General features: G+C 69.5%; 52 protein-coding genes (1 of these 52 running past the window's edge). 33 read left to right on the top strand and 19 right to left on the bottom strand.

The window, feature by feature from the left end:
- The 4 genes in view from ACFQY2_RS12675 to paaI are tightly spaced (each overlapping or abutting the next) and all read left to right on the top strand, a layout consistent with a single transcriptional unit that may run on beyond the window.
- Positions 1 to 208, top strand: partial view of an enoyl-CoA hydratase/isomerase family protein gene (locus tag ACFQY2_RS12675; RefSeq protein WP_378746220.1) — the 3' end only. Its footprint begins 554 nt before the window's first position; the window shows 208 of its 762 coding nt (coding positions 555–762); its start codon lies off the left edge, out of view; it ends in the stop codon at positions 206 to 208.
- Positions 205 to 1059 (top strand): 3-hydroxyacyl-CoA dehydrogenase family protein, encoded by an 855-nt coding sequence (locus tag ACFQY2_RS12670; RefSeq protein ID WP_378746219.1) that lies wholly within the window; start codon positions 205 to 207, stop codon positions 1057 to 1059. The genes ACFQY2_RS12675 and ACFQY2_RS12670 overlap by 4 nt, the downstream gene beginning before the upstream one ends.
- Positions 1056 to 3125 (top strand): phenylacetic acid degradation bifunctional protein PaaZ, encoded by a 2070-nt coding sequence (paaZ, locus tag ACFQY2_RS12665; protein WP_378746218.1) that lies wholly within the window; start codon positions 1056 to 1058, stop codon positions 3123 to 3125. The genes ACFQY2_RS12670 and paaZ overlap by 4 nt, the downstream gene beginning before the upstream one ends.
- Positions 3122 to 3511 (top strand): hydroxyphenylacetyl-CoA thioesterase PaaI, encoded by a 390-nt coding sequence (gene paaI / locus ACFQY2_RS12660; RefSeq protein WP_378746217.1) that lies wholly within the window; start codon positions 3122 to 3124, stop codon positions 3509 to 3511. The genes paaZ and paaI overlap by 4 nt, the downstream gene beginning before the upstream one ends.
- A gap of 56 nt (positions 3512 to 3567) precedes the next feature.
- On the opposite strand, the gene ACFQY2_RS12655 is transcribed toward paaI, so the two are convergent.
- Positions 3568 to 5670, bottom strand: coding sequence for a RecQ family ATP-dependent DNA helicase (locus ACFQY2_RS12655; protein ID WP_378746216.1), 2103 nt, complete (start codon positions 5668 to 5670; stop codon positions 3568 to 3570).
- A gap of 66 nt (positions 5671 to 5736) precedes the next feature.
- Positions 5737 to 6507 (bottom strand): IclR family transcriptional regulator, encoded by a 771-nt coding sequence (locus tag ACFQY2_RS12650; RefSeq protein WP_378746215.1) that lies wholly within the window; start codon positions 6505 to 6507, stop codon positions 5737 to 5739.
- A 133-nt stretch (positions 6508 to 6640) separates the two neighbouring features.
- Here ACFQY2_RS12650 and ACFQY2_RS12645 point away from each other — a divergent pair, with 133 nt between their 5' ends.
- The 9 genes from ACFQY2_RS12645 (at position 6641) to ACFQY2_RS12605 (ending at position 14147) form a co-directional block, all read left to right on the top strand.
- Positions 6641 to 7207: a DJ-1/PfpI family protein gene (locus ACFQY2_RS12645; protein WP_378746214.1), complete on the top strand. Its 567-nt coding sequence runs from the start codon at positions 6641 to 6643 to the stop codon at positions 7205 to 7207.
- Positions 7208 to 7269: 62 nt separating this feature from the next.
- Positions 7270 to 7689, top strand: coding sequence for a pilus assembly protein CpaE (locus ACFQY2_RS12640; RefSeq protein ID WP_378746213.1), 420 nt, complete (start codon positions 7270 to 7272; stop codon positions 7687 to 7689).
- Between the two features lie 101 nt (positions 7690 to 7790).
- Positions 7791 to 8768, top strand: a complete 978-nt coding sequence (gene paaA, locus ACFQY2_RS12635) for a 1,2-phenylacetyl-CoA epoxidase subunit PaaA (RefSeq protein ID WP_378746212.1) — start codon at positions 7791 to 7793, stop codon at positions 8766 to 8768.
- Positions 8768 to 9091 (top strand): 1,2-phenylacetyl-CoA epoxidase subunit PaaB, encoded by a 324-nt coding sequence (paaB, locus tag ACFQY2_RS12630; RefSeq protein WP_378746211.1) that lies wholly within the window; start codon positions 8768 to 8770, stop codon positions 9089 to 9091. The genes paaA and paaB overlap by 1 nt, the downstream gene beginning before the upstream one ends.
- Positions 9088 to 9906 (top strand): 1,2-phenylacetyl-CoA epoxidase subunit PaaC, encoded by an 819-nt coding sequence (gene paaC / locus ACFQY2_RS12625; protein ID WP_378746210.1) that lies wholly within the window; start codon positions 9088 to 9090, stop codon positions 9904 to 9906. The genes paaB and paaC overlap by 4 nt, the downstream gene beginning before the upstream one ends.
- 5 nt (positions 9907 to 9911) lie before the next feature.
- Entirely contained in the window at positions 9912 to 10418 is a 507-nt protein-coding gene (paaD, locus tag ACFQY2_RS12620) for a 1,2-phenylacetyl-CoA epoxidase subunit PaaD (RefSeq protein WP_378746209.1), read from the top strand.
- A 14-nt stretch (positions 10419 to 10432) separates the two neighbouring features.
- Positions 10433 to 11581: a 1,2-phenylacetyl-CoA epoxidase subunit PaaE gene (paaE, locus tag ACFQY2_RS12615; RefSeq protein ID WP_378746780.1), complete on the top strand. Its 1149-nt coding sequence runs from the start codon at positions 10433 to 10435 to the stop codon at positions 11579 to 11581.
- A 21-nt stretch (positions 11582 to 11602) separates the two neighbouring features.
- On the top strand, positions 11603 to 12373 hold the full coding sequence (locus ACFQY2_RS12610) for an enoyl-CoA hydratase/isomerase family protein (RefSeq protein WP_378746208.1): 771 nt from the start codon (positions 11603 to 11605) through the stop codon (positions 12371 to 12373).
- 250 nt (positions 12374 to 12623) lie between these two features.
- Positions 12624 to 14147 carry an ATP-dependent DNA ligase gene (locus ACFQY2_RS12605; protein ID WP_378746207.1) on the top strand — a complete coding sequence of 508 codons (1524 nt, stop codon included), beginning with the start codon at positions 12624 to 12626 and terminating at the stop codon, positions 14145 to 14147.
- Positions 14148 to 14153: 6 nt separating this feature from the next.
- On the opposite strand, the gene ACFQY2_RS12600 is transcribed toward ACFQY2_RS12605, so the two are convergent.
- Positions 14154 to 14660 (bottom strand): phosphoribosyltransferase, encoded by a 507-nt coding sequence (locus ACFQY2_RS12600; protein ID WP_378746206.1) that lies wholly within the window; start codon positions 14658 to 14660, stop codon positions 14154 to 14156.
- Between the two features lie 136 nt (positions 14661 to 14796).
- On the opposite strand from ACFQY2_RS12600, the gene ACFQY2_RS12595 reads away from it, so the two are divergent.
- Together ACFQY2_RS12595 and ACFQY2_RS12590 are read left to right on the top strand one after the other, a co-directional pair.
- Entirely contained in the window at positions 14797 to 15612 is an 816-nt protein-coding gene (locus tag ACFQY2_RS12595; RefSeq protein WP_378746205.1) for a class II glutamine amidotransferase, read from the top strand.
- A gap of 150 nt (positions 15613 to 15762) precedes the next feature.
- Positions 15763 to 17478 carry a thiamine pyrophosphate-binding protein gene (locus tag ACFQY2_RS12590; RefSeq protein WP_378746204.1) on the top strand — a complete coding sequence of 572 codons (1716 nt, stop codon included), beginning with the start codon at positions 15763 to 15765 and terminating at the stop codon, positions 17476 to 17478.
- Between the two features lie 68 nt (positions 17479 to 17546).
- Here the strand turns inward: ACFQY2_RS12590 and ACFQY2_RS12585 are convergent, their stop codons facing one another.
- The 8 genes from ACFQY2_RS12585 to ACFQY2_RS12550 all read right to left on the bottom strand — a co-directional run bounded on the left by ACFQY2_RS12585 (position 17547) and on the right by ACFQY2_RS12550 (position 26907).
- Entirely contained in the window at positions 17547 to 19280 is a 1734-nt protein-coding gene (locus ACFQY2_RS12585; RefSeq protein WP_378746203.1) for a Na+/H+ antiporter, read from the bottom strand.
- 112 nt (positions 19281 to 19392) lie between these two features.
- Positions 19393 to 19773 carry a VOC family protein gene (locus tag ACFQY2_RS12580; protein WP_378746202.1) on the bottom strand — a complete coding sequence of 127 codons (381 nt, stop codon included), beginning with the start codon at positions 19771 to 19773 and terminating at the stop codon, positions 19393 to 19395.
- Between the two features lie 152 nt (positions 19774 to 19925).
- Positions 19926 to 20546, bottom strand: coding sequence for a response regulator (locus tag ACFQY2_RS12575; protein WP_378746201.1), 621 nt, complete (start codon positions 20544 to 20546; stop codon positions 19926 to 19928).
- The gene (locus ACFQY2_RS12570) at positions 20543 to 21661 is read right to left on the bottom strand and encodes a sensor histidine kinase (RefSeq protein ID WP_378746200.1); all 1119 of its coding nucleotides are present in this window, start codon (positions 21659 to 21661) and stop codon (positions 20543 to 20545) included. Before ACFQY2_RS12570 ends, ACFQY2_RS12575 begins: the two co-directional genes overlap by 4 nt.
- A gap of 10 nt (positions 21662 to 21671) precedes the next feature.
- The gene (locus tag ACFQY2_RS12565; protein ID WP_378746199.1) at positions 21672 to 22433 is read right to left on the bottom strand and encodes an ABC transporter permease; all 762 of its coding nucleotides are present in this window, start codon (positions 22431 to 22433) and stop codon (positions 21672 to 21674) included.
- Positions 22434 to 22435: 2 nt separating this feature from the next.
- Entirely contained in the window at positions 22436 to 23416 is a 981-nt protein-coding gene (locus ACFQY2_RS12560) for an ABC transporter ATP-binding protein (protein ID WP_378746198.1), read from the bottom strand.
- Positions 23417 to 23484: 68 nt separating this feature from the next.
- Positions 23485 to 25350, bottom strand: a complete 1866-nt coding sequence (locus ACFQY2_RS12555) for an FAD-dependent monooxygenase (RefSeq protein WP_378746778.1) — start codon at positions 25348 to 25350, stop codon at positions 23485 to 23487.
- Between the two features lie 141 nt (positions 25351 to 25491).
- Positions 25492 to 26907 carry an MFS transporter gene (locus ACFQY2_RS12550; protein ID WP_378746197.1) on the bottom strand — a complete coding sequence of 472 codons (1416 nt, stop codon included), beginning with the start codon at positions 26905 to 26907 and terminating at the stop codon, positions 25492 to 25494.
- Positions 26908 to 27042: 135 nt separating this feature from the next.
- On the opposite strand from ACFQY2_RS12550, the gene ACFQY2_RS12545 reads away from it, so the two are divergent.
- The 8 genes from ACFQY2_RS12545 (at position 27043) to ACFQY2_RS12510 (ending at position 35526) form a co-directional block, all read left to right on the top strand.
- Positions 27043 to 28554 (top strand): fumarylacetoacetate hydrolase family protein, encoded by a 1512-nt coding sequence (locus tag ACFQY2_RS12545; protein ID WP_378746196.1) that lies wholly within the window; start codon positions 27043 to 27045, stop codon positions 28552 to 28554.
- Positions 28551 to 29249, top strand: coding sequence for a GntR family transcriptional regulator (locus ACFQY2_RS12540; protein ID WP_378746195.1), 699 nt, complete (start codon positions 28551 to 28553; stop codon positions 29247 to 29249). Before ACFQY2_RS12545 ends, ACFQY2_RS12540 begins: the two co-directional genes overlap by 4 nt.
- Entirely contained in the window at positions 29249 to 30769 is a 1521-nt protein-coding gene (gene hpaE / locus ACFQY2_RS12535; RefSeq protein ID WP_378746777.1) for a 5-carboxymethyl-2-hydroxymuconate semialdehyde dehydrogenase, read from the top strand. Before ACFQY2_RS12540 ends, hpaE begins: the two co-directional genes overlap by 1 nt.
- Before the next feature lie 36 nt (positions 30770 to 30805).
- Positions 30806 to 31969 carry a 3,4-dihydroxyphenylacetate 2,3-dioxygenase gene (gene hpaD / locus ACFQY2_RS12530; RefSeq protein ID WP_378746194.1) on the top strand — a complete coding sequence of 388 codons (1164 nt, stop codon included), beginning with the start codon at positions 30806 to 30808 and terminating at the stop codon, positions 31967 to 31969.
- Between the two features lie 2 nt (positions 31970 to 31971).
- Positions 31972 to 32754 (top strand): fumarylacetoacetate hydrolase family protein, encoded by a 783-nt coding sequence (locus tag ACFQY2_RS12525; RefSeq protein ID WP_378746776.1) that lies wholly within the window; start codon positions 31972 to 31974, stop codon positions 32752 to 32754.
- Positions 32739 to 33542 carry an HpcH/HpaI aldolase/citrate lyase family protein gene (locus ACFQY2_RS12520; RefSeq protein WP_378746193.1) on the top strand — a complete coding sequence of 268 codons (804 nt, stop codon included), beginning with the start codon at positions 32739 to 32741 and terminating at the stop codon, positions 33540 to 33542. Before ACFQY2_RS12525 ends, ACFQY2_RS12520 begins: the two co-directional genes overlap by 16 nt.
- Positions 33543 to 33640: 98 nt before the next feature.
- Positions 33641 to 34660 carry a LacI family DNA-binding transcriptional regulator gene (locus ACFQY2_RS12515; protein WP_378746192.1) on the top strand — a complete coding sequence of 340 codons (1020 nt, stop codon included), beginning with the start codon at positions 33641 to 33643 and terminating at the stop codon, positions 34658 to 34660.
- Complete coding sequence (locus ACFQY2_RS12510; RefSeq protein WP_378746191.1) at positions 34657 to 35526, top strand: glycoside hydrolase family 43 protein; 870 nt, start codon at positions 34657 to 34659, stop codon at positions 35524 to 35526. The genes ACFQY2_RS12515 and ACFQY2_RS12510 overlap by 4 nt, the downstream gene beginning before the upstream one ends.
- A gap of 19 nt (positions 35527 to 35545) precedes the next feature.
- Here ACFQY2_RS12510 and ACFQY2_RS12505 read toward each other — a convergent pair whose 3' ends face one another.
- The 3 genes from ACFQY2_RS12505 to ACFQY2_RS12495 form a co-directional block, all read right to left on the bottom strand.
- Positions 35546 to 37195: a hypothetical protein gene (locus ACFQY2_RS12505; RefSeq protein WP_378746190.1), complete on the bottom strand. Its 1650-nt coding sequence runs from the start codon at positions 37193 to 37195 to the stop codon at positions 35546 to 35548.
- A gap of 55 nt (positions 37196 to 37250) precedes the next feature.
- Positions 37251 to 38567, bottom strand: coding sequence for an ABC transporter substrate-binding protein (locus tag ACFQY2_RS12500; protein WP_378746189.1), 1317 nt, complete (start codon positions 38565 to 38567; stop codon positions 37251 to 37253).
- Between the two features lie 130 nt (positions 38568 to 38697).
- On the bottom strand, positions 38698 to 38838 hold the full coding sequence (locus tag ACFQY2_RS12495) for a hypothetical protein (protein WP_378746188.1): 141 nt from the start codon (positions 38836 to 38838) through the stop codon (positions 38698 to 38700).
- On the opposite strand from ACFQY2_RS12495, the gene ACFQY2_RS12490 reads away from it, so the two are divergent.
- Genes ACFQY2_RS12490 through ACFQY2_RS12480 form a run of 3 tightly spaced genes read left to right on the top strand, consistent with a single transcriptional unit; the run spans position 38839 to position 42080 of the window.
- Positions 38839 to 39783 carry a carbohydrate ABC transporter permease gene (locus ACFQY2_RS12490; RefSeq protein WP_378746187.1) on the top strand — a complete coding sequence of 315 codons (945 nt, stop codon included), beginning with the start codon at positions 38839 to 38841 and terminating at the stop codon, positions 39781 to 39783.
- Positions 39773 to 40687, top strand: coding sequence for a carbohydrate ABC transporter permease (locus ACFQY2_RS12485; RefSeq protein WP_378746186.1), 915 nt, complete (start codon positions 39773 to 39775; stop codon positions 40685 to 40687). The genes ACFQY2_RS12490 and ACFQY2_RS12485 overlap by 11 nt, the downstream gene beginning before the upstream one ends.
- A gap of 16 nt (positions 40688 to 40703) precedes the next feature.
- Complete coding sequence (locus tag ACFQY2_RS12480; protein ID WP_378746185.1) at positions 40704 to 42080, top strand: Gfo/Idh/MocA family protein; 1377 nt, start codon at positions 40704 to 40706, stop codon at positions 42078 to 42080.
- 42 nt (positions 42081 to 42122) lie between these two features.
- Here ACFQY2_RS12480 and ACFQY2_RS12475 read toward each other — a convergent pair whose 3' ends face one another.
- Complete coding sequence (locus ACFQY2_RS12475; protein WP_378746184.1) at positions 42123 to 43487, bottom strand: short-chain fatty acid transporter; 1365 nt, start codon at positions 43485 to 43487, stop codon at positions 42123 to 42125.
- A 94-nt stretch (positions 43488 to 43581) separates the two neighbouring features.
- Between ACFQY2_RS12475 and ACFQY2_RS12470 the strand changes: the two genes are divergently transcribed.
- Positions 43582 to 44310, top strand: coding sequence for a DUF6882 domain-containing protein (locus ACFQY2_RS12470; RefSeq protein ID WP_378746183.1), 729 nt, complete (start codon positions 43582 to 43584; stop codon positions 44308 to 44310).
- A gap of 43 nt (positions 44311 to 44353) precedes the next feature.
- Here the strand turns inward: ACFQY2_RS12470 and ACFQY2_RS12465 are convergent, their stop codons facing one another.
- Positions 44354 to 45235, bottom strand: a complete 882-nt coding sequence (locus ACFQY2_RS12465) for a bifunctional methylenetetrahydrofolate dehydrogenase/methenyltetrahydrofolate cyclohydrolase (protein ID WP_378746182.1) — start codon at positions 45233 to 45235, stop codon at positions 44354 to 44356.
- A 101-nt stretch (positions 45236 to 45336) separates the two neighbouring features.
- Positions 45337 to 46611 (bottom strand): serine hydroxymethyltransferase, encoded by a 1275-nt coding sequence (gene glyA / locus ACFQY2_RS12460; protein WP_378746181.1) that lies wholly within the window; start codon positions 46609 to 46611, stop codon positions 45337 to 45339.
- 158 nt (positions 46612 to 46769) lie between these two features.
- On the opposite strand from glyA, the gene ACFQY2_RS12455 reads away from it, so the two are divergent.
- The 5 genes from ACFQY2_RS12455 to ACFQY2_RS12435 all read left to right on the top strand — a co-directional run bounded on the left by ACFQY2_RS12455 (position 46770) and on the right by ACFQY2_RS12435 (position 52853).
- Entirely contained in the window at positions 46770 to 48323 is a 1554-nt protein-coding gene (locus tag ACFQY2_RS12455; protein ID WP_378746180.1) for a beta-N-acetylhexosaminidase, read from the top strand.
- On the top strand, positions 48320 to 49495 hold the full coding sequence (locus ACFQY2_RS12450) for an N-acetylglucosamine-6-phosphate deacetylase (protein ID WP_378746179.1): 1176 nt from the start codon (positions 48320 to 48322) through the stop codon (positions 49493 to 49495). The genes ACFQY2_RS12455 and ACFQY2_RS12450 overlap by 4 nt, the downstream gene beginning before the upstream one ends.
- A gap of 392 nt (positions 49496 to 49887) precedes the next feature.
- On the top strand, positions 49888 to 52080 hold the full coding sequence (locus ACFQY2_RS12445; protein ID WP_378746178.1) for a sigma-70 family RNA polymerase sigma factor: 2193 nt from the start codon (positions 49888 to 49890) through the stop codon (positions 52078 to 52080).
- A gap of 9 nt (positions 52081 to 52089) precedes the next feature.
- The gene (locus ACFQY2_RS12440; RefSeq protein WP_378746177.1) at positions 52090 to 52461 is read left to right on the top strand and encodes a YrdB family protein; all 372 of its coding nucleotides are present in this window, start codon (positions 52090 to 52092) and stop codon (positions 52459 to 52461) included.
- Complete coding sequence (locus ACFQY2_RS12435) at positions 52458 to 52853, top strand: NUDIX domain-containing protein (RefSeq protein WP_378746176.1); 396 nt, start codon at positions 52458 to 52460, stop codon at positions 52851 to 52853. The genes ACFQY2_RS12440 and ACFQY2_RS12435 overlap by 4 nt, the downstream gene beginning before the upstream one ends.
- 3 nt (positions 52854 to 52856) lie before the next feature.
- On the opposite strand, the gene ACFQY2_RS12430 is transcribed toward ACFQY2_RS12435, so the two are convergent.
- Both ACFQY2_RS12430 and ACFQY2_RS12425 read right to left on the bottom strand, forming a co-directional pair.
- Complete coding sequence (locus ACFQY2_RS12430; protein WP_378746175.1) at positions 52857 to 53636, bottom strand: glucosamine-6-phosphate deaminase; 780 nt, start codon at positions 53634 to 53636, stop codon at positions 52857 to 52859.
- Between the two features lie 147 nt (positions 53637 to 53783).
- Complete coding sequence (locus tag ACFQY2_RS12425) at positions 53784 to 54950, bottom strand: ROK family protein (RefSeq protein WP_378746174.1); 1167 nt, start codon at positions 54948 to 54950, stop codon at positions 53784 to 53786.
- Between the two features lie 169 nt (positions 54951 to 55119).
- Here ACFQY2_RS12425 and ACFQY2_RS12420 point away from each other — a divergent pair, with 169 nt between their 5' ends.
- Complete coding sequence (locus ACFQY2_RS12420; protein WP_378746173.1) at positions 55120 to 56562, top strand: L,D-transpeptidase; 1443 nt, start codon at positions 55120 to 55122, stop codon at positions 56560 to 56562.
- Positions 56563 to 56699 lie beyond the last annotated feature (137 nt).

Below are 56699 nucleotides of genomic sequence, written 5' to 3'. Positions count from 1 at the left end.
GGCGCACGCGCTGGCCGACAGGATCGGGGCGAACGGACGCCGGGCGACACAGCTCACCAAACTGGCCCTTCTGGCCGCTCCAGACCAGCATCCGGCGATCGAGCTCGAGGTCCAGGCCGAGCTGTTCGACAGCGATGAGAAGCACCGCCGGATGACCGCCTTCCTGGATCGTTCCTCGAGGCGCGCTGACAGGGAGACGAATCGATGACCGTACCGACGACCGTCGGCGTGCTCGGCGGAGGGCGCATGGGCGCCGGCATCGCACACGCCTTCCTGCTCGCCGGCGCGCGGGTGCAGCTCGTCGAACGCGATGAACCGTCGGCGGATGCTGCGCGCGAGCGCGTGCTGGCCAGCATCGCCACCTCGGTGAAACGCGGCGACCTCGCCGATGCGACGGCGGCGACGGCCGCCCTCAGCGTCGGCACCGACGTAACCGCCTTCTCAGGTGCGGGTCTCGTCATCGAAGCCGTGCCCGAGGACCGGGACCTCAAGGTCGACGCCCTCACGCGCATCGAAGCCGTCCTCGCGGAGGACGCCGTGGTGGCGTCCAACACCTCTTCCATCTCGATCGATGCGCTCGCGGCCCCCCTCACCCGACCGCAGCGCTTCCTCGGCCTGCACTTCTTCAACCCGGTCCCGGCGTCGAAGCTCGTGGAGCTCGTCGTGGGCTCCGGTACCGAAGACGTGGTGGTCGCTGACGCGCGCGGCTGGGTCGCCGCGCTCGGGAAGACGCCGGTGGTCGTCCGCGACTCCCCCGGGTTCGCGTCCAGCCGACTGGGCGTGATGCTCGGCCTGGAAGCGATCCGGATGCTGGAGGAGGGCGTCGCCGACGCCGCCGACATCGACGCCGCCATGGAGCTCGGCTATCGGCATCCCATGGGTCCGCTGCGCACCACGGATGTGGTGGGACTCGACGTGCGCCTCGGCATCGCCGAGGAGCTCGCCCGGGAGCTCGGGCCGCGGTTCGAGCCGCCGGCCCTCCTGCGGCAGCTGGTGGCGGACGGAAAGCTGGGCCGCAAGAGCGGCGAGGGATTCTTCATGTGGAACGAGGAGCGATGAACGACTATCTGCCGAGCTATGTCCAGGGCGCCTGGTGGACACCGGCCGCGGGCGCGCAGGCCACCGAGGTGCGCGATGCCTCCACCGGCGCGGTGATCACCCGCGTCTCGACGGAGGGCCTCGATCTCGCGGGCGCTCTCGAGTACGCGCGGACGGTCGGTCAGACGAGCCTCGCCGCGCTCACCTTCCACCAGCGCGCCGTGCTGCTGAAGCAGTTCGCGCTCGCGCTGACCGAGCGCAAGGACGAGCTCTACGCGGTGTCGGCGCGAGCGGGCGCGACCAAGGCGGACTCCTGGGTGGACGTCGACGGCGGCATCGGCGTGCTGTTCGCCTACTCCGGCAAGGGCCGCCGCGAGCTGCCCAACAGTCAGGTGTACGTCGACGGCGCTGTGGAGCAGCTGTCGAAGGACGGATCCTTCCTCGGCCGCCACGTCTACACGACCCTGCCGGGCGTGGCCGTGCAGATCAACGCCTTCAACTTCCCGGTCTGGGGTTCGCTGGAGAAGTTCGCCCCGGCGTTCCTGGCCGGCATGCCCACGCTCGTCAAGCCCGCCACCCCGACCGGGTATCTGGCGGAGGCGATGGTGCGCATCCTCGTCGAATCGGAGCTGTTGCCCGAGGGTGCGCTGCAGCTGGTCAGCGGCAGCGTGCCCGACCTGTTCGAGCATCTGCGCCTGGGTGACCTGGTCGGGTTCACGGGCAGCGCCTCCACCGCCGAGTCGCTGCGACGGCATCCGTCCGTGCAGACCCGCGGGGTGCGCTTCACCGCCGAGACGGACTCGATCAACGCGTCGGTGCTGGGCACGGATGCCGTCGCCGGCACCCCCGAGTTCGATGCGTACGTGCGCCAGCTGGTGACCGAGATGACGTCGAAGGCCGGGCAGAAGTGCACCGCCATCCGTCGGGCGATCGTGCCGACGGGATCGGCGGATGCCGTGATCGAGGCCGTGCAGGCGCGCATCGCCGAGAAGACGGTGCTCGGCGACCCTCGTGCGGAAGGCGTGACGATGGGGCCACTGGCATCGCTCGCGCAGCGCGACGAGGTGCTGCGGCAGGTGCGTGCGCTGCAGGACGCCGGCGGGCAGGTCGTGGTCGGCACCACGGATGCGCCCGAGGTGCGCCTCGCCGACGGCACCACGGCATCCGCACCCGACGGCGCCTTCGTCGCCCCCGTGCTGCTGCGCTTCGACAACGCCCAGGCGGATGCCGTGCACGGCGTCGAGGCGTTCGGTCCGGTGTCGTCGCTGCTGACCTACGACACCACCGACGAGGCGGCCGCGCTGGTCAACCGCGGCGGCGGGTCGCTGGTGACGAGCATCGCCACGCATGACGCCGCGCAGGCCGTGGAGCTCGCCACGCGGATCGCGCCGTTCAACGGACGGATGCTGCTGCTCGACCGCGACGACGCACGCAGCTCCACCGGGCACGGCTCACCGCTTCCCGGGCTCGTGCACGGCGGCCCCGGTCGGGCCGGCGGCGGCGAGGAGCTCGGCGGCATCCGCGCTGTGCTGCACCACATGCAGCGCACGGCCGTGCAGGGTTCGCCCGAGATGCTCACCGCACTGACCGGCGTCTGGCACGCCGGCGCGGCCGCGCGGGCCGGCGACCGGCATCCGTTCCGCAAGTCACTGGCGGAACTCCGCATCGGCGACCAGATCGTGTCCGGCTCGCGGGAGGTGACGCTGGAGGACATCGAGACCTTCGCGCACTTCACCGGCGACACGTTCTACGCCCACATGGACGAGGTGTCCGCCGCCGCGAACCCGTTCTTCCCCGGCCGCGTCGCGCACGGCTATCTGCTGGTGTCCTGGGCGGCCGGGCTGTTCGTCGACCCCGAGCCCGGCCCGGTGCTCGCCAACTACGGGCTGGAGAACCTGCGCTTCATCACACCGGTGTCGCCCGGCGACAGCATCCGGGTGGAGCTGACCGCCAAGCAGATCACGCCGCGCGAGACCGACGAGTACGGAGAGGTGCGCTGGGATGCCGTCATCCGCAACCAGGAGGACGAGCTCGTCGCGACCTATGACGTGCTCACCCTCGTGACCAAGGAACCGATCGCCGCATGAGGGAGATGATGCGGCGCGATCAGGCTTCGGCGATGCTCGGCATGGTGGTCGAGCTCGACGAGCCGGGGCACGCGGTCGTGTCGATGACCGTGCGGGAGGACATGCTGAACGGGTTCGCGATCACGCACGGCGGGCTGGTGTTCGCCCTGGCCGACACGGCGTTCGCGATCGCCTGCAACGAGGACGAGCGCGTCACCGTCGCCGGCGGTGCGGACATCACATTCCTGAAGTCGACGGGTGTCGGTCAGAAGCTCACCGCGACCGCCGTCCGCCGTGTCGTCAGCGGCCGCAGCGGGCTCTACGACATCACGGTGACCGATGAGACCGGCGATGCCGTCGCCGAGGTGCGCGGGCGCTCTCTCACCACCAACCGGGCACCGTCCTGACGCCACGGGAGCGACCCGTGAGGCCCACGCGACCGATCCGGACGCGATCGATCGAACTAGCCCCGCAGCCCCAGCACGAATGGCAGCACCGCGCCCGCACCGGCCTGACGCAGCGTGCGGGCGGCGACCGTGAGCGTCCAGCGGCTGTCGGCGAGGTCGTCGACCAGCAGCACGGGTCCGTCCGGGATCTCCAGGCCCTCAGCGGTGAAACGGTCCCACAGTCCTGCCACCCGGAAGGCGCTGTTGCCGCCGGGACCGCCGCTGGGCCCGCCGTTCGCGAACCCGAGAGTGCCGACGAACGGCAGCTTCCCGATCTCGGCGATGCCGCGCGCGACCGAATCGACCAGCTGCGGCCGCGAGCGCGACGGCATCCCGACCACGGCGACGGGCCGCTCGTCCCAGCCCCAACCGGCGAGCACACGGACGCACGCATCCAGCACCTGGGGTGACACGGGGGCGTCCGGGGCGCCGGCGGCGAAGATCTCGCGCAGCGCGCCGCCCCACCCCAGATCTGTCAGCCGGGCCAGCGCCCGCCCCTCGGCGGCCTGCTCCCCCGCCCCGATGCGCCCCTTGGCGGGGACGCCGAGCCGATCGGCACCCGTCGGCCATTGCCTGCGCGGCTCGATCGGCACGCCCACGCGGTCGAGGGATTCCGCGGCCGCAGCACCGGCATCCGCCCCCACGTCGCTCGGGAACCAGACCCCCGCACAGTTGTCGCACCGGCCGCAGGGCGCCGCGGTGTCGTCGTCCAGCGAGCGCTGCAGGAACTCCATCCGGCATCCATCGGTGCGCTGATACTCGATCATGTGCTGCTGCTCTGCGCGGCGCTCCCCGGCGATGCGCTCGTAGCGCTCGGCGTCGTAAGTCCACGGCTGCCCGGTCGCGACCCACCCGCCCTGCACCCGCCGGACCGCGCCGTCGACATCGAGCACCTTCAGCAACAGCTCCAGCGGAGTGCGACGGATGTCGACCATCGCCTCCAACGCGGGCGTGGAGATCGGGGCGTCGCCGAGCGCGGCGATCACCCGCTCGGCCCGCTCCTGGTCGGGCATCGAGGCGGTGGCGAAGTAGTGCCAGATGTCGCGGTCCTCGACGCCGGGCAGCAGCAGCACGTCGGCGCTGTCACTGGCACGGCCGGCGCGACCCACCTGCTGGTAGTAGGCGACGGGCGAGGACGGCGCGCCCAGATGCAGCACGAAGCCGAGGTCCGGCTTGTCGAACCCCATGCCCAGCGCGCTGGTGGCCACGAGCGCCTTCACCTCGTTGCCCTTGAGCATCCGCTCGGATTCCTCGCGCTCCTCGGCATCCGTCTGCCCGGTGTACGCCCGCACCTCGTGCCCGTGGTCGCGCAGCATCCGCGCGGTGTCGACCGCCGCGGCCACGGTGAGCGTGTAGATGATGCCGGAGCCCGGCAGCTCGTCGAGGTGACTGAGCAGCCACGCGAGCCGACTGGCAGAATTCGGCAGCTGCAGCACGCCGAGCCGCAGGGAGGCCCGTGCCAGCGGTCCCCGGATCGTGAGGACCTCTCCCCCGCCCGAGCCCAGCTGTTCGGCGACGTCCGCCACGACGCGGCTGTTCGCCGTCGCGGTGGTGGCGAGCACCGGGACCCCGGAGGGCATCTCACCGATCAGGTCGCGCAGCCGCCGGTAGTCGGGGCGGAAATCGTGCCCCCAGTCGCTGATGCAGTGCGCCTCGTCGACCACTAGCATCCCGATGCGCTGCACCAGCGTCGGAAGCCGCTGCTCACGGAAGGACGGGTTGTTCAGCCGCTCCGGCGACACCAGCAGCACATCGACCTCGTCACGATCCAGCTGGGCGAGCACGTCCTCCCACTCGTGCGCGTTGGTGGAGTTGATGGCGACCGCCCGCACCCCGGCGCGCTCGGCCGCCGCGATCTGGTCACGCATGAGCGCCAGCAGCGGCGAGACCAGCACGGTGGGACCGGCGCCCTGACGGCGCAGCAGCAGCGTCGCGACGAAGTACACCGCTGACTTGCCCCAGCCCGTGCGCTGCACGACCAGCGCCCGGCGGCGCCCCGCGACCAGCGCCTCGATCGCCTCGTATTGACCGTCGTGAAACTCGGCATCCGGACGCCCGACGAGGTCGCGCAGGGCGACGAGAGCGGCGTTCCGGATGTCTTCGGACGTCGTGGAGGTCATGCCGTCCACTCTGCCGCACCGTACCGACACCAGGGTGCCGTCGCGGCGCTTCCTGGCTTCCCGAGGTCAGCCCAGGCTGCTCGCCACGTGCCAGGCGCCGCGGCGGACCGCCCGCTCCAGGTCATGCGCGCGGGAGCGGAAGTCCTCGCTGTCGGTCGACACCGAGACGGCACCCACGGTGCGTCCGCTGCGGGAGCGCACGGGAGCGGCGATGCACGCCAGGTGCGGCATGTACTCATCGACCTCGACGGCGATCTGCTGCGCGCGCACCTCGTCGAGCTGCTCCAGCAGCGTGCGCTCATCGGTGATCGAACGGGTCGTCAGCGCCGCCGCGCCGTTGCGCTCCAGATAGCGGCGCACCCCGTCATCGTCGCGCGCAGCGAGCATCAGTTTGCCGAACGCGGTGACGTGCGCCGCTTCGGCGAACCCGACGTGCAGCTGCCCGATCCGGGGGAAGGCCGGCGAGTCGGCGACATGCGCGACCGCGATGTCATCGCCGCGGAACACCGTCAGATACGCCGATGCCCGCGCGGTGTCGCGCAGCCGGGACAGCACACCGCGCACCTCCGGCGTCGCCACCAGCTGGGAGCGCACGGCACGGCCCAGGCCGTCCACCGCGCGACCCAGCACGTAGCGGGCGTCGTCGCTGCGCGCCAGGTAGTCGCGCGCGATCAGGGTCGCCAGCAGCCGGTAGGCGGTCGCCGTGGAGAGCTGCAGCCTGACCGCCACCTCGGCGGCGGTGAGCCCGCCGGGGGTCGCGCCGATCTCATCGAGCACCCGCAGCACCCGGTCGGCCGACCGGATGCCGGAATCGCGCAGTGCGGCGTCATCGCCCATGGCGACATCGTACGTCTGCGGCGCCGCCGGTTCACCCGTCATTCGCGCCTGGTGAGAATCGCCTTCGACGTGCGCGCCCCACGGAGCGCACCATGATGTCACCGAACAACGACGTTCCGAAAGGACACCCCTCATGACCGACAAGATCCTGATCCTTACCGGCGACGCCGCCGAGACCCTCGAGGTCTTCTACCCGTACCACCGTCTGCAGGAGGCCGGCTACGAGGTGCACATGGGCGCCCCCGAGAAGCGCACGCTGCAGTTCGTCGTGCACGACTTCGTGGACGGCTTCGACACCTACACCGAGAAGCCCGGGCATCGCTGGGACGCCGACATCGCACTCGCCGACGTCGATCCCGCCGACTACGTCGCGATCGTCGTGCCCGGCGGTCGTGCTCCGGAGTATCTGCGCAACAATCCGGACGCGCAGCGCATCGTGCAGCACTTCTTCGAGCGCAACGCGCCGGTGGCCGCGACCTGCCACGGCCCGCTCCTGCTCGCCGCAGCCGGTGTGCTTGAAGGCCGCACGTCCTCCGCCTACCCCGAACTGGCGATCGACGTGTCCACCGCGGGCGGCATCTTCGAGGACGGCGGCGGCGTGGTCGACGGCAACCTCGTCACCGCGCGCGCCTGGCCCGACAACGGCACCTGGATGAAGGCGTTCCTGGAGGTGCTGGAGGGCGCGAAGGTCACCGCCTGAACCGTCCGCCGCAGGTGCGGGCGGTCGGCGTTGCGCGTCGTGGTTCCCGCTAGCGTGGAGGGATGATCAGCCGCGAACTCGCCGTCGACCTCCGCGAGGCCGGCCTGGCGTGGCATCCCGCCAGCGGCGACCGCTTCCAGCTCGACCTCTCCGACGAGGTCGAGCTGGAAGTCGAAGCCGACGTCTTCACGGTGAGCGAGATGACCATCGAGGCCAGACGCACCCCCAGCGGCACCGACCTCGCGTTCAACGGCACGACGGAATGGGCTCTGGACGCGGTCGAACTCGCGGATGCCGTGTGGCTTCCTCGCGAGGATCAGCTCCGCGACCTCCTGCGCGGCACCTTCCGGACGCTGCGCCGCGAACGCGACGCCTTCGTCGTCGAGGTCGAGATCCTCGGCGAGGACCTCGCGTTCGAGCACCCGGACCCGGCCGAGGCGTACGGTCGAGCCCTGCTCGCACTGCTGCGCCGGGCGCACTGAGCGCGACGCGAATCGTGGCCCTGGTGCATCCGTCCTCGACTTGTGCGACAATTGCTGAACGATCGGTTAGTAAAGATGCCCCCGAACGTGAGGAGTCGCTGATGACCGCCCCCGCCGACCTGAATCTCGTCGAAGACGATGCCGATGCACTGGCGCGCTTCGACGACCTCGTCGCCCACGAGCAGCGCATCGAGCCGCGGGACTGGATGCCCGAGGCGTACCGCAAGACCCTGATCCGGCAGATCTCCCAGCACGCGCACTCCGAGATCATCGGCATGCAGCCGGAGGGCAACTGGATCACCCGCGCGCCGAGCCTGAAGCGCAAGGCGATCCTGATGGCCAAGGTGCAGGACGAGGCCGGCCACGGGCTGTACCTCTACTCCGCCGCACAGACTCTCGGCGCGACCCGCGACGCGATGATGGATCAGCTCATCAGCGGCAGGGCCAAGTACTCCTCGATCTTCAACTACCCCACCCCCACCTGGGCAGACATGGGGGCGATCGGCTGGCTGGTCGACGGTGCCGCGATCGTCAACCAGGTTCCGCTGTGCCGCGCGTCATACGGCCCGTACGGTCGGGCGATGGTGCGGGTCTGCAAGGAGGAGTCCTTCCACCAGCGCCAGGGCTTCGAGATCCTGCTGACGCTCATGCAGGGCACGGACGAGCAGCGGGAGATGGCGCAGGATGCGGTGAACCGCTGGTACTGGCCCAGCCTGGCGATGTTCGGCCCGCCGGATGACCAGTCGCCGAACTCTGCCCAGTCGATGAAGTGGAAGATCAAGCGCTTCTCGAACGACGACCTGCGCCAGCGTTTCGTGGGGATGCTGGTGCCGCAGGCCGAGATCCTCGGCATCACCCTGCCCGACCCGGAACTGCGCTTCGACGAGGCGACCGGCGAGTACGCGATGGGCGAGATCGACTGGGACGAGTTCTTCGAGGTGCTCCGTGGCAACGGCCCGTGCAACGCCGAGCGACTCGAGCGCCGCCGCACCGCTCACGAGGAGGGCGCCTGGGTGCGCGAGGCCGCCGCCGAATACGCCCGGAAGCAATCACTGCGCACAGAAGGGCAGGTGGCGTGATGGCGACTCCCGGTGCCTCCACCAGTCCCGAGACCCAGGGCCAGGAGACCTGGCCGCTGTGGGAGGTCTTCGTCCGCGCGAACCGCGGTCTGAACCACGTGCACGTCGGTTCGCTGCACGCGCCCGACGCGAGCATGGCCGTGCGCAACGCGCGCGACCTCTACACGCGTCGCGGTGAGGGCGTGTCGATCTGGGTTGCGCCGGCGGATGCCATCACCACCAGCGACCCGGACGACAAGGGCGCGTTCTTCGAGAGCCCGGCGGGCAAGAACTACCGGCATGCCGTGTACTACACGGCATCCGAGGGGGTGCCGCACCTATGAGCAGCACAGACGTCCACGTCTCCGTCGACGAAGTGGAACTGGCATCCGAACTCTCCGGCGGTGAGGCCCGCGCGGAATCCGCCGACGTCGCCGAATACGCGCTGTGGCTGGCCGATGACGCGCTGATCCTGTCCCAGCAGCTGGGGGCGTGGATCTCCCGCGCCCCCGAGCTGGAGGAGGACGTGGCGCTGGCGAACATCGCGCTCGACCTGCTGGGTCACGCCCGCTCTCTGCTGCGCTACGCGGGATCGTGGGATGGACGCAGTGAAGACGGCCTGGCCTACTTCCGCGACGAGGCCGAGTTCCGCAGCGCCTGGATCATGGAGCAGCCCAACGGCGACTTCGCGCAGACCATCGCCCGCCAGCTCGTCGCCTCCACCTACATGTTCGAGCTGTACTCGGCGCTGCGCTCGTCCACCGACGAGACCCTAGCCGCGATCGCGGAGAAGTCGGTCAAGGAGGTCGACTACCACCGCGACCACGCCGTGCAGTGGGTGCTGCGCCTGGCCGGCGGCACCGAGCTGTCGCGCGAGAAGATCATCCGCGCACTGCAGGACGTCTGGCCGTACACCGACGAGCTGTTCCGCGACGAGCCGCTCATCGACCGCCTCGGAGATGCCGCAGCACGACCCTCGTCGCTGCGCGCAGGCTTCGACGCCGTGATCGACACGGTGTTCGCCGAGGCCGAGCTGGAACGCCCGGCGGCGCTGGCTTCCCGTGCCGGCGGTCGCCACGGCGCCCACGCCACCCCGATGGGCCACCTGCTCGCCGAGATGCAGGTGCTCGCCCGACGGCATCCGGGGGCGACCTGGTGACCGCCATGACCGCACAGCACCACGACGTCGACGCCCTCGCCACCAGGGCGCGAGCGGTCGTCGCGCATGTCGCCGACCCCGAGATCCCCGTGCTGACCATCGAAGACCTCGGCGTGCTGCGCGAGGTTCGGGCGGACGCCACCGGCCGCGTCACCGTCGACATCACCCCGACGTACAGCGGATGCCCCGCCATGGATGCCATCCGCGACGACATCATCCTCGCCCTGACCGCGGACGGGTTCCACGACGTCGACGTGCGACTGGTGCTCTCCCCGGCCTGGACCACCGACTGGATGAGCGCCGACGGCAAGCGCAAGCTCCTCGAATACGGCATCGCTCCGCCGACCGGCCGTGCCGCCCACGGACCGATCAGACTCCCACTGGCGGTCAAGTGCCCCCGGTGCGGGTCGCTGAGCACCCGCGAGGTCTCCCGCTTCGGCTCCACCTCCTGCAAGGCGCTGTACGAGTGCCGCGCGTGCCTGGAGCCCTTCGACCACTTCAAGGTGATCTGATGACGCTGTTCCGGATGCCGGACGCGCGAACGGCGCCCGCCCCCGGCTCGCGGCGCGCCGGTGACCGCCACCGCGCGCGCTTCCACACCCTGACGGTGTCGGAGGTGCGCCGCCTCACCGACGACGCCATCGAGGTCACCTTCGCCGTGCCCGCCGATCTCGCCGATGAGTACGACTACCTTCCGGGTCAGTACGTCGCGCTGCGGATGCACCTGAACGGCGCCGAGCTGCGCCGTTCGTACTCGCTGTGCCGCCCGCCGGCGCGCACGAGTGACGGCGGTGCGAGCCTGAGCGTCGCCGTCAAGCGCGACGAGGGGGGCGTCTTCTCCACCTGGGCGCAGACGCAGCTGACCGCGGGGTTCGAGATCGACGTGATGAGCCCGCAGGGCACGTTCACCTCGGGGCTCGCGGAGCTGGCGGGTGCGCACGTCGTCGGGATCGCGGCGGGTTCCGGAATCACACCGATGATGGCCCTCGCGCGCGAGCTACTGACGGCATCCGACTCCACCCGGTTCACCCTGCTGTACACCAACCGATCTACGAACGACGTGATGTTCCTGGAGGATCTCGCCGACTTGAAGGACCGCTACCCGACCCGGCTCGTGCTGCACCATGTGCTCTCGCGCGAGCAGCGCACGGCACCGGTGCTGTCGGGCAGGATCGACGAGGAGAAGCTGCGCACGATTCTGGGCACGCTGATCCTTCCGGCGACGGTCGACGAATGGTTCCTGTGCGGGCCGTTCGCCCTGGTGGACCTGTGCCGCGAGGTGCTGTCCGACATCGGGGTGCCGCGCGACAGCATCCGCTTCGAGCTGTTCACCACCGGCGACTCCCCCGTCGAGCGGGGTCCGCGCCGGGTGCAGGTGCGTCAGGGGCAGAAGGCGTATCGGATCGAGATCAACCTGGACGGCGTCTCCTCGACCGTCGAGAGCCCGGTCGATGCGCACGAGTCAGTGCTCAATGCCGCCCTGCGGGTGCGCGCCGACACCCCGTTCGCCTGCTCGGGCGGCGTGTGCGGCACCTGTCGCGCACGGGTGCTCGAAGGCAGCGTCACGATGACGGAGAACTACGCGCTCGAGCCCGATGAGATCGAGCGCGGCTACGTGCTCACCTGTCAGTCCCACCCCACCAGCGACCGCGTCGTCGTCGACTACGACGTCTGAGCGCCATCCCGGAGGAGCACCATGATCGACCTCGCCATCGCATCCGATGTCGCCCACATCACCCTCGATGCACCCGCGAAGCTCAACGCCCTCGATGAGCAGGCGCTGCGCGACCTCGGCGCCGCGTACGACGAGGCCGAGCGCGCGGGCGTGCGCGCGCTGATGCTGCGCGGCGAGGGCCGGGCGTTCTGCGCCGGACGGGACATCTCCGGCGTCGATCCGCAGGACGATGACGTGATCGGATACCTGGGCGGCATCGTCACCCCCCTGCTGCGGCGCATGTCCGCCTTCCCCGCACCGACGTTCGCGGTCGCGCACGGCGCCTGCCTGGGTGTCGGGTTGGGTCTGCTCATCGCCACGGATGTCGTCTACGTCGCGGAGACCGCGAAGATCGGATCGCCGTTCGCGGCGCTCGGAGCCACGCTCGACTCCGGCGGGCACGCGCTGTTCCTGGACCGGCTGGGTGCGCACCGCACGCTCGACCTCATCTACACGGGGCGGCTGATGTCGGGCGCGGAGGCGGTGGCGTCCGGGTTGTTCTCCCGGGTCCTCCCCGATGACGACGTGGTGCAGGCGACGACGGATGCTGCGGCCACCGCCGCGCGCGGCGCGACACGAGCGTTCCTGGAGAGCAAGCGGCTCATCGCCCGCATCCGCGACGAGCGGCTGTCGCTGTGGGACTCGGTCGAGATCGAGAACGCCGCCCAGGCCGCGCTCTGCGACACCGACGACTACCGTGAGGGCTTCGCCGCGTTCCAGCAGAAGCGCAAGCCCGAGTTCCGCGGCCGCTGACCGCAGCCCCCGCGCCCGCCCTGCCCTGCCCGCACTGCCACCCCGCCCTGCGCTCCGGCGGGGAGATGGAAAACGTGGGCTCCCAACACCGCCCACCGACGAAATCCATCCGCACCAGCCGCGGGAGATGGAAAACGTCGGCTCACGACACCTCCCACCGACGAGATCCATCCGCGTCGGCGCGCGGGGTCATGCGGGTGTCGGCGACCGGGGTCATGCGGGTGTCGGCGACCGGTGCGAGAATGCCGGAATGATGCTCTCGGAGCTGGTGTCCACGACGGACGAGGTGACCGCGACGTCATCGCGGTTGGCGAAGATCGACGCGCTGGCCCACCTGCTGTCGGCGGCCGAACCCGATGAGATCCTGCCGCTGACCGGCCTGCTGCTGGCTGCGCCGCGTCAGGGCCGCCTCGGCGTGGGGTGGCGCACTCTGACCGGACTGGATGTCGAGCACGCGCCCGATCCGCAGCTGACCATCGCCGACGTCGACGGTGCATTGGAGGCCCTCGCCGCGGCATCCGGATCGGGATCGGCCGCCGCGCGGCAGAGCGTGCTCGCCGAGCTGGCTGGTCGTGCGACGGCGGCTGAATGGGATCTGCTGGCGCGCTCGATGCTGGGCGAGTTGCGCGCGGGGGCACTGTCCGGCGTCCTGCTCGACGCGATCGCTCGCGCGTCCGGCCGGTCCCCGGCATCCGTGCGCCGGGCGGCGATGCTCTCGGGCGACCTCGGGAGCACGGCGCATCTCGCGTTGACCGGCACCGAGGCCGAGCTCGACGCGATCGGCCTGCAGGTCGGTCGCCCCGTGCTGCCGATGCTCGCGGCGACCGCTGCGACGGCGACAGCCGCCCTCGAGGTCACCGGTCGGGCGTCGGTGGAGTACAAGCTCGACGGTGCGCGCATCCAGGTGCACCGCCACGGCGACGAGGTCGGGGTCTTCACCCGCAGCCTCGCCGATATCACGCACCGGGTGCCCGAGATCGTCGAGATCGCCCGCGGGCTTCCCGCACGCGACCTGATCCTCGACGGCGAGACGCTCTCGCTCGATGAGGACGGCGGCCCGCGCCCCTTCCAGGACACCATGTCCCGCTTCGGCGCCGACGTCTCCCGCGATCTGGTGCTGCGGCCGTGGTTCTTCGACGTGCTGCACCTCGACGGACGCGACCTGATCGACGAGCCGCTCGCCGTGCGGCTCGCGGAGCTGGAGCGCATCGCGGGCGAGTGGCGGATGCCGGGGATCGTCACCGACGAGCCGGATGCCGCTGAGCAGCTCTCGCGCGAAGCACTGGCCGCCGGCCACGAGGGTGTGGTCGTGAAGGCGGTCGACTCGCCCTACACGGCCGGCCGACGTGGAAAGGCGTGGGTGAAGGTGAAGCCTGTGCTCACCTTCGATCTCGTGGTGCTGGCGGCGGAGTGGGGCTCGGGACGCCGACGCGGGATGCTGTCGAACCTGCACCTCGGCGCGCTCGACGTCACTGGGGAGTTCGGCGCACCAGGCGGGTTCGTCATGGTCGGAAAGACCTTCAAAGGGCTCACGGATGAGCTGCTGCGATGGCAGACCCGGACTTTTCCGGAGTACGAGACGCGCCGCACCGCGCAGGCGGTCTTCCTGCGGCCCGAACTCGTCGTCGAGATCGCGATCGACGGCGTGCAGCGCTCCCCGCGCTACCCCGGCGGCATCGCCCTGCGCTTCGCCCGGGTGAAGGGCTACCGGCCCGACAAGAGCGTCACCGACGCCGACACGATCCAGGCGCTGCGCGCACTGCTGCGCGGGTGACGACGTTCAGGCCGAAGGTGCCAGTCCCCGATCCTCCTCCGCCACAGTCCCCCGGAAGGACCACGGGAAGTCGATCCACAGATCAGTGTCCTTCCATGCGTAATCGGGCTGGATGATCGTGGTGGGCTTGGTGTAGATCGTCACCGAGCGCACGTCCGCACCCTTGTCCTGCAGCAGCTGCACGGCGAGCGCGAGGGTGCGCCCCGAGTCCGCGACGTCGTCGACGAGCAGCACGCGCCGGCCGTCGAGGTAGGCCATGTCCAGCTCAGGCGGAAGCACCTCGGGCGCATCCAGCACAGTGCCGATGCCGGTGTAGAACTCCACGTTGATCGCGCCGCAGTTCTTCGCCCCCAGCCCGTACGCGATCGCTCCCGCCGGCAGCAGCCCGCCGCGCGCGATCGCGACGACCACCTCCGGGGCGAAGCCGCTGCCGAGGATGCATCTGGCGAGCTCCCTGGTCGCGTCCCCGAATCCATCCCAGGTGAGCGTCTCGCGCTCGATCGCATCCGTCATGCCCTCGATTCTCCTGCATCCGCGACGCCGCGAGTCACCCGCGGCCCCACCGCGCCGAAGATGGGGTACAAACGAAGAGGACGTCCCTTGCACCCGGCGGGCCGTCCGGCATCCGCAATCCGCTCCGAGGTCTCTCATGTGTCGTCTGTTCGCGTTCGTCTCCCCCGAGCTCTCCACTGCCGGGGCGGCGCTCGGCGCGGGAGGCATCGAGAGCATGCTGTCCCTCGCCCGTCTGCACGGCGACGGCTGGGGGTGGGCAGGCGTGCGCGAGCCGGGAACCGCACCGGTGGTGAACCGATCGCCCCTCTCCGCGGCATCCGACCCCGCCTTCGACGCCGCACTCATCACCCCGGCCTGCGCCGCCATGGTGCACCTGAGATGGGCGACCGCCGGTTTGCCGGTGAACGAGCGCAACGCGCACCCGTTCGAGGCAGATGGGATCGCCTTCGCGCACAACGGCACGATCAAGCCGCTCGACGACCTGCGCGCGCTGCTCTCCCGCGAATCCGTCGCCGCACTGACCGGCACGACCGACAGCGAGATGTACTTCGCGCTCATCCGCGAGCAGCTCGCCCACGGCCTGGCACTTCAGGATGCCGCCGCCCAGGTGGCGCACCGACTGCGGGAGCTGTTCCCCCTGGCCAGCCTGAACGCCCTGATCCTGGACAGCGAGCACCTCGTGGTCGTGCACGCGAGTGCCACCAGCATCCTCACCGACCATGATCGTGCGCGCCTCGCGCCGCTGGCCGCTCAGCTGCCCGACGAGCACAACGAGGACTACTTCGCCCTGCGCAGCCGCACAGACGCGGACGGGAGCATCATGGTCGGATCCACCGGGGTGGCGGGCGAGGACTGGGCGGCACTGCCTGCCGAGTCGGTCACCGCGATCCGGCTCGACGATCGCAGCAGCTCCACCGTGGAGCTGGCGTCGGTCGCGACCGCACGCGCCTGAGCGCCGAGGATAGAATCAAGTCGTCCGGCCACGGCCGGTGCCCGAAAAAGGGGCACGAAGCACTCTGCGGACCTCGATGGTCCTCGCGATGACGCGTGAGCGGCGAGACACATACGGACCCCATCCGTTCCTCTCCGGGAAGGCTTCCCCATGCCCACCGTCTCCGCCCACGTCGCACTCACCCTCGCCCAGCACGTCGATCACGTCTTCGGCGTGATGGGCAACGGCAACGCCTACTTCCTCGACGCTCTCGAGACGCAGACCGATGCGGTGTTCACCGCGGTCCGCCACGAACAGGGGGCCGTGGTCGCCGCAGACGCGCATTACCGGGCCTCGAACCGCATCGCGGCCGCCACGTCGACATACGGCGCGGGCTTCACGAACACCCTCACCTCACTGGCCGAGGCCGTGCAGGCGCGCGTGCCGCTGGTGCTCGTCGTCGGCGACGAGCCCACGTCCGGTCCGCGCCCGTGGGACGTGGATCAGATCGCTCTCGCCTCCGCCGTGGGCGCACGCACCTATACGACCGGCCGAGCGGATGCCGCCGCCACCACCGTGATCGCCGTCGAACACGCGCTGACCTATCGGGTGCCGGTCGTACTCGCGATCCCCTACGACGTCGGCGCCCTCGAGGCCGGCCCGCTGCCCGAAGCACCCGCTCCCCGCATCCCGGCTCCGCTCAGCCCGCGCGGCGCGTTCGCCGAGGGGCTGCTGGATGAGATCGCGGATGCTCTGCGCACCGCGGAGCGACCGTTCCTGCTCGCCGGGCGCGGTGCCTGGCTGGCGGGGGCGAGCGAGGCGCTGGGCGCTCTGGCCGAATCCACCGGAGCACTGACCGCATCCACCGCTCTGGGACGCGGCGTGTTCCCCGACAGCCGATACGACCTGGGTGTGGCCGGCGGCTTCGGCGCCGACGGTGCCATGCAGCTCGTCCACGACGCCGATGTCGCCGTCGTCTTCGGCGCATCGCTGAACCAGTTCACGATGCGCTTCGGCGAGCTGTTCGCTCCCGGCACCCGCGTCTTCCAGATCGACGTGGCGCCCGCGGCCACCCACGCGCACATCGGCGGGTACATCCGCGCGGACGCCCGCATCGCAGCCGAGGCGCTCGTGGAGCGCGTTCGCAACTCCGGAGAACCGAAGCACGACGGGGCCGACACGCCGGGTGCAGGCACCCGAGACGGCCACATGTCCGGAGTTGTGCGCACTCCCTGGCGGGAGACGGTCGACGTCGCCGCCGCGCGCGCTTACCCCACCGGCGACGCACTCGCCCCGGACAGGCGCCTGGATCCGCGCGCGGCGGCACGCCGCATCGCGGAGCTGCTGCCGGAGGACCGCGTGGTGGTCTCGGACGGCGGTCATTTCATCGGCTGGGCGAACATGTACTGGCCGGTCGCCGCGCCCGACCGGATGATGATGATCGGCACGGCGTTCCAGTCGATCGGTCAGGGCTGGCCCAGCGTCGTGGGCGCCACCCGGGCACGTCCGGACTCGACCATCGTGCTCACGTCCGGTGACGGCGGCGGGCTGATGGCGATCTCCGACCTGGAGTCGGCGGTGCGCGCCGCGAGCGGTCGCGGCTGCGCCGTCATCTGGAACGACGCCGCCTACGGCGCCGAAGTCAACCTGTACGGTCTGAAGGGACTCGCCGAGGCTCCGATGCTGATCCCCGAGGTCGACTTCGCCGCCCTGGGGACCGCGGTCGGTGCGGAGGGCGTCGTCGTGCGCACGCTCGACGATCTCGACCGGCTGGCGACCTGGTCCGCCGAGGACCCGGCCTCCCGCCCCTTCCTGGTGTTGGACCTGCGCATCTCGGGGCGGATCATCGCGCCGTACCAGCAGGAGATCATCCGCGTGAACTCCTGAACCACGCGAACCGACGCAGCCATCCCCACACATGAGCCGCGGGGGTGCGAGTCACCGCGCCCCGGCGGTCACTCGAACTCCTCGATGCCCTCCATGCGGATCTGGTCGAGATCCAGGCGCGCGGAGATCCGGTGCACCACCAGGTCGTCGATCACGCCGGAGCGTCGCAGGCTCGCAAGCACTTGACGCTTGTGCTCGAGTATCGCGAGCTTCAATCGGGAGTACTCGTCATGACGGATGAGCGGCGAACGCTGCTCGAGGTCGACATCCGTCGACGTCGCGACCATCTGCAGGGTGGTGCCGTCGGCGGCGGTCGCGGAGCTGGTCGGGTCCGTCGTACCGTCGGCCAGCGGGTCCGGGGAATCCAACAGGTCCTCCATCGCTCCCACCTCGGCATCGATCAGCGCCCGTTCACGGGCGAAGGAGCGCGCATTGGCCAGCTCGAGCATCTCGTAGCCGTCCCGACGCACACGGTCGCGCACCTCGTCACTGATCCCGTGCTCGGCGGCGAGCGCGTCCAGCGCGGCCATCGCGGCGCCGGTGATCGAACGTTCAGCGAGCTCGAACTCCTCATCCTCGCCGTTGTCGGCGGGATACCTCGCCCATCGCACGACGGCCGGGAGCAGCGGACCCTGCACGAGCAGACTGAGCAGGATCACGCCGGCGGTGACGAAGACGATGTCATCGCGACCGGACAGCACGGTGCCGTCGGGCGCGGTGAGCGGGACCGAGAGGGCGATCGCCAGCGACACCGCTCCGCGCATCCCGGCCACCGTGCTGACGACCTGCATCCGCGTCCGCAGCCCCAGCGGGTGCGGAGTGCCGGCCCCCATCCTCTGGAACGGAGCGCCGAGCACCTGGAACAGGAAGCGTACGACGAGCAGCACGCCCCAGACCGCGACGGTGGCGAGGCTGAGCCAGCCGATGGTCTGCAGCGAGGTCTGGTGCGCGACCCATTGCACCTCCAGGCCGATCAGCACGAACAGCGCGCCGTTGAGCAGGAAGACCCCGAACGGCCACGCCGCCTCCGCCTGGCGACGCGATGCCGCCGTGGTCACATCCGACCTGAGGTACGCGGCGATCAGGCCCGCGACGACCACCGCGAGCACGCCCGAAGCGTGGATCAGCTCGGCGACCATGAACGCGGCGAAGGGCAGCAGGAGCATCGTCACGTTGATCACGATCGTGGTGCGTGCACGGCGCAGCAGCAACCACGCCGCGGCGGCGGCAACGACGCCGACCATGATGCCGCCGAGATAGGAGACGATCAGCGTCCACGTGACCACGAGCGGCGTGACCTGACCGCCCACGGCGATCGAGACGGCGATCGCGTAGAGCACGAGCGCGGTGCCGTCGTTCGTCAGGCTCTCCGCCTTGAGCTTCATGAAGGTACGGCGAGGCAGCAGCCGGCCGAGAGCTGCGACGGCCGTCGCATCCGGCGGAGCCACCGCCGCCCCCAGGATCAGCGCGACCTCCCAGCGCATGCCGAACAGCACGGCCACGCCGGCGACGGCGAATGCCGACGCCACGACCAGCAGCGTGCTCATCGGCAGGATGTAGCGGAAGTCGCGTCGGATCGAGCGCAGCGACGTCGTCAGGCTCTCCCAGAACAGCATCACCGGCAGGAACAGCAGCAGCACGGTCTCGGGCGGCAGCTGCACCTCCCGCAGCGCGGGTATGAATCCGAGCAGCAGGCCGAAGACCACCAGGACCAGCGGCAGCGCCAGCCGCACGCGGGGCGCGAGCAGCGTTCCCACCAGGATCGTCAGCCCCAGCAGGACCGTGATCTCCAGACCTTCCATGCGCATCACCCCTCTGCCGTCGCGGGCGTGCGCGCAACGTGCTCAGAGCACAGCGCCCGTGAGAGAAACGGTATTCCCGACCGGTCGCCGGCGAAAGGGGCTCGTGCCCGGGTCAGCTGCTCGCGCTGTAGTCCGGCAGCTCCTGGAGCGTCCACGTGTTGCCGTCGGGGTCGTCGAAGGTCACGAAACGCCCCCACGCCTGCTCGTCGACCCCGACTGCTTCGACGCCCACCGCACGCAGCTGCGCCAGCGCACCGTCCGCGTCGGGCACGACGACCTGGATCGTGTCCTGCTTCCCCGGCTCGAGCTCGAGGCCGAGGCCGGTGCCGAAGGCGATGGAGCAGGCCGAGCCGGGCGGGGTCATCTGAACGAACCGCAGCCCTTCGGTCGGCGTCTGATCATGATCGGGGTTGAAGCCGATCTTCGTGTAGAAGTCCTTCGACCGATCCACATCGGTGACCGGGACGAAGATGAGTTCGATCTTCCAGTCCATGACGCACTCCTCCTGGTGGGCGTCGGCGCCCGACCGCCGCCCACATTACGCCCGGGTTCCGACATCGCCCGCGCGGGTTCCGACATCGCCCGCGCGGGTTCCGACATCGCCGCTGCGCGCGGGTCCGACATCGCCCGCGCGACGGGACGGGGTCAGATCCACCCCTTGTCCTGCGCGATCCGCACCGCCTGGGCGCGATTCGCCGCCCCCACCTTGCCGATCGCCGCGGACAGGTTGTTGCGGACGGTGCCGGCGGACAGGAAGACCTCGGAGGCGATCGCCGCAGCACTGCGTCCGTCGGCGGCGAGCCGCAGCACCTGCCGCTCGCGCTCGCTGAGCGGATTGGCGCCTTCGAACAGGCTGGCCTCGGCGAGGGCGGGGTCCACGACCCGCAGTCCCGCGTGCACACGGCGCACTGCGTCGGCGAGCTGCTCGGCGGGCGCGTCTTTCACCACGAAGCCACTCGCTCCGGCATCCAGCGCCGAACGCAGATACCCGGGGCGGGCGAAGGTCGTCACGATGAGCACCCGCGTGTCCGGGCTCACGGCGCGCACGGTCCTGGTCGCGGCGATGCCGTCCATGCCGGGCATCTGGATGTCCATCAGGCAGACATCGGGGCGGGTCGTCTGCACCACCTCGACGGCCTCTTCCCCGCTGCCTGCGACCCCGACAACGGTCAGGTCGCTCTCCAACTCCAGCAGCGCCGACAGTGCGCCGCGCAGCATGGCCTGATCGTCCACGATCACCAGGCGGATCGCCTCGACATCCGTCACCAGGTCACCGCCACTCGCGTGCCACCCGATTCCGCCGCGGCCACCTCGAGGGACGCGCCGCCGGTCGTCGCGCGCTCGCGCATCCCGCGGACCCCGTTTCCCTCGCCGCCCGCGAACCCGCGGCCGTCATCGGTCACGGTGAAGCTCCCCGGTGCGATGGTCACCGTCACCGCACGGGCGCCCGCGTGGCGCAGCACGTTCGTCGTCGCCTCGCGCAGGATCCAGCTCGCCGTCAGCGACTGCGCGGGCGAGAGCGCAGTGGGCTCCCCCGCGACGCGCAGAGCGATGTCCGCGGACCGCAGGGCCGTGCGGCACGACTCCAGCTGTTCGATGAGCGCGGCGCTGCGCACGCCGGCGACGGTCGCCCGGACTCCGGAGATGGCCTCGGCGGTGAGCGCCTCGATGTCGGCGAGCTCCGCCTTGGCGCGTTCCGGATCGCTGTCGATGAGCCGCCGCACCAGCTGCGCCTTCAGGCTCACCACGGTCAGCGAGTGTCCGACCAGGTCGTGCACGTCGCGTGCGACCGCCTCGCGCCCCTCACTGGTGGCGAGCTCGAGGCCGAGACTCTCCGCCTCGGCCGAGCGGATGATGAGGGTGGTGGAGACCGTGTTGACGACCGCGAGCATCACGACGATCGCCAGGACGGTCAGATACGCCGCGCCCCTCGGTGTGAGGAACACGACCGCGGCGGTGACCGCGATGCTCGCCGCGATGGTCGACCAGTGCGCGGTGCGGGTGAGCCCGTACGACGCGAACGACATGATGAACGGCACGAAGCTCAGCGCCGAGCCTCCGGTGGCCGGGATGGTGAGCCCGGCGCACACGATGAGCGCGGCGAACACCGCCCATTGGATCGGCTTCGGCGGTGCGACGAGCCCGCCGCCGCCGAAGCTCATGCCGTGGACGAACCCGGCGACGTAGATGACGACGAAGGCGCTCAACGCGATCCAGCCGGTGACGATCCAGCCCCGTGCGGCATCCGACGCCAGCAGCGCCAGCACCGGATACGCCAGGAACACCAGCCAGATCGCCGCCATGATCCAGCCGAAGCGCTCCCACGGCGACTGGACGCCGCTTCCGCGGCGCCGGGTCACCCTGGTCACTTCATCGGTCATGCTGTCGACCCTATCGGCGGGAGTAGGAGCGCTTGACGCCCACCGTGACGAGCAGCGCGAACAGTCCGCACCAGACGACGATGTTCGCCGCGATCATCCACAGCGAGTCGGCCTGCCCGGTGGTGAGGATCCCCTGGGTGAGCGGCCATCGGCTCAGCGAGACGAAGCCGTACATCGGCGTGAACCGCGCGATGTCCAGCATGACGCCGTCCAGCGGGATGAACACGTTTCCGAAGAACGCGAAGAAGGTCATCGAGATGGAGGCCAGCGCCGCGGCCGTGTCCGAGTTGAAGAACAGCCCGACGCCGAGCCCGTACAGACCGAACATGAGCCCGGCAGCGAGGATGATGCCCGCCGTCGCCCACCAGCGCCACGCGTCACTGGTCTCAGCGCCGGTCGCGATTCCCGCGGCGAAGACGAGCAGCACCGAGAGAGCGGCGAACGAGACCGCGGTGATCAGCTTGGTGACCGCATAGCCGGCTGTCCCGAGCGGGGTCATGGCGAGCTGGCGGCCCCAGCCCTGCTTCGCTTCGATCGCGGCGAGCGACGTCAGCGAGCTCATCGCGACGGCGGTGCCGTAGGCGGCCATCGACACCATCACGTAGAACTTGACGTTCCCGTTTCCGGCGGTGATCGACCCGTAGTCCATGCCCGCCCCGAACAGCAGGTACATGGCCATCGGCATCCCGAGCGTGAACGCGAGCGTGTAGGGGTTGCGGATCTGGCGCATCGCTTCGACGCGCAGCATCGTGGGTGAGATCGAGAGGGTCATGGTCAGTTCTCCGTCAGGGCTGCGAAGGCGGTTTCGAGGGTGGGTGCGGCGATCTCCAGATCGCGGGCGCCGGCGGCGAGAAGAGCGGATGCCGCGGCATCCGAGTCCGCCGCGCGCAGGCTCACACGACCGTCATCGACGCGGACGTCGACGACGCCCTCGCTGCTCTCGAGGTCGTGCAGGATCTGCTCCGCGCCGGTCGCCGGGAGGGTCGCGGCGAGGGTGCGGCCACCGAGGCTGGCGCGCAGCTGCGCGGTGGGCGCATCCGCGACGACCACGCCGCGGTGCATGACCACGGTGCGTCGGGCGAACTGCTCGGCCTCCTCGAGGTAGTGGGTCGCGAACACGATGGTGCGCCCGCCATCGGCATCCGCCCGCATGACGTCCCAGAAGTGCCGGCGGGCGTTCACGTCCATGCCGGCCGTCGGCTCGTCGAGCACGAGGATGTCGGGATCGGCGACCAGCGCGAGCGCGAACTTCACGCGCTGCTGCTCGCCGCCGGAGCACTTGACGATACGACGCCTCGCGATGGTGTCCAGATCGGCGCTCGCGAGGACGCCGGGCACCCGGGCCAGCGCATCCCGGCCGTGCAGGCTCGCGATCACCTCGACGGTCTCCCGGACCGTCAGGTCCGACAGCAGCCCGCCGGTCTGCAGCACCCCGGCGATCGCACCGGACTTCGCAGCCGCCGCGGGCTTGCGTCCGAGGACCGCGAGCGACCCTTCCGTGGGCTCGGCGAGGCCGAGGAGCATGTCGAGAGTGGTGGTCTTGCCGGCACCGTTGGGGCCGAGCAGCGCGACGATCTCACCGCGGCCGATGCTGAGATCGATGCCGTCGACGGCCTTGACCGTGCGCTCGCCCAGCCCGAAGTGGCGGCGGACGCCACGCAGCTCGATGGCGGTGGCGGTCACGCCGACTGCGGGGAGTTCAGATGTCGTGGATGCGGAGTTCTCCCGCGTCTGGGGAGCAGCTGTCGTGTGCATGATCCCAGCCTCGCCGCCGGAGCCCTCCGACGCCGGAGGGCGATGTCACGACCTCGACATGACAACTGTCATGCCGGCAGCAGGTTCCCCGCGAAGAATGCGGACAGCTCGTCCACGGCGTCCAACGGCAGGATCGCGGCCACGTACTGGTCCGGACGCACCACGACCACGACGCCCTCGCGCGACAGACCGCGCTCGTCGAAGATGTCGGTGGCGCACCAGGCCGAGGGTGCAGCCGCGTACACCTTCTCCCAGTCCGTCAGCCCGTACGGACCGACCTGGGGCAGGAAGAGCGGCGGAACGCCGGTCACCTCGAACTCGTCGAAGCGCTGCTGGTAGATCGCCTTCACATCGAACACGGCATCCGGGTCGCCGCCTGATGGGGTGTACCGGGCGAACAGCGGCGCGACCGCATCGGCCCATGAGGCCAGCTTCGCGGCATCCGCATCGGCGAAGGCGTACACCCGCCAGCGCCCGTCGGCCCGTGCGTGGTGACCGAGGTGCACGACGTTGCCGTCGCCCACTCGGGTGACCTCGGCCGACTTGAAGCGCTTGCCGAGCGGGAAACCGGTGGCGAGTTCTTGACGCGCGTCCTCGCTCACGATGATCGACGGCTCGTACTGCGTCATGAAGCCGGAGGGGAACTCGGCCGTGCCCAGGTAGAAGGTCGCCAGTTCCTGCGGGTCGGAGATGTCCTCGGGCTTTCGGGCCATCAGGCTCGACCACTCCTTGTCGAAGTCGATGAGCTGCTGCGCCACGGGGCGGCGCTCAGCGGCATATGTCGACAGCAGCTCCTCCGGGGCGCGGCCGGTGAGCACGTGGCCCAGCTTCCAGCCCAGGTTGAAGCCGTCCTGCATGGAGACGTTCATGCCCTGGCCGGCCTTGGCGCTGTGCGTATGGCAGGCATCACCGGTGAGGAAGACGCGCGGATGTCGGTCGCCGTCCAGCGCGTCGTCGAAGCCGTCGGTGACCCGGTGCCCCACCTCGTAGACGCTGTGCCAGGCGACCTCCTTCACATCCAGCGTGTAGGGGTGCAGGATGTCGTTGGCCTTCTGGATGACCGCCTCGAGGGGCGTGTGCCGCACCTGACGGCTCTCGGTGTCTGCGACCTCACCGAGATCGACGTAGACGCGGCTGAGGTAGCCGCCCTCGCGGGGGATGTGCAGGATGTTCCCGGCCTCGGCGTTGATCGCGCACTTGATGCGCCAGTCCGGGAAGTCGGTGTTGACCAGCACATCCATGACGCCCCAGGCGTGCGATGCCATCACACCGACGTGCTTGCGTCCGATCGCCTCGCGCACACCGCTGCGGGCGCCGTCGCAGCCGACGACGTACTTCGCCCGGATGGTGTGCTCCTCCCCCTGGCGCGCTCCGGCGCTGTACGACACCCGCACCTCCACGGGGTACTCCCCCGTCTCGTGCACGGTGAGACCCAGGAACTGCACGCCGTAGTCGGGCACGATGCGGCCCGGTCCGTCCGCCGCAGCCTCGGCGAAGTAGTCCAGCACGCGCGCCTGGTTCACGATCAGGTGCGGGAACTCGCTGATCTTCAGGCCGTAGTCCTCGGTGCGCGAGGTGCGGATGATGTTGTCGCGGTTCTCGGGATCGGGCCCCCAGAAGTTCATCCAGCCGATGTTGTAGGCCTCCGCGATGATGCGCGGTGCGAACCCGAACGCCTGGAACGTCTCGACGCTGCGCGGCTGGATCCCGTCCGCCTGCCCGAGCACGAGCCGTCCCTCGCGTTTCTCGATGATGCGGGTGCTCACGTCCGGGAACTGGGACATCTGCGCGGCGAGCAGCATTCCGGCCGGGCCGGAGCCGACGATCAGCACGTCCATCTCGTCCGGCAGGTCTGCGGGGCGGTCCACGCCGAGCCCTTCGGCCGGCAGCACTCTGGGGTCGTGGGACACATAGCCGTGGTGGTGGAACTGCATCATCGGGTCCTTCCCTGGACAGCGCCGCGAGTGGTGCGCTGCATCGTGGTGTGGTTCTTGTGAGGACGATGCCGCTTCTGAAGGACGATACGCGCCGGAGCATCCTCCAGAAGCGCGATCGTCCTTCAGAAGCGCGCCGCGTCAGGCCTTCGAGAGTCCGTGGACCGGGCTCTTCGCCTGCTCCTCCTCGTGCTCCGGGCCCAGCGGGATGCCGGTGCGGTCACGCAGCAGCAGCGTGGCGATGAGGCCGACCACCGTCATGCCCGCCAGATACCAGGTGATGCCCGTCGTCGAGTTCGTCGCCTGGAAGATCGCCTGCGCGATCATCGGCGAGAACGCGCCACCCACGATCGCTCCGATCGCATACGAGATCGAGACGCCGGAGAACCGGATGGATGCGGGGAAGAGCTCCGCGTACAGCGCCGCCTGGGGTCCGTAGGTGAATCCGAGCCCGATCGTCAGGATCACGAGCGCGGCGGCGAGCGAGACGACTGTTCCGAGGTTCGTCAGGAAGAACAGCAGGAACACGCCCAGCAACTGCAGGACCCAGCCGATGATGTAGGTCGTGCGCCGGCCGATCCGGTCGGAGATCCAGCCGGCGAACCAGGTGAAGACCAGCCAGGTGACGCCCGAGAGCGCGACGACCCAGAAGACCGCCGAGGTGTCCAGTGCGATCGGGCCGTTCGGGTCGGTGGCGTAGCGCTGCACGTACCCGCCGGTGGTCATGTACCCGACGGCATTGTTCCCCGCGAACACGAGTGCCGCGATGATGACGAGCAGGGCGTGGTGCTTGAAGAGCTGGACGATCGGCATCCGCGTCGTCTCCTTGCGTTCGGCGATCTCGGCGAACACCGGGCTCTCCTGCACGCTGCGACGCACCCAGTAGCCGACGCCGATCAGCACGATCGACAGCAGGAACGGCACGCGCCATCCCCACTGCCCGAAGGCGGTGTCCTGCAGGTGGATGTCGGAGCCCGCGGGCACTCCGGGGGCGATCTGCGCCATGAAGGCCAGCATCATGGATGCCAGCAGCAGGCCGATCGGCACGCCGATCTGCGGCGAGGCGCCGAACAGTCCCCGCTTGCGCTTGGGCGCATGCTCGACCGCCATCAGCACCGCTCCGCCCCATTCCCCGCCGGCGGAGATGCCCTGGATGATGCGCAGCAGGATGAGCAGGATCGGTGCCCACACGCCGATGGCCGCATGGGTCGGGAGCAGGCCGACCAGAGTGGTCGCCGCCCCCATCAGCAGCAGCGTGATCACGAGCATCGGACGGCGGCCGATCCGGTCGCCGTAGTGGCCAGCGAGGAAGGCGCCGAGCGGCCGGAACAGGAAGCTGACGCCGACCGTGAAGAACGACACGATCTGGGAGAACTCCTTGCCCATCGGCTCGAAGAACAGCGCCGCGAACACCGTGGCCGCCGCGAACGCGTAGATGAAGAAGTCGTACCACTCGACGGTGGTCCCCACGACGGTGGCGACCACGACGCGGCGGCGATCGGCCGACGACGCGATGGTGCCGGTGGGTGTGAGCCCGCCCTGCGGTTGCTCGCTCATGTGTCTCTCCTTTGAGGTGACGTCACTGTCCACGGCAAACGATGCTTGCCGTGCGTGACTTGATGATATACGATTTCGGATACAACGCACAACGGGTTCCGCCCGATGTGCGCAGGACGCAGGGAGGCGCACCACATGACGGCGATCACGAGACCGGGCAAGATCATCGCGATCCACCTGAACTACGCCTCCCGCGCCGAACAGCGCGGGCGCCGGCCCGCCGCTCCCTCCTATTTCTTCAAGCCGGCCAGTTCCCTCGGTGCCAGCGGCGGAACCGTCGAACGCCCGGCGGGCACGGAGCTGCTCGCCTTCGAGGGCGAGATCGCCCTGATCATGGGCACGGCCGCGAGGCGGGTCTCCGTCGAGGACGCCTGGTCGCACGTCGCAGCGGTCACCGCCGCCGACGATCTCGGACTGTACGATCTGCGCGCCAACGACAAGGGCTCCAATGTGCGCTCCAAGGGCGGCGACGGCTACACGCCGCTCGGTCCCGACCTCATCGACGCGGCCTCCGTGGACCCCGCCGCGCTGCGCGTGCGCGCCTGGGTGAACGGCGAGCTGCGCCAGGACGACAGCAGCGCGGGGCTGCTGTTCCCGCTCCCGCAGCTGATCGCCGATCTCTCGCAGCACTTCACGCTCGAACCCGGCGACGTGATCCTGGCCGGAACGCCCGCCGGATCGTCGGTGATCGTGCCGGGGGATGTCGTGGAGATCGAGGTGGACGCCCCGGATGCGGAGGGAGCACCGACCTCCGGCCGCCTCGTCACGACAGTGACTCAGGGCGAGATCCCCTTCGACCCGGCACTCGGGTCGCTGCCGGCGGTGGACGATCTGCAGCGTGCCGAGGCCTGGGGCTCACGCGAGGCCGCGGGTCTCCCCGCAGACCGTTCGACGAGCTCAGGGACCCATGCCGGTCTCTCACCGCAACTGCGGGCGAAGCTCGAAGCGGCCCCCACGGCCGGGCTGTCGAGTCAGCTGCGCAAGCGCGGACTGCTCTCCTGCTTCATCGACGGCGTCTCGGCCAATCTGCCGGACGCCAAGATCGTCGGCACCGCCCGCACGCTGCGATTCATTCCCGCCCGCGAAGACCTCTTCAAGACGCACGGCGGCGGCTACAACGCACAGAAGCGGCTCTTCGACGCGGTCGACGAGGGGGAGATCATCGTCATCGAGGCGCGCGGCGACGCCGGCACCGGCACCCTTGGCGACATCCTGGCACTGCGCGCCAGGATCCGCGGAGCCGCCGGCGTCGTCACCGACGGCGGCGTGCGCGACTTCGACATGGTCGCCGAGATCGGCCTGCCGGTGTTCTCCCGGGGCGCGCACCCCTCGGTGCTCGGCCGTCGGCACGTGCCCTGGGAGGTCGATGTCACCGTCGGATGCGGCGGCGCAGCCGTGCAGCCCGGCGACGTCGTCGTCGGCGACGGCGACGGCGTGATCGTCATCCCGGCCGCCCTGGCGGAGGAAGTCGCCGACGCGGCGCTCGCGCAGGAGGACGAGGACACCTGGATCGCCGAACAGGTCGCCGCGGGCCACCCGGTCGACGGACTGTTCCCGATGAACGCCGAATGGCGCGCGAAGTACGCCGCCCGCCCGGTCGCCGAGCCCGTCGCAGCGAAGGATCCCCGCGAGGAAGACGCCTCATGAGCACGACGCTGGCCCGTGAAGGAAGCAAGTCGGAGCAGGCGTACGCCTGGGTGCGCTCACGCATCGTCTCCCGCGCCTTCGTGCCCGGATACCGGCTGGTGCTCGGCGCGATCGCCGGTGAGCTGGGGATGAGCGTCGTCCCGGTGCGCGAAGCGATCCGCCGCCTCGAGGCCGAGGGCCTGGTGACGTTCGAACGCAACATCGGCGCACACGTGGCGCTGGTCGACGAGAGCGAGTACGCGCACACGATGCAGACCCTCGGGCTCGTCGAGGGCGCGGCGACGTCGCTGTCGGCAGCCCTCCTCGACGCGGACGCACTCGACCGGGCGGAGGCCATCAACGAGCGGATGCGCCTGCTGCTGGGCCATTTCGACGCGCATATGTTCACCCAGCTGAACCAGCAGTTCCACTCGGTGCTCTACGAGGCCTGCCCGAACCCGCACATCCTCGAGCTGGTGCACCGCGGATGGAGCCGTCTGGCCGGCATCCGCGACACCTCGTTCGCGTTCGTCCCCGGACGCGCGCACGATTCGGTCGACGAGCACGGGCAGATCATCGATCTCATCCGCAGACGCGCGGATCCGCTGGAGATCGAACTCGCTGCCCGCGACCACCGCTGGCGCACCATGGACGCATTCCTGGCCGCCCACCACGCACATCAGGCCGATGTACCACACAGTGAAGAAGGACGATGATGACCGACGTCTACACCCCCGCTGACCTGCCAGCCACGATCCAGCACTACATCGACGGCGCGTTCGTCGACTCGCTCGACGGCGACACGTTCGAGGTGCTCAACCCCGTCACCAACGAACCGTACGTGCGCGCCGCCGCCGGCAAGAAGGCCGACATCGAACGCGCCGTCGCCGCCGCGCGCCGCGCGTTCACCGAGGGACCGTGGCCCCGCATGCTGCCGCGCGAGCGAAGCCGCGTGCTGCACCGCATCGCCGACATCGTGGAGTCCCGCGACGCCCGCCTCGCAGAGCTGGAATCCTTCGACTCGGGGCTGCCGATCACGCAGGCGCTCGGCCAGGCGCGTCGTGCCGCGGAGAACTTCCGCTTCTTCGCCGATCTGATCGTCGCGCAGGCGGATGACGCGTTCAAGGTGCCAGGCAAGCAGATGAACTACGTCAACCGCAAGCCGATCGGCGTCGCGGGTCTGATCACCCCGTGGAACACCCCGTTCATGCTGGAGTCCTGGAAGCTCGGCCCCGCGCTCGCGACCGGCAACACGGTGGTGCTCAAGCCCGCCGAGTTCACCCCCCTGTCCGCGTCCCTGTGGGCGGGGATCTTCGAGGAGGCCGGGCTGCCGGAGGGGGTCTTCAATCTGGTCAACGGACTGGGCGAGGAGGCCGGCGACGCCCTGGTGAAGCATCCGGACGTCCCGCTGATCTCCTTCACCGGCGAGAGCTCGACCGGCCAGCTGATCTTCGCCAATGCCGCCCCGCATCTGAAGGGTCTGTCCATGGAGCTGGGCGGCAAGAGCCCGGCGGTCGTGTTCGCCGACGCCGATCTCGACACCGCCGTGGACGCCTGCATCTTCGGCGTCTTCTCCCTCAACGGCGAGCGCTGCACGGCCGGGAGCCGCATCCTCGTCGAGCGGGGGGTCTACGACGAGTTCGTCGAGCGCTTCGCGAGACTGACCAGCCGTGTGAAGGTGGGTCTGCCGCACGACCCGACCACGGAAGTCGGCGCCCTGGTGCACCCCGAGCACTACGACAAGGTCATGGGCTACATCGAGATCGGCAAGAGCGAGGGTCGTCTGATCGCCGGTGGCGGCCGCCCGGACGGCTTCCCGACCGGCAATTACGTCGCCCCCACGGCCTTCGCCGATGTGGCGCCGGAGGCCCGCATCTTCCAGGAGGAGATCTTCGGCCCCGTCGTCGCCATCACGCCGTTCGACAGCGACGAGGAGGCGCTCGCGCTCGCGAACAACACGCGCTACGGGCTCGCCGCGTACATCTGGACCAACGACCTCAAGCGCGCGCACAATTTCGCCGGCTCCGTCGAGGCGGGCATGGTCTGGCTGAACTCCAACAACGTGCGGGACCTGCGCACGCCGTTCGGAGGCGTGAAGGCGTCCGGTCTCGGCCACGAGGGCGGCTACCGCTCCATCGACTTCTACACGGACCAGCAGAGCGTGCACATCACGCTCGGCGAGCCGCACAACCCCGCGTTCGGCAAGCAGGATCTCGACGATCCCGACCCTCGCTGACCGCCGAATCACCCTCAGACGAGCAAGGACGCTGACATGACCAACCGCGATGAAATGACCCTCACCTCCTCCGGCTTCTACGTGAGCCAGGAGGCGCCGATCCGCTCGGACAACCCGATCGCCACGCCGCAGGCGTCCCCGCCGGACATCCTGCGCTGCGCCTACATGGAGCTCGTCGTCACCGATCTCGCGGCATCCCGTGAGTTCTACGTCGACATCCTCGGCCTGTACGTCACCGAGGAGGACGATCAGGCGATCTACCTGCGCTCCACGGAGGAGTTCATCCACCACAACCTGATCCTGCGGAAGGGGCCGGTGGCCGCCGTCGCCGCGTTCTCGTACCGGGTGCGCTCGGCGGAGGACCTCGACAAGGCGGTCGCCTTCTACACGGAGCTCGGCTGCGACGTGCGCCGCAATCCCGACGGCTTCGTCACCGGCATCGGGGACTCGGTGCGCGTGGTCGACCCGCTCGGCTTCCCGTACGAGTTCTTCTTCGCCACGACGCACGTGGAGCGACTGTCGTGGCGGTACGACCTGCACACGCCCGGCGAGCTGGTGCGCCTGGACCACTTCAACCAGGTGACCCCCGATGTCCCGCGCGCGGTGAACTTCATGCAGTCGCTGGGCTTCCGCGTCACCGAGGACATCCAGGACGAGGAGGGCACGGTGTACGCCGCGTGGATGCGCCGCAAGCCCACCGTGCACGACACCGCCATGACCGGGGGCGACGGACCGCGCATGCATCACGTGGCGTTCGCGACGCACGAGAAGCACAACATCCTCGCGATCTGCGACATCCTCGGCGCACGGCGGCACTCGGATGCCATCGAGCGGGGTCCGGGCCGTCACGGCGTCTCGAACGCGTTCTACCTGTACCTCCGCGACCCCGACGGGCACCGCGTGGAGATCTACACGCAGGACTACTACACCGGTGACCCGGACAACCCGGTCATCACGTGGGACGTGCACGACAACCAGCGCCGCGACTGGTGGGGCAACCCCGTCGTGCCCAGCTGGTACACCGACGCGTCGCTGGTGCTGGACCTGGACGGCAACCCGCAGCCCGTGCACGCCCGCACCGACGCCAGCGAGCTCGCGGTGACCATCGGCGCCGACGGGTTCAGCTACACGCGCCCGCAGGACGAGACGCCGATGCCGGAGTGGAAGCAGGGCGAGTACAAGCTGGGCCACCAGCTGTGACCCTGCCCGCTGAGACGATCGCCCAGCTCGCCGCCGAGCTCGCCGAAGCCGAGCGCACCCGCGGCGTCATGCCGCGCATCACCGCACGGCATCCGGACGCCACGATCGAGGACTCCTATGCGATCCAGGGCGTCTGGCGCGACTCGCAGCTCGCGGCGGGCCGCACCCTGGTGGGCCGCAAGATCGGTCTGACCTCGAAGGCGATGCAGCAGGCCACCGGCATCACCGAGCCCGACTACGGGGTCATGTTCGATGACACCGTGTACGCCTCCGGCGCGGAGATCCCGTTCGATCACTTCTCCAATGTGCGCGTCGAGGTCGAGCTGGCGTTCGCGCTGAAGGCGCCGCTGGAGGGTCCGGACTGCACGCTCGAGCAGGTGCTGGCCGCGGTCGACTACGTGGTTCCCGCCCTGGAAGTGCTCAACTCGCACATCGAGCTGGAGGGGCGCACGATCGTCGACACGATCAGCGACAACGCCGCGTACGGCGCGATGGTGCTCGGCGACGTGCGCAGACGGGTGGACGAGATCGACCTGCGCTGGGTGCCTGGCGTGCTCTCCCGCAACGGGCTGATCGAGGAGACCGGGGTCGCTGCGGGCGTGCTCGGGAACCCGGCGAGGGGCGTCGCCTGGCTGGCGAACAAGCTCCACCAGCACGGTCAGCGCCTGGAAGCCGGGGAGCTGATCCTGGCAGGATCGTTCACGAGGCCCATGTGGGTCTCGCGCGGCGACACCGTGCTGTGCGACTACCGCGAGATGGGGACCATCGAATGCCGCTTCGTCTAGACCCGACGTTCCGCGACGCGCTCGCACGGGCCGATCGGCCGCTGATCGGCATGTGGCTGAACACGGGCTCACCCCTGCTGGCGGAGATCTGCGCGGGTTCGGGGATCGACTGGCTGCTGATCGACATGGAGCACGGACCCAACACGCTCACCACGGTGCAGCAGCAGCTTCAGGTGATCGCCGCATACCCGGTGACCACCGTGGTGCGGGTGCCGTTCAACGATCCGGTGATCATCAAGCAGGTGCTGGATGCCGGGGCGCAGAACCTGCTGGTGCCGATGGTCGCATCGGCCGACGAGGCCCGCGCGGCCGTCGCCGCGCTGCACTACCCGCCCGAGGGCATCCGCGGAGTCGGCTCCGCACTCGCGCGCAGCGCGCGCTGGGGACGGGTGGAGGGCTACGTGCAGAACGCGACGCAGACGGTGTCGCTGATCGTGCAGATCGAATCGGCGGATGCGGTGCAGCAGTCCGCGGAGATCGCCGGCGTCGACGGAGTGGACGGCGTGCTGGTCGGCCCCGCCGACCTGTCATCGTCCATGGGCCTGCCCGGACAGCAGGGACACCCCGAGGTCGTCGCCGCCGTGCACCACGTGTTCGCGGCGGCGCACGCGGCGGGCAAGAAGGCCGGGGTGAACGCCTTCGATCCCGCGACGGCGGACGGCTACCTCGCGGCGGGGGCGGACTTCCTCTCAGCCGGCGCCGACGTGACGATCCTCGCCCGCGGATCCGAGGCTCTCGCATCACGTTTCATCCCGGCATCCGACACGCCCCGCTCCGACAGCTACTGACCGGGGAAACGCGGAGAATCACGCGGAGAAAGCGGTTTCACGTATACACTGGGCGTGAGTCGCGCGGCGGCGACTGCAGACGGGACGGGAGGGCCCCGGTGGCATCACGATCCGGAGCGACGACGATCAGCGCGGTGGCACAGGCGGCAGGCGTATCACCCGCGACGGTGTCGCGGGTGATGAACGGGCACTTCTTCGGCGACCCGGAGATCGCCGACCGAGTGCGCGCCGCCGCCCGCGAACTGCGATACTCCCCCAATCACCTCGCACGCAGCTTCGCTCTCGGGCAGACCAAGGCGATCGCGTTTCTGGTCCCCGACCTCGCCAACCCGACATTCCAAGCCGTGCTGGCGAGCCTGAGCAAGGCGGCATCCGAGGACGGCTACCGCGTGCTCGTCGCGGATTCCGCCGAGTCGCCGGATGATGAGCCCTTGCTGGCCGCAGAGATCCGCCGACGCTGCGACGCCCTCGTCCTGTGCGCGCCGCGGATGCCCGACGACGCCCTCGGCGAGGCCACCCAGACCCTGAGTCCGGTCGTCCTGCTGAACCGCTCGAGCCACGCGACCTCGGTGCCGACGCTGACCGTCGAATCCCGCGCGGGATTCGAAGCCCTCACCCGGCACCTGCAGGAGCTCGGCCACCGTCGGCTGGCATACGTGGAAGGGCCGGACGGTCCGGCGAACGAGAACCGTCTCCGCGGGATCGGCGACGTGTCCGGACAGACGGACGGGTTCTCGCTCGTCCGAATCCACGGCGGGCCCAACAGCGAGCACGGACTCGCCGCGGTCGACGACGTCATCCGCAGCGGCGCGACCGCGGTGCTCGCCTTCAACGACCTGGTGGCGATCGGGCTGGTCCACGGCCTGCAGAGCCGGGGGGTGCGCGTCCCCGAGGACGTCTCCGTCACCGGATTCGACGACATCCCCTTCGCGCGCTTCATGTCGCCCTCGCTCACGACGGCATCCGTCCCTCATGAGTCCCTGGGCACTCTCGCCTGGAACCGACTGCGGGCCCTCATCGACGGCGATGTCCCGGATCACGACGTCATCTTCCAGCCGCGTCTGGAGATCCGCAGTTCCACGGCCGCCCCGCGGCAGGACGGCGCTGTGTCACCGTGAGGCTCGGCGACATCCAGATCCGTGACCCCTTCGTCCTGACCGACCACGGCCGCTACTGGCTGTTCGGCAGCACGGATGCGAACATCTGGGACGGGCCGGCCACCGGATTCGACACGTACTGGAGCGTCGATCTCGAAGAATGGCACGGGCCTGTACCCGCGTTCCGGCCGCGCGCGGAGTTCTGGTCGCACACGCAGTACTGGGCGCCCGAGGTGCACCGCCACCACGACGCGTACTACATGTTCGCCACCTTCACGGCCGCCGGCCACCGTCGCGGCACCCAGGTGCTGCGCGCCGATCGACCCGAGGGACCGTACGAGCCGTGGTCGGACGGCCCACTGACCCCGCGCGATTGGGAGTGCCTGGACGGAACGCTGCACATCGAAGACGGCACCCCGTATCTGGTCTTCTGCCGCGAGTGGAAGGATGTCGGCGACGGCGAGGTCCACGCGATGCGCCTCACCGACGATCTGCGCAGCCCCGCGGAGTCGCCGCATCTGCTGTTCCGGGCGTCGGAAGCGCCCTGGGCTCGCGAGATCGCCCGCCCCGAGTTCCCGCGAGTGCTCGTGACGGACGGTCCGTCGATGCACCGCACGCGCGACGACCGGCTGCTGATGCTGTGGTCGAGCTTCGGAGAGTCCGGCTATGCGATGGGTCAGGCATTCTCGGAATCCGGTTCGATCCTCGGGCCGTGGACGCAGAGCGAGCAACCGGTCTGGCCCGCAGACGGCGGACACGGGATGATCTTCGCCGATGCCGCGGGAGAGCTGTTCCTCACACTCCACACGCCCAACAGGACGCCGGACGAGCGCGCAAGGTTCTTCCCGCTCGAGGAGACCGCGCACGGCCTCCGCCTGCGGACCTGATCCGCCGTCGCGGCATCCGTCAGCCGAAGACCGGCGCGACGAACTCGACCGTCGTCCGCCCCGCGACCGCACCGTCCGCGATCGTCACGCGGTCGTTGGGCCCGAGCTCCAGGGAGATGCGCTCGTCTCCGAGCGCGAGCTGCCCCGCGACGCGGCCGGCGGCGAGCCCGACGACGGCCTGGGGCGAACCGGCGCGGTCGGTCACGATCCGCCAGCCCCGCGGGAAGGAGAACGCGAACTCGCCGTCGCGATGCACCTCGACGATCGCATCGTCCGCCACCAGCTCCCACACCGCGCCGTCGATGGTGCGACCATAGCCGATGGTGCCGGCCGCGGCGCCGTGCTCGAGGCGGGTCGGCGCGAGCCCGGAGAACCAGATCTCGCCATCCGGACGCGCGAGGATGCCGGTGTGGCGCTCGATCGCGTCGAGGAACCAGAGGATGGCCGGCGCGTACCCCTCGGTGTACCCCGCCTCCCCCGACCACGGATCCAGACACTGCGGAAAACGGTCGGCGACCGCGAGCGCACTCAGCACGGTGGATGCCGTGAGGCCGAGCTCCGCGACGTGACCGTGCCTCTCGAACGCTTCGGGCGCGCGAATCAGGGCGAGGAAGTTCACCGGACCGCCCCAGCTGTTGCGACCCGCGTCGTGGTCGAAGCGCGGGTCGTCCATGGCGAGCGAGGTGAATCCGTAGTGTGCGAGGAACTTGCGGGTGTTCATCAGATATCCACGCAGACTCCGGGCGAAGAACTGCTCGTCACCCACCTCGCAGGCGAGCACACGCGCCAGCACATCGCTCTGAATCCTGACCGGCCGGCCGCTGCGGTCGCTGTCGTAGAAGAAGCCGTCCTCTTCGTCAAAGCAGTGCTCGTACAAGGCGTCGAGCGACGTCTGCGCGGCGGCCCGCCAGTGTTCCGCATCACCGTCCAGCCCCAGTTCCTCGGCGATGAGGGCGAGATACGAGCGCTGGCACGCGACATTGGCCGTCAGGTCGGGCGCGATGTAGGGCACGCCCGGTGCGAGCGGATCGCATACCCGGGCGTCGGCGTGCAGCCCACGGTCGGGAGCGAACCAGAACCGCGGTGACAGGTCATGTCCGGTGTCGAAGGCGCAGAACGCCTCCACGCCTCCACTGCCGCGGGTGTCGCGATAGCGCACGAGCCAGTCGTCGTAGCGCACCATCGCGGCGTACATCCGCTCCAGCAGGTCACGGTCGTCCGTCGCCTGCCAGTGGCGCCACACGACGCGAGCGAGCGGCGTGACGATCTGGATCTGGCTGAAGCCGGGACCCGCGCCGACGATCTTGTACGGGATCATCCCGTCGGCGCGCTGGTGCTCGGCGAACTGCAGAAGGGTGTCCCTGGCGATCCCCGGTGCGAAGCGGCCCAGGATCTCGGTGTTGATGGTGGCCGTGCTCTCCAGCCAGCAGCCCTGGTACGCACCACCCTCGTTCAGGATGGGCACCTCGCCGAGAACCGGGCGTATGCAGGCGGCGAGCTGAACGATCGCCTCCCGCCATCGCCGCTGCAGCGGACCGTCGGATGCGATGAACCGCACCCCCGCACCGTGAAGGGCTGCGGCAAGCGGTGAATCCTTCGCACCGGCCTCGAGCACAGTACCCTCCGCCCTCATCCGAAGCCGGGTCTGCGCACGAGTCGCGTCGCTCATGATGCCTCTCGTCGATGAGGGGTGGCGGGGCGCGGTGCGCGCCCCGCCGGGATGGTCATTTCAGAGCTGCGCTCAACTCGTCGACCCACTTCTGCGCGGCCTCCTCGGGTGTCGCCTTGCCGAACAGCACGTCGGACTCCATCCGCTGCGACAGCTCGTTCATGATCGAGCCGCCGGCCGGCTGCGGGGGCGCCACGACTCCCGCGTCCAGGACGACGTTCACGTAGTCCGCCGCGATCTGTCCGGGGCCGGAGAGCTTGGGCGAGACGACCTCGAGCGTATCGGGGTTGAAGGGCACTCCGCGGGTGTCCAGGATCAGCTCAGCGGCTGCCGGTTCGTTCAGGAACCAGTTCACCAGGAGAGCAGCGGCCTGCGGGTGCTCGGTCGCCGCGTTGATGGACCAGAACGCCGAAGGCAGCAGCGCGACCCCGGAGGTCTTCGTCGAGGTCGGTGGAAGGAGCATCTCGACGTTCTCGGCCGCGCCCGCGTAGACGCTCATCAGGTTGCTGTAGCCGAAGGTGACCGCGGCCTGCCCCAGGGTGAACGGCTGCTGGTCGGGCGGAAGCTGCAGGTTCGCCGTCACGACCGAGGGGTCGGGCAGGCCCCCGCCATCCGCGAGCTGCTTCTCGATCTCGTACCAGCCGGCGATGTCGTCGGCCGTCACACCCAGCTGCCCGTCCCAGTCGTACATTCCCAGCTCGCTCACCTGACCCGAGTAGGTACCGATGATGTCTCCGATGCGCAGGTCGAGGCCGTAGACGGGCTTCCCCTCCGCGTTCTGGAGCCCTGCACTGCCGATCTCGTTCGCCGCCCGGATGAGATCATCCCATGTCCACCCCTCGCTGGGCGCATCCACTCCTGCCAGCGCGAACAGGTCGAGATTCACGAAGGCCGCCGTCGCGTTGCCGCCGGTGGGAAGTCCGTACAGCGCGTCGTCAACGGTCGCGTTGGTGAGTGAGAAGTCGGGGTACGCGCTGTAGTCGAGCTGCTTCTTCACGGTCGACAGGTCGAGCAGCGCACCGAGCTCGCCGTACTCCTGCGGCTTGGCGCCGCCGAGGGCGAACACGTCCGGTGCGGTGTCCCCGCCTCCGGCGAAATCGGTGGCCAGCCGGTTGAACAGGTCATCCGGGGAGCCGACAGGCGTCTGTGTGACGGTGATGTTCGGGTACTCCGCCTCGAAGAGGTCGATCACCTGCCCGAAGAGCGCGGCACGGGCATCGTCACCCCACCAGGACATCTCCAGTTCGACCTTCTCGTCGGGGTCGAACTCACTCGCGTCTCCCGACGTGCCAGCCGAGCAGCTGGCCAGCAGGAGGGTCGCGGCGACGGCGACGGCGCCGAGGGCCGCACGGGGACGGATATTACGCGTCATTGCGCCTCTTTCCTTCGAGGCCGCAGAGCGGCCGGGGTGTCAGGGCTGTGGTCCGCTCGAGGCGAGACCGAGCGGAGAAACCGCTTTCACGAGAGAAGCTAACAGCATCGCCGTCCGCTGTCAACGAATTTCACGCCAGGTCGCCGATTTCGCCGGGAATCGCGGAACCTCCGGCAAAGGTCGGCTTGACGAGCAGCCGTCCACCCGCTGATAATCGAAGAAATCGTGAAACCGCTTTCTCGACGAACGAGGGAGACGACAAGGAGGTCACGTGAGCAGTCTCGGCGAACTGCGCACCATCACGCGTTCCCGACGCGACGGGATCGGTGCGCGCGTCAAGGAGAAGTATCCGGACAACAAGGCCGCGGTGATCTTTCTCCTCCCCTGGCTGATCGGTCTGCTGGGACTGACCATCGGCCCGATCATCGCGTCGCTGTACCTCTCCTTCACCGACTACAACCTTCTGCGGCCGCCGGTCTGGTCCGGGCTGGACAACATCGTCGAGATGTTCGCGGATGCGCGGTTCTGGAACTCCTTCCGGGTCACCCTGATCTATGTGTTCTGCGGCGTCCCGCTGCAGCTCGCACTCGCGCTCGGCCTTGCCATGCTGCTCGACAAGGGCATGCGCGGACTCGCGTTCTACCGCTCGATCTTCTACCTCCCCTCGTTGCTGGGCGGCTCGGTGGCGATTGCGATCCTGTGGCGCCAGGTGTTTGGCAAGGAAGGGCTCGTCAACGGCTTCCTCGCCTGGTTCGGCATCGACGGTCCCGGTTGGATCGGGCATCCCGACTTCGCGCTGGGCACCCTCATCGTGCTGCACATCTGGACATTCGGCTCGCCCATGGTGATCTTCCTTGCCGGGCTGCGCCAGATCCCCGAGATGTACTACGAGGCCGCATCGATGGACGGTGCCGGCCGCATCCGGCAGTTCTTCTCGATCACGTTCCCGCTGCTCACGCCGGTGGTGTTCTTCAACCTCGTCCTCCAGATCATCTTCGCCTTCCAGTCCTTCACACAGGCGTACGTCGTCTCCGGGGGCACCGGCGGACCCAGCGACTCGACGATGTTCTTCACGCTGCTGCTGTACAAGGAGGCCTTCACCGAGCTCGACATGGGATACGCCTCGGCCATGTCCTGGTTCCTGCTCGTCGTGATCGCCGCCTTCACCGCGTTCAACTTCTGGCTCTCCAAGTATTGGGTGTTCTATGACGACTGAGACCGAGACCCTGCTCCGCCCTGGGTCGGCCGACGCGCGACCTCGACGGCGCGTGGCGGGAGCCCGCACGCCCGCCGCACAGACGCTGCGCTCGATCGGCAAGCACGTGATGCTGGCCGCGGTGTCGATCCTGATGATCTATCCGCTGATCTGGCTCGTCGTGTCGAGCCTGAAGCCGAACGATCAGATCTTCCGCGACCTCAGCGTGTTCACCACCAACCTCACGTTCGACAACTACGTCAACGGCTGGAACGACCTGCAGGCACCGTTCGGGGTGTTCCTGGTCAACTCGTCGATCATCGCGCTGGGCGCGATCGTCGGAAACCTGCTGTCCTGCTCGATGGCCGCCTACGCGTTCGCCCGCCTGAGGTTCCGCGGTCGCACGCTCGCGTTCGTCCTGATGCTGGGCTCCATCATGCTTCCCTTCCAGGTGCTGCTGGTGCCGCAGTTCCTGATCTACAAGGAGCTGGGATGGCTGAACACGTTCCTGCCGCTGATCGCGCCGAAGTTCCTCGCGACGGAGGCGTTCTTCATCTTCCTCATGGTGCAGTTCATCCGCGGCCTGCCGAAGGAGCTGTTCGAGGCCGCGCGCATGGATGGCGCGGGGCACTTCCGCAGCTACTTCCAGATCACGCTGCCGATGATCGTGCCCTCGCTGGCCACCACGGCGATCTTCACGTTCATCTGGACGTGGGGCGACTTCTTCGGCCCGCTCATCTACGTGCGGCTGCCGGAGCTCTTCCCCGCATCGCTCGCCCTCAAGGGCTTCCTCGACGCCCAGTCCAGTTCGGACTACGGCTCGATGTTCGCGATGAGCGTCGTCTCGCTCATCCCGCTGTTCCTCGTCTTCCTGTTCGGTCAGCGGTTCCTCCTCAAGGGCGCCGCGACCTCGGGCATCAAATGATCGAAAGGCTCCCCGCATGACCCGTCGCCGCTACGCCCTGATCGGCTCAGGCTCCCGCGCCCAGATGTATCTCGACGCGATCGCGACGACCCACTCCGACGACGCGGTGCTCGTCGCGTGGACGGACACGAACCCGGGGCGGCTGGACTGGTCGCTCGGGCAGCATCCGGGTCTGGGCGCGCCGACCGCCTTCGCCGTGGAGGCGCTCGCGGCCGCCGTCCGTGAGCACGCGATCGACCGCGTCATCATCACCTCTCCCGATGTCACGCATGCCGACCACATCGTCACAGCTCTGGACGCCGGAGCAGACGTCGTGGTCGAGAAGCCGCTCACGACGAACGAGGAGGGGGTGCGCCGCATCGCGGATGCCGTGGAGCGCAGCGGGCGCCAGGTCACCATCACCTTCAACTACCGGTACTCCCCGCGCAACAGCGAGCTCAAGCGGATCATCGCGTCGGGCGAGATCGGCGAGGTCACCGGGGTGCACTTCGAATGGGTGCTGGACACGGCGCACGGTGCGGACTATTTCCGCCGCTGGCACCGCGACAAGGACATGTCCGGCGGGCTGCTCATCCACAAGTCGAGCCATCACTTCGACCTCGTGAACTGGTGGCTCTCCGACGTCCCCGTACGTGTCTTCGCATCCGGCGGACTCCGGTTCTACGGCGCGCGGAACGCCGCCCGACGCGGCCTGACCGCGCGTCCCCCGCGCGGGACGACCGACTCGCCCCTGCGAGACGCGTTCAGTCTCGACCTCCGCACCGATCCGACCTGGAAGGGTCTGTATCTGGACCAGGAGCACTACGACGGGTATCTGCGCGACCGCGACGTCTTCGATGACGGCATCACCATCGAAGACAATCTGTCGCTCGTCGTGGACTACGCACGCGGCAGTTCGATGTCCTACTCGCTGAATGCGCACGCACCCTGGGAGGGCTACACCGTCGCAGTGAACGGCACGCTCGGCCGCGCCGAACTGCACGTGGTGGAACGGGGGCGGGTGCTCGTGGACGAACAGGGACGGACCGTCGTCGACCCCAGCGCGCGTCCTGATCTCGTCGCCGACGACCCCACCCGTCCGGTCTCCGAGCGTCTGCTCGTGCAGCGGCACTTCGAAGCGGCACGCGAAGTGCCGATCCCCGAGGGCATGGGAGGGCACGGGGGCGGCGACGCCGTGCTGCTGCGTGACGTCTTCGTCGGTGCGCAGCCCGACCCGCTCGGACGCACAGCGGACTGGAGCGATGGTGTGCGCAGCATGGCGGTCGGACTCGCGGGCAATCGATCGCTGTCCGGCGACACCGCCGTCCGCATCGGGTCACTGGACCTCGGGCGAGCCGAGAGCAGACTGCACGGACCGGCGGGGCGCGTCGAGGCGGCGACCCCCCGGACCTGAGTCGAAGGGTCGCCGCCGCTCCGTCGTGAAGCGCCGTTCTGCTCAGAGGCTGACGAGCAGCAGTGCGGCCGCCATGACCACCCCTGCGCCCAGTAGGGTGACGAACGTGTAGCCGAGGATGTCGCGCATCTTCAGCCCGGCGATCGCGAGCACCGGCAGCGCCCAGAACGGCTGGATCATGTTGGTCCACTGGTCGCCGTAGGCGACAGCCATGATCGCGATCGAGGGGTCGACGCCGAGCTGGTTGGCGGCGTCGAGCATGATCGGCCCCTGCACGGCGAACTGGCCGCCGCCGGAGGGCACGAAGAAATTCACGATGCCGGCGGAGATCAGCGCCAGAACCCCGAAGGTGACCGGGGTCGCGATCGAGACGAAGGCATCGGAGAACAGTTCGATCAGCCCCGAGCCGGCCATGATGCCGAGGATGCCCGCGTACAGCGGGAACTGCACCAGGATCTCCCCGACGTTCGACGCGGCGCGCTTGGTGAGGTGGATCAGTTCGAACGGGCTGCGCACGATCAGCAGGATGAGCGCCAGGAACGACCAGTTCACGATGTCGAGGGTGAGGGTGCCGCCCTGGACGAAGTGCACGACGAGATACGCGACCAGGCCGAGGCCGACGACGAGCGTGAGGATGCGGGACGCGTCGATGCGGTCGGCTGGAGTGACGACCTCGTCGTCCATCTCATCCTCGGACTCCGACCCGACGTGAGCGGGCAGCTCGTAGATCGGGTCGTCCTTGCGCGGGCGGATCAGGAAGAACAGCAGCCCGCACACCACGATGACGGCGAGCGCCGCGAGCATGTTCCAGGTCGAGAAGATGGTCTGCGACACGGGCACCACCTCGCCGCCGAGACTCGGAGCGAGGAACGAGCCGGGCGTCGCCGCGGTGAGCGGGCCGGAGCCGGAGTAGCCCATGTGCCACACCACGAACCCGGAGTACCCGGCGGCGACCAGCAGCGGGAAGTGCACCCTGATGCCTCGGTCACGGGACTGGACGGCGATCTCCCGGGCGAGCAGCGTGCCGACGATCAGGCCCAGTCCCCAGGTGATGAGGCTGGCGACGGCGGCGACGACGAACACGAACACGTACGCCGATGCCGCGCTGCCGGGAACACGCGCCAGCCACTGCAGCAGCCTGCGCACGGGCCGCGTGTTGGCGAGCATGTACCCGAGCAGCAGGATCAGGCACATCTGGGTCATGAAGGCGAGCAGGCCCGACAGCCCGTCGCCCCAGCCCTTCACGACGTCCACCGGGCTGGTTCTGGTGAGAGTCATCGCGAGCACCGCTACCACCAGGGTCAGCACGATCGCGAACGTGAGCGCCGAGGGCACCCAGCGTTCCAGGAACCGGTTGATGGGGCGCATCACGCTGCGCTTCTCGGACCGCGTCTGCGTTGTGGGCATGACGGAAACTCCTTCGTCTCGTTGGTTCTCCGACCATAGCGATCTCCCGGCCGTCTGCTTGGCACCGCACAGCATCGAAGACCAGACTGGTCGCATGACCTTCGAGACGCTGCGGGCCCTCGCCGACCGCGCTGCACTGTTCACCGCCCTCCGTCAGGATCAGCTCGCCGCCGCGACGGAGGCGCTCGGCGAGTATCGCTGGGACGTCGACCTCGACGCAGGCGCCCTCACGTTCGCCTCGACGGACGATCCGGCGCTCACGTTGACCGCGATCCCGCACCTGCTGGCGTCCATCGCGCCGGGACCGCGCTCGCTGATGTGGTCCTGGGCGCTTCCGCAGGGCGATCGCACCGGCATCACGGACCGGCTCCGTCGCTACGGCGAGGAGCACAATATCTCCGAGCTCACCCAGGGCGAGGTGGCCTTCCCTGACGACGTGGGTGATGATCTCGAGGAGTGGATCGCCGCGCTCGCGCGCACGATCGGTGCCGCCGCCGTCGAGATCACCGGGCTCTCGCCCTATTTCTCAGCGCACACCGGCGGCGCGATCGCAGTGCTTCTGGTGGAGGCGCCTCTGGACCCGCTGACGGTCGCATCCGCGGTGTCCGCGCTCCCCCGCATCCTCTGGGACCTCGACCTGAGCGACCCCCGTGCCTCAGTGTGGGATCTCGCGCGGCTCTCAGGCTGGCGACTGGAGTGGGCGGACGACGCGTTCTCGGCCGCGACGGTCGCCGACGCCACCGGCTCCGCGACCTTCCGTTTCGACGAGTATGCGCGCATCACCGATGTCAAGGGGACGCTGAGCGAATCAGCAGCACCCTGACCTCTCCCGGCCGACGCGGACCCCTCCCGCGTCTGGCGCGGGGTCAGCTCAGCGAGCGCTCCGCCGCCTCGACGACGTTCGTCATGAGCAGCGCGACGGTCATGGGGCCGACGCCGCCCGGGTTGGGTGAAACCCATCCGGCGACCTGTGCGACGTCCGGGTGCACGTCGCCGTGGACCTTGGACTTGCCGGTCTCGGCATCCGTCTCCCGGGTGACGCCCACATCGAGCACCGCGACGCCCGGCTTCACGTCCGCAGCGCGGATGAGGTGCTTCACCCCCGCACCCGCGACGATGACGTCGGCCTGCCGGAGGTAGGGCGTCATGTCCGGCGTGCCGGTGTGCACCTGAGTGACCGTGGCGTTGATCTCTCGACGCGTGAGCAGCAGACCCATCGGCCGGCCGATCGTGACACCTCGACCGACGACCACCACGTGCTTGCCCTTGAGGTCGTAGCCGTTGCGCAGCAGCAGCTCGATCACCCCGCGCGGGGTGCACGGCAGCGGGGTGTGGATCGGGCTGTTGACGTTCAGCACGAGACGACCCAGGTTGGTCGGATGCAGGCCGTCGGCATCCTTCGCCGGGTCGATGCGCTCCAGGATGGCGTCGGTGTCGAGGTGCTTCGGCAGCGGCAGCTGCACGATGTAGCCGTGGCAGCTCGGGTCGGCGTTGAGGTCGTCGATCAGCGCCTCGACCTCGGCCTGCGTGGCGTCCGCCGGCAGCTCGCGCTGGATCGAATTCATCCCGATCGCCTCGGACTGGCGGTGCTTCATGCCGACATACAGCTGGGATGCCGGATCTGCGCCGACCAGCACAGTGGCGATGCCGGGCACGACCCCGCGCTCGCGCAGCGCCGCGACCCGCTCCGCGAGCTCGCTCTTGATGGCCGCTGCTGCGGCCTTGCCGTCCAGGATCTTCGCGGTCATCTGCCGCTCCTTTCATCACAGACCGTCTGTGGGTCGCAAACGTCTGCTTCAGCGCGGCCGAAGGGCACATTCGCGCCCCACAGATGGTCCTGGGCAGATGGTTACTGGTGCAGGTCCGGGTAGAGGGGGAACGCCTCGGCGAGGGAGGCGACGCGGGCGCGCAGCGCCTCGACATCCGCACCGGGAAGCAGGGCGAGCGCGATGACGTCCGCCACCTCGGTGAACTCGGCGTCGCCGAACCCGCGAGTGGCGAGCGCCGGCGTGCCGATGCGCAGACCCGAGGTGACCATCGGCGGACGCGGGTCGTTGGGGACCGCGTTGCGGTTCACGGTGATGTGGATCTCGTGCAGCAGGTCCTCCGCCTGCTTGCCGTCGATCTCGGCATCGCGCAGGTCGACGAGCACGAGATGCACGTCGGTGCCGCCGGAGCGCACGGCGATGCCGGCATCCTTGACGTCCTGCTGCGAGAGCCGCTCGGCGATGATCTTCGCACCCGACAGCACGCGCTCCTGGCGCTCGGCGAACTCGGGGGTCGCCGCGAGCTTGAACGCCGTCGCCTTCGCGGCGATCACGTGCATGAGCGGACCGCCCTGCTGGCCCGGGAAGACGGCCGAGTTGATCTTCTTGGCGATGTCGGCGTCGTCGGTGAGGATGAAGCCCGAGCGGGGGCCGCCGATCGTCTTGTGCACGGTCGACGAGACGACATGGGCGTGGGGCACCGGGTTCGGGTGCAGACCCGCGGCGACGAGACCGGCGAAGTGCGCCATGTCGACCCACAGCAGTGCGCCGACCTCGTCGGCGATGGCGCGGAACGCGGCGAAGTCGAGCTGACGGGGGTACGCCGACCATCCCGCGATGATGACCTTGGGCTTGTGCTCGATGGCGAGCGCGCGCACCTCGTCCATGTCGATCGTCGAGGTCTCGGGGTTCACGCCGTAGGCGACGATGTTGTAGAGCCGGCCGGAGAAGTTGATCTTCATGCCATGGGTGAGGTGGCCGCCCTGATCCAGGGAGAGGCCGAGGAGCGTGTCGCCGGGGCGGGCGATGGCGTGCAGCACGGCGGCGTTGGCGCTGGCGCCGGAGTGCGGCTGCACGTTGGCGAACTCGGACCCGAACAAGGACTTGGCCCGCTCGATGGCCAGCGATTCGGCGACGTCGACCTCTTCGCACCCGCCGTAGTAGCGGCGGCCCGGGTATCCCTCGGCGTACTTGTTCGTGAGGACCGACCCCTGCGACTGCAGGACCGAGACCGGCACGAAGTTCTCGGATGCGATCATCTCGAGGTACGTGCGCTGACGGTTCAGCTCGCGCTCGAGCACCTCGGCGATCTCGGGATCCACCTCGGAGAGCGGTGCGTTGAAGTAGCGGTCGGTCATGGCGATCTCCTGTTCACACGGGGAAAGGGTGTTCCTCATCGGCCCAGGCGCGCGGTCGAATGCTATGAGGCCGCTCCCCGGTGGTTGCCCACCCAGACGCCAGTCGCGACGGGAAAAGCCTACCGGATGCGGCTCGCCTCGCAGGGTAGATTTTGTTCATGGTCTTTCCTCTTGCGCTGCCGGTGATCCCCGCCCCGCGGTCGGTCACAGTCGATGCGGGCGTGCTGTCGCTGTCGCCAGCCCTCCGCGTGCACGGCGACACGACGGCGGGGTCGCTGCTCGCCGATGCGGTCGCCCGGCGCACCGGCATCCACCTTGCCGTCAGCGAGATCGACGACACCGCCGACATCCCCGGAGACGGCGCACGGGGCGACATCGCCCTGCGGATCGACCCCGGCGTCGCGGCCCCGGAGGGATACATCCTGGTCGTCGCCGATGCAGTCCGGCTCACGGGCGCGGATGCCGCCGGGCTGGCCCACGGCGTTCAGACCCTCCTGCAGCTGCTGCGCCAGGACGACAGCGATGTCTGGGGCTGGCAGCGCACCCGCATCGCGGACGCTCCGCGTTTCGGCTACCGCGGGGTCATGCTCGACGTGGCACGGCGCTTCTTCCCTGTGCACGAGGTCAAGAAGGTCATCGATCGCTGCGCCGCGCTGAAGTTCAACCACCTACATCTGCACCTCAGCGACGATCAGGGATGGCGCATCCACATCGACTCCTGGCCCCTGCTGTCCGACAAGTCGTCCACGGGCAGCGCGACCGGCGACGAGACGCTCGCGGGCGGGGGCTGCTACAGCAAGGACGACTATCGGGAGATCGTCGCGCACGCGGCATCCCGACACATCACCATCGTCCCCGAGATCGACATGCCTGGCCACACTCACGCGATCGGACTCGCCTACCCGGAGCTCGTCGAGGCTCCTGTCATGAACGACCACCTGCTCGATGACGCCCGGCGACTCGGTCACGCACTGCCCCAGGCCGGTGTCGCGTACACCGGCTGGGGCGTGGGTCATTCCAGCCTGCGCATCCGCGACGAGCGCACTTACGACTTCATCCGAGACGTGCTCGCCGAGCTCGCCGAGATGACCCCGGGGCCGTATCTGCACATCGGCGGTGACGAGTCGCTGGGCACCTCGCCCGAGGACTTCGCGTACTTCATCGCCCGCGCCACCGAGATCGTCACCGCGCTGGGGAAGACCCCGATCGCCTGGCACGAGGCAGGTGCGGCGGACGTCGCGGCCGGCACCATCGGCCAGTACTGGGGTCTGCTGGAGCCGGCCGAGAACCACGCCGCGCACGCGAGCCGATTCGTCGAGCGCGGCGGGCGGGTCATCCTCTCCCCCAGCGATGCGGCGTATCTCGACATGAAGCCCGACCCGGAATTCCCGCTCGGCCTCGCCTGGGCCGGCACGGTCGACATCCGCCGTGCCCGCGTTTGGGACCCGGAGACCGTGCTCGATCTGCCGGCGGAGGCGATCGCGGGCGTCGAAGCACCGCTGTGGACCGAGACGGTGAGCAGCCTGGCGGATGCCGAACTGCTCTCGTACCCGCGCATCGCCGCCATCGCCGAGCTCGCCTGGTCGACATCGGACGCCGCGCGTCGCGACGGCGGCTCGTTCGGCGAGAGGCTGGGTCGCATGGCCCCGCTCTGGCGAGCGGACGGCATCCGATTCCGCCCCGCACCCGAGATCGTCTGGAGCGAACGATGAACCCGACCACCGACCACCGCGGTTCGCGGGTCATCCACTCCGCCCGGATCGCGGACGGTGACGGATCCGTCACCGACGACGGATGGGTGCGCTTCGAGGACGGGCTGGTCGTCGCCCGCGGCACGGGCGAGGACTGGACCTCCGCGGACGAGGTGGTCGACGCCGTCGCCGTCGCCGGTCCGGATGCCCTCCTGACCCCGGGCTTCGTGGACATCCACGGTCATGGCGGCGCGGGCGCCGCCTACGACGACGGCGCCGACGCGATCCGCATCGGACGGGCCATGCACCGCTCGCACGGCACCACGCGCGCAGTGATCTCGCTGGTCACGGCGACGGTGGACGACCTGGTCGCGCAGGTGGCGGTGATCGCCGACCTGGCGCAGACGGATGCCGAGATCCTCGGCAGTCACCTGGAGGGGCCGTTCCTGGACCCCGGGCATCACGGTGCGCATGCGCCGTCACTGCTGCGCCATCCGGATCCCTTCGACATCGCACGCCTCCTCGGCGCCGGGCGCGGCACCGTGCGGCAGGTGACGCTGGCACCTGAGCTGCCGGGCGGGATCGACGCCGTGCGGCAGATCGTGGCGTCCGGAGCGGCGGTCGCGGTCGGGCACACCGATGCCGACGCCGCCGTGGCACGCGCCGCCTTCGAAGCCGGCGCGTCGATCCTCACACACGCCTTCAACGCGATGAACGCCATCCACCATCGCGCGCCCGGCCCCGTGCTCGTCGCGGCCGCCGACCATCGGGTGGTACTGGAGGGCATCGCCGACAACATCCACCTCGACCCGCACGTGATCAAACTGCTGTTCGACGCCGCGCCCGGCCGGGTGGCGCTGATCACGGATGCCATGGCAGCGGCCGGCAGTGCGGACGGCCGCTACGACCTGGGCGCCGTGAAGGTGACGGTCAAGGACGGCGTCGCCCGCGCCGATGACACCGGGTCGATCGCCGGTTCCACTCTCACGCAGGATGTCGCTCTGCGCAGGGCCGTCGAGGCCGGCGTGGACCTGGGCGAGGCCGTGCGGGCGCTGACATCGACGCCGGCGCGCGCCATCGGATTCGGCGACGTGCTCGGCCTGCTGCAGCCGGGGCGCACCGCGGATGCCGTGCTGCTCGATGCCGCCTTCGCGGTGCGAGGCGTCTGGATCGCCGCCGCCCCGACGCGCTGAGCGTCGGACCACGCCCGGGCTTGAGGAGGGCCGCCGCACTCCCCAGCTGCGGCGGCCGCACCCTCCCAGAGCTGGCCGAGTCGGAGGCTCCTCCCCCGAGGTCTCCGACCCGGCCATGTCGATGCGGTACCCCGTGCATCGATTCCTTCGGCAACCGCCCCCCGGAGGCGCCTCAGGAATGCTCTATGAGGAGAGACGCACGAGGACACGATTCATTACGCGGACTCGCCAAGATTTTTTCCGCCGGGCCGCGCGGACCACCTGCGGGTTGTCCCCAGGGGTGGCCCCGAGGCGGTTTTCGGGGGAGAATGTCGGAGGCGCGTGATGAAACACCTCTTCATGCGTCTCTTTTGTGAGAGCGTTCCCGCGAGCGCGGGAACGGGAAAGCGACCGTGGAAGACCAGAGCACCGACCCAGCGTCGGCAGCCGACGCCGAGCTCGTCCTGCGCACCCGTTCGGGTGACGCAGACGCCTTCGGCGAACTCTGGCGACGCCACTACCGCTCGGGAATGACCGTCGCGCGATCGGTCACGTCGTCGATCGATCCTGACGACCTGGTCCAGGAGTCGTACGCCCGCATCTATCAGGCCATCCTCAAGGGCGGAGGCCCGAACGGGTCCTTCCGCGCCTACCTCTTCACCAGCATCCGCAACACCGCCGCGGCGTGGGGCCGCGCTCGACGCGAGACCCCCCTCGATGAGCTGGAGACCGTCGCCGATCCGTCGACCACGGACGCGTCCGTGAACGAGGAGCTCGACCGAGGACTGACTGCCCGAGCGTTCCGCTCCCTCCCCTCCCGCTGGCAGGAGGTCCTCTGGTACTCGGAGATCGAGCAGATGAAGCCGGCGGCCATCGGCGTGCTGCTCGGCATGAGCGCCGGTGCGGTATCGCAGCTGGCGTTCCGCGCGCGGGAGGGTCTGCGCGAAGCCTGGATCCAGGCGCATCTGCGCAGCGTCGGCGAGGGTTCGGAATGTCAGTGGACGATCGAGCATCTCGGCGCGTACTCGCGCGGCAATCTCGCGGTGCGCGCGCAGCAGCGAGTGGATCGGCACCTTGCGGACTGCGCGCGGTGCATGATCGTCGCCGCGGAGGCGAAGGATGTCTCCAGCCGGCTCGCTCTGGTGCTGCTGCCGCTGGTGCTCGGAGTCACGGGCGCCTCCGCGTACCTGGCGGCGCTGCAGGGTGGCGGCGCACCCGCCGTCGCCCTGGCGGCGATGCCCTCGAGTGTGACCGAAGGCGCCGTGGTGGTGGGTGCCGAATCCGGCACGGCCGGCACGAGTTCGTCCGTGGCCGCGTTCATCGGCGAGCCGTCGACCGCGGGCACGGGTGGAGCGTCTGCGACCGGCGCGGGTGCGATGACGGGCCTCGGTGCACTGGTCGGGGCCGGGTCGGCAGCACTGGTCGTGGCCGGCGTGGTCGCTGCCGCCACGGTGATGCCGGGCATGCTGAACGGCGCCCCCGCGACCTCGCAGCCGAGCGCCTCGGAGTCCGAACCGTCGTCGATCTCGTCCGAGGTCATGCCGGATTCCGCGATGTCGGCGGACCAGCCGATGGTGATCGAGATCGATGACGAGCCGCAGACGCCGTCTCCGCCGGACCCGGATGCCGCGGAACCCACTCCCCCGCAGAGCGCCGACGTCATAGCTCCGCCGGCGACGCGGCCGGAATCCTCCGCACCGACGCCGACCCCCGATCCGGAGCCCACACCGAGTCCCGAGCCCACACCCGATCCCGGGGCCGGGCCCGAACAGCCGGGCACCGGAGAGCCCGGCACCGAAGAGCCCGGCACCGAAGAGCCCGGCACCGAAGAGCCCGGCACCGAAGAGCCCGGAACGGAGAACCCGGGCACCGGAGAGCCCGGAACGGAGAACCCGGGCACCGAAGATCCCGAAACGGAGAACCCCGGCGGCGAGAACCCCGACACCGGTGTGACCCCCGTGGAGCTGACATGGGGCGCCGCCACCCTGACGCTGGACAGCGATCGCCATACGCACTATCTCGTGCCGGTCAATGGCACGCCCGGTGCAACCGTCCAGGTATGGATGGATGGCATCGAGGATCGAGGCGACGAGATCGAACTCGGCGACGACGGCGCCGGCACCGCAGACCTGCGCCCGACCGCACTCCAGATTCTGCTCAACGCGGAGGTCGGCTTCCGATACGTCATCGACGGCGTCCCCGGTGAGTGGGCCACGACCAGGCTGTCGTCGCTGGGCAGTATTCTCTCGGTCGTCATCGCCGTCGACGTCGACGCGACAGCTTCTCAGGCGTCAGCGCCGGTCCAGACAGCACGAGAGTCCGCGAGCGCTCCCTCGGCCGAGACCGTCGCCCCGGAGGCCCGCACGACGCCAACCGAGACGCAGGCCCCACCGGAGACACCGCGACCGGAGACTCAGACACCACCCGCAGTTCCGACACCACCCGCGGTTCCGACACCACCCGCAGTTCCGACACCACCCGCAGTAGAGTCGGCTTCGCAAGCGGTGACCGCCTCTTCCGAATCCGACCCGCCGGGGTCCGAGGACGCCGCCCCGCAGACGGCCCCTGACGAGCCGGGGTCAGAGGCGGCAGCGCCCGCCGAATAGACTTGAGGCATGCCCCAGGACTCCCTCGCCGAACAGGGTGCGAACCGCCCCGCCGTCACCCCTCTCGACCTCGTCCGCGTCGTGGTGCTGCTCGTGGGCCTCGCGACGCTCGCACTGTGGGGGTTCGGCAGCTGGTCGATGCCATGGAACATCGTGATCGGTCTCGGAGCGCCTCTCGTCACCCTTCTGGCCTGGGCGCTCTTCCTCTCGCCACGGCCGGTTCTGCGCCTGCATCCGTTCCTTCGTGCGCTCGTCGAGCTGCTGATCTACGCCGCCGTCACCCTCGCATGGTGGTCGATGGGCCAGGCCGTCGTGGGCATCGCCTTCGCCGTGGTGGCCGTGACCGCCGGCGTCGTGGCAGGACGCCGCGCCCTGGCATGACCGACATCCATGTCAGCGCGGCGGTGATCGTCGACGGCGAGGGACGTGTGCTCGTCGTCCGCAAGAAGGGCACGACCCGCTTCATGCAGCCGGGAGGCAAACCCGAAGCGGGCGAGACGCCCGCTCAGACGCTGATCCGGGAGCTCGATGAGGAGCTCGGCCTGCGGGTCGCCGAGGACGAACTCGAGCCGCTCGGCACGTTCATCTCCGCGGCCGCGAACGAACCGGGCCAACGGGTGGTCGCCGATGCGTTCGCGCTGCGAGCGGAGCGCGCGGACGTCACCGTCCGCGCGGAGCTCGCCGAGCTGCGCTGGCTGGAGCGGGGAGACCGCACGAGTGTGCCCCTTGCGCCGCTCAGCGAGGAGCACCTGCTCGCGTTCGCGTGGGGCTGACCCCTACAGCCCCTGCCATGCGGGCTTGTTCGCGTAGCTGTAGCGGTAGTAATCGGCGAGCTTCAGTTTCGATGCCGCCTCCTCGTCCAGCACCACGGTGACGTGCGCGTGCAGCTGCACGGCCGAGGCGGGCACCATCGCGCTGACCGGGCCCTCCAGCGCCGCGGCGACCGCATCCGCTTTGCTCTCGCCGAAGGCGAGCAGCACGAGGTGTCGCGCGCGCAGGATGGTGCCGAGCCCCTGCGTGATGCAGTGCTGCGGCACATCGTGGATCGAATCGAAGAAGCGGGCGTTGTCCTGGCGCGTCCGTTCGGTCAGGGTCTTGATGCGCGTGGTGGACGCGAAGGACGAACCGGGCTCATTGAACCCGATGTGTCCGTCGGTGCCGATGCCGAGGATCTGCAGGTCCACACCGCCGGCTGCGATGATCGCGGCGTCGTAGTCGTCGCCGGCGTGCTCGATGGTCTCGATGGATCCGTCCGGCACACGGATGAGAGCGGGGTCGAGCCCGAGGGGCTCGATGACCTCGCGGGTGATGACCGAGCGGTAGCTCTCCGGATGAGCAGGGTCGATGCCCACGTACTCATCCAAGGCGAAACCGCGCAGATGCGAGACGTCGTGACCGTGGAGCCGCTCGCGAAGCGCCTCGTAGACCGGAAGCGGAGTCGATCCGGTCGCCAGTCCCAGCACGGGCTCGGCGACCGTGTCGATCAGACGCACGATCTCCCCGGCTACCAGGGCACCGGCGACATCCTTGTCCTTCACGATGACGACTTCAGCCATGAACCTTGATCTCCTTGTCGAGGGTGACGGTCTCTGCACGCGCAGAACCCAGCAAGGCGGCTTGCGCAGCCGCCACCGGCGAATCCACCGGAAGCATCTTGATTGTCTCATCGAGACGCGAGCATGCGGTGGCCGTGCGACGACGGCTCATGAGACGCCCAACTGCGCCGAGAGCACCATGACGGCTGCACCGCGCATCACGATGCCGTCCTGGCCGCTCAGTCGGATCCGCACGTCCGCGAACACGCCATCCAGTGTCCGCGCGTGCAGTGCACGGGTCGCCGCATCCGCGAAGCTCCCGCCGAGCATGTCCTCCGGCCCCGCCAGGACGATCTCGGACAGGTCGAGGGCCGCGACGATGGGCGCGATGGCCATCCCGAGGCGTGTGCCGGCATCCGTGAGCAGCATCTCCCTGCGCGCCGGGTCGGCTGCGATGTCGACGCTGAGACGGGGGATGCTGACCCAGGCCTCCAGGCATCCGCGGCGACCGCAGACGCAGAGTGGGCCGTCATCGGCGCCGACGACGACATGCCCGATCTCCCCGGCCGCGAAGCGCGCACCCACGACCGGCTGCGCGCCGGCTATCACCCCGGCACCGATACCCCGCCCGATGCGGATGAGCATGACGTCCGCCGCGGCGTCTCCGAGGGTGTACTCGGCGAGCACCGCGGCATTGGCGTCGTTGCGCACGATGACCGGCAGCTCCAGGTCCGCGGTGAGCCTGGCTGCCAGCGGCACTCCCGACCACAGGAGATTGGGCGCGCTGACGACCGTGCCGTCCGGACTCACCACCCCGGGTGTGCCGATGCCGACGCCCAGCACAGGCCGGTCGGTCGCCGCGACGAGCTCCTGCGCGAGATCCCGCACCATCGCATACGCCCGTTCGCCATCCGGCCTCGAGGGCAGCGGCACCGAGCGGCGGCCGAGGATGCGACCGCCGAGATCCAGCACGGCCCCCTCGAACGCCGCGACGCCGGAGAGGTCGATCCCGATCACCTGGTGTCCGTCGCGGTCGAAGTCGATGACGATCGGGGGCTTCCCAGGACCCGCCGCCTCGCGCACGCCGATCTCATGGACGACGCCGTCCATGATCGACTCCGCGACCAGGTCCGAGATGGTCACCCGGGTGAGGCCCGTCTCGCGCGCGAGATCCGCTCGGCTCATCGGCCCGCGGTGGTAGAGCGTCTGCAGCACGAGTGCGCGGTTGTGCGCGCGCGCATGCTCTGGCAGCACCTTGGTCTGGGACCGCAGCCGACGGCCTGCCCCGAAGCCGATGGGAACCGCAGACGGTCTGGCCTCGGGTGTGGAATCCATATTTGTTAGTAGACCTTACGAACGTGTTCTCCGCAAGCCGGACCACGTGGGGGCAGGTTACCGAAACGTTACGGCCAGGAGGGGTTCGCCCGCACTCCGACACTCGTTCGTGACCCACGGTCCCGTACCATGAATGAGTACGTCATTGTGCTTTTTGGGGGGTGAGTCCGTGACCGATCTGATCTCAGGACCAGACACGGGAGCAGTCGCGACCGACGCGCTGCCGCCGAGCGACGGCACGCAGCCGGTCGAATGGGCGCCTGCGGACCCGGCCCCGAAGAAGCGCCACCTGGGTCTGTGGATCGGGCTGGGCGCCGGCGCGCTCGTGCTCGCCGCCGCCGGTGCATCCATGATCCTCATCGCCCCGGGGACCACCGTCGCCGGCGTGCAGATCGGCGGCATGACGCCCGGCATGGCCGCGGATGCCATCAGCAACCGCATCGCGGGCACGGAGATCGAGCTCACGGGCTCCGACATCACGGTCACCGGAGCCGACCTCGGCGCCACGGTGGATGCCACCGCCCTGGCCGAGCAGGCGTTTGCCGATCGGCCGATGTGGAACCTCGGCAGCTGGATGGGCGACCCGATCGGCACCGACGTCGCCCTGGATCCCGACACCGCGGAGCGCACGCTGCGCGCGGCAGTTCCCGACAGCTATGTCGAGCCGGTGGACGCCGATGTGGCCTTCGACGCCGCGTCCGGCACGTACACGGTGACGCCCGCGCAGCCGGGAACGGGCATCTCGGTCACGGATCTGGCCAGCGCGTTCGCTGCCGCAGCAAGCGAAGGAAGCGCGACATTCGCCTTCCCCGCCACGGCCACCGAAGTCACGGCGAACGTGACCGACGCCGACGCGGCCACGACCGCCGAGAAGCTCAACGACATGCTGACCACGATCGGCTTCTACGTCGGCGACGAGCGCACCGTACCGGTCGAGCCCGCGGTGGCGGCCACCTGGCTGGACGTCGAGGACGTCGACGGGGAGCTCAGGATCACGGCCGATCCCGCGGCCATCCAGAGCGTCGTCAGCACCCTTCCGGAGCAGGTGAACCGCCCCGTCGTCAACGCGCAGACCATCGTGGACTCGAACGGCAAGGTCCTCAAGACGCTGGTCGCAGGTGCGGACGGTCGCGTTCTGGGCGACACCACCGGCATCGCCTCGGCGTTCGCCGCCAACCTCGCCGCAGGCAACGCCTCGTTCCAGCTGCCCGTCTCGTCCACGCCGTTCGAGACGACCTCGCTGTTCCGGCGGCTCGAGGTCGACCTCAGCGAGCAGCGCGCCTATGCCTACGAGAACGAGAAGCTCGTGAACTCCTGGGCGATCTCGTCCGGCAAGGCCGGATTCGAGACGGCCAAGGGCCGCTTCCACGTCTACGCTCAGCTGCGCACGCAGAACATGGGCCGCAAGGACACCAGCGTGGCGCCGTTCTACTACACGCCCAACGTGCCGTACGTCACGTACTTCAACGGCGACGAGGCGTTCCACGGCACGTACTGGCACAGCAACTTCGGTCACCCCATGAGCCACGGCTGCGTGAACATGACGACTTCCGCGGCGAAGTTCGTCTGGGAGTGGGCGACGACGGGCACCGACGTCTGGGTTCACGGCTGATTCGGGATTCCTGCACGCGCAAGCTCGCGCGCAGATACGAGAAGGGGGCGGATGCCGCAGTGAACTGGTCCGCGTTTGTTGGACTGGTTTAGTTGAAGCCTATGCTGCGAGGGTCTGGGTCCGGTATTGCACCGGGC

This window comes from Microbacterium sp. GCM10027623 (assembly GCF_042666935.1).
GTDB lineage: Bacteria > Actinomycetota > Actinomycetes > Actinomycetales > Microbacteriaceae > Microbacterium.
This window is presented reverse-complemented; position numbering and strand designations above follow the sequence as displayed.

Coding starts and splice junctions, on each gene's coding strand:
- ACFQY2_RS12670 (WP_378746219.1), top strand. CDS start 205: ATGACCGTACCGACGACCGTCGGCGTGCTCGGCGGAGGGCGCATGGGC.
- paaZ (WP_378746218.1), top strand. CDS start 1,056: ATGAACGACTATCTGCCGAGCTATGTCCAGGGCGCCTGGTGGACACCG.
- paaI (WP_378746217.1), top strand. CDS start 3,122: ATGAGGGAGATGATGCGGCGCGATCAGGCTTCGGCGATGCTCGGCATG.
- ACFQY2_RS12655 (WP_378746216.1), bottom strand. CDS start 5,670: ATGACCTCCACGACGTCCGAAGACATCCGGAACGCCGCTCTCGTCGCC.
- ACFQY2_RS12650 (WP_378746215.1), bottom strand. CDS start 6,507: ATGGGCGATGACGCCGCACTGCGCGATTCCGGCATCCGGTCGGCCGAC.
- ACFQY2_RS12645 (WP_378746214.1), top strand. CDS start 6,641: ATGACCGACAAGATCCTGATCCTTACCGGCGACGCCGCCGAGACCCTC.
- ACFQY2_RS12640 (WP_378746213.1), top strand. CDS start 7,270: ATGATCAGCCGCGAACTCGCCGTCGACCTCCGCGAGGCCGGCCTGGCG.
- paaA (WP_378746212.1), top strand. CDS start 7,791: ATGACCGCCCCCGCCGACCTGAATCTCGTCGAAGACGATGCCGATGCA.
- paaB (WP_378746211.1), top strand. CDS start 8,768: ATGGCGACTCCCGGTGCCTCCACCAGTCCCGAGACCCAGGGCCAGGAG.
- paaC (WP_378746210.1), top strand. CDS start 9,088: ATGAGCAGCACAGACGTCCACGTCTCCGTCGACGAAGTGGAACTGGCA.
- paaD (WP_378746209.1), top strand. CDS start 9,912: ATGACCGCACAGCACCACGACGTCGACGCCCTCGCCACCAGGGCGCGA.
- paaE (WP_378746780.1), top strand. CDS start 10,433: ATGCCGGACGCGCGAACGGCGCCCGCCCCCGGCTCGCGGCGCGCCGGT.
- ACFQY2_RS12610 (WP_378746208.1), top strand. CDS start 11,603: ATGATCGACCTCGCCATCGCATCCGATGTCGCCCACATCACCCTCGAT.
- ACFQY2_RS12605 (WP_378746207.1), top strand. CDS start 12,624: ATGATGCTCTCGGAGCTGGTGTCCACGACGGACGAGGTGACCGCGACG.
- ACFQY2_RS12600 (WP_378746206.1), bottom strand. CDS start 14,660: ATGACGGATGCGATCGAGCGCGAGACGCTCACCTGGGATGGATTCGGG.
- ACFQY2_RS12595 (WP_378746205.1), top strand. CDS start 14,797: ATGTGTCGTCTGTTCGCGTTCGTCTCCCCCGAGCTCTCCACTGCCGGG.
- ACFQY2_RS12590 (WP_378746204.1), top strand. CDS start 15,763: ATGCCCACCGTCTCCGCCCACGTCGCACTCACCCTCGCCCAGCACGTC.
- ACFQY2_RS12585 (WP_378746203.1), bottom strand. CDS start 19,280: ATGGAAGGTCTGGAGATCACGGTCCTGCTGGGGCTGACGATCCTGGTG.
- ACFQY2_RS12580 (WP_378746202.1), bottom strand. CDS start 19,773: ATGGACTGGAAGATCGAACTCATCTTCGTCCCGGTCACCGATGTGGAT.
- ACFQY2_RS12570 (WP_378746200.1), bottom strand. CDS start 21,661: ATGACCGATGAAGTGACCAGGGTGACCCGGCGCCGCGGAAGCGGCGTC.
- ACFQY2_RS12565 (WP_378746199.1), bottom strand. CDS start 22,433: ATGACCCTCTCGATCTCACCCACGATGCTGCGCGTCGAAGCGATGCGC.
- ACFQY2_RS12560 (WP_378746198.1), bottom strand. CDS start 23,416: ATGCACACGACAGCTGCTCCCCAGACGCGGGAGAACTCCGCATCCACG.
- ACFQY2_RS12555 (WP_378746778.1), bottom strand. CDS start 25,350: ATGCAGTTCCACCACCACGGCTATGTGTCCCACGACCCCAGAGTGCTG.
- ACFQY2_RS12550 (WP_378746197.1), bottom strand. CDS start 26,907: ATGAGCGAGCAACCGCAGGGCGGGCTCACACCCACCGGCACCATCGCG.
- ACFQY2_RS12545 (WP_378746196.1), top strand. CDS start 27,043: ATGACGGCGATCACGAGACCGGGCAAGATCATCGCGATCCACCTGAAC.
- ACFQY2_RS12540 (WP_378746195.1), top strand. CDS start 28,551: ATGAGCACGACGCTGGCCCGTGAAGGAAGCAAGTCGGAGCAGGCGTAC.
- hpaE (WP_378746777.1), top strand. CDS start 29,249: ATGACCGACGTCTACACCCCCGCTGACCTGCCAGCCACGATCCAGCAC.
- hpaD (WP_378746194.1), top strand. CDS start 30,806: ATGACCAACCGCGATGAAATGACCCTCACCTCCTCCGGCTTCTACGTG.
- ACFQY2_RS12520 (WP_378746193.1), top strand. CDS start 32,739: ATGCCGCTTCGTCTAGACCCGACGTTCCGCGACGCGCTCGCACGGGCC.
- ACFQY2_RS12505 (WP_378746190.1), bottom strand. CDS start 37,195: ATGAGCGACGCGACTCGTGCGCAGACCCGGCTTCGGATGAGGGCGGAG.
- ACFQY2_RS12500 (WP_378746189.1), bottom strand. CDS start 38,567: ATGACGCGTAATATCCGTCCCCGTGCGGCCCTCGGCGCCGTCGCCGTC.
- ACFQY2_RS12485 (WP_378746186.1), top strand. CDS start 39,773: ATGACGACTGAGACCGAGACCCTGCTCCGCCCTGGGTCGGCCGACGCG.
- ACFQY2_RS12480 (WP_378746185.1), top strand. CDS start 40,704: ATGACCCGTCGCCGCTACGCCCTGATCGGCTCAGGCTCCCGCGCCCAG.
- ACFQY2_RS12475 (WP_378746184.1), bottom strand. CDS start 43,487: ATGCCCACAACGCAGACGCGGTCCGAGAAGCGCAGCGTGATGCGCCCC.
- ACFQY2_RS12470 (WP_378746183.1), top strand. CDS start 43,582: ATGACCTTCGAGACGCTGCGGGCCCTCGCCGACCGCGCTGCACTGTTC.
- ACFQY2_RS12465 (WP_378746182.1), bottom strand. CDS start 45,235: ATGACCGCGAAGATCCTGGACGGCAAGGCCGCAGCAGCGGCCATCAAG.
- glyA (WP_378746181.1), bottom strand. CDS start 46,611: ATGACCGACCGCTACTTCAACGCACCGCTCTCCGAGGTGGATCCCGAG.
- ACFQY2_RS12455 (WP_378746180.1), top strand. CDS start 46,770: ATGGTCTTTCCTCTTGCGCTGCCGGTGATCCCCGCCCCGCGGTCGGTC.
- ACFQY2_RS12450 (WP_378746179.1), top strand. CDS start 48,320: ATGAACCCGACCACCGACCACCGCGGTTCGCGGGTCATCCACTCCGCC.
- ACFQY2_RS12440 (WP_378746177.1), top strand. CDS start 52,090: ATGCCCCAGGACTCCCTCGCCGAACAGGGTGCGAACCGCCCCGCCGTC.
- ACFQY2_RS12435 (WP_378746176.1), top strand. CDS start 52,458: ATGACCGACATCCATGTCAGCGCGGCGGTGATCGTCGACGGCGAGGGA.
- ACFQY2_RS12430 (WP_378746175.1), bottom strand. CDS start 53,636: ATGGCTGAAGTCGTCATCGTGAAGGACAAGGATGTCGCCGGTGCCCTG.
- ACFQY2_RS12425 (WP_378746174.1), bottom strand. CDS start 54,950: ATGGATTCCACACCCGAGGCCAGACCGTCTGCGGTTCCCATCGGCTTC.